Source organism: Acetobacter cibinongensis (assembly GCF_000963925.1).
Lineage (GTDB): Bacteria > Pseudomonadota > Alphaproteobacteria > Acetobacterales > Acetobacteraceae > Acetobacter > Acetobacter cibinongensis.
In genome coordinates this window covers 1-45483 of the sequence record NZ_BAMV01000004.1, presented here as the reverse complement: position 1 = coordinate 45483, position 45483 = coordinate 1, and the positions used below count along the sequence as shown (strand labels likewise).

The 45483-nt window shown below is 52.7% G+C and carries 31 protein-coding genes and 1 pseudogene; 13 read left to right on the top strand and 19 right to left on the bottom strand.

What is annotated here, in order from left to right; translation table 11 throughout:
- Positions 1-343 precede the first annotated feature (343 nt).
- The gene (locus tag Abci_RS02080) at positions 344-1339 is read left to right on the top strand and encodes an LLM class flavin-dependent oxidoreductase (RefSeq protein ID WP_048837501.1); all 996 of its coding nucleotides are present in this window, start codon (positions 344-346) and stop codon (positions 1337-1339) included.
- Positions 1340-1455: 116 nt separating this feature from the next.
- Here the strand turns inward: Abci_RS02080 and Abci_RS02075 are convergent, their stop codons facing one another.
- On the bottom strand, positions 1456-1851 hold the full coding sequence (locus Abci_RS02075) for a winged helix-turn-helix transcriptional regulator (protein ID WP_048837500.1): 396 nt from the start codon (positions 1849-1851) through the stop codon (positions 1456-1458).
- A 94-nt stretch (positions 1852-1945) separates the two neighbouring features.
- On the opposite strand from Abci_RS02075, the gene Abci_RS02070 reads away from it, so the two are divergent.
- Positions 1946-2554 (top strand): FMN-dependent NADH-azoreductase, encoded by a 609-nt coding sequence (locus tag Abci_RS02070; protein ID WP_048837499.1) that lies wholly within the window; start codon positions 1946-1948, stop codon positions 2552-2554.
- 88 nt (positions 2555-2642) lie between these two features.
- Positions 2643-3374 (top strand): annotated as a pseudogene (locus tag Abci_RS02065) (IS5 family transposase).
- A gap of 184 nt (positions 3375-3558) precedes the next feature.
- Here Abci_RS02065 and yghU read toward each other — a convergent pair.
- The 6 genes from yghU to Abci_RS02035 form a co-directional block, all read right to left on the bottom strand.
- Positions 3559-4437, bottom strand: a complete 879-nt coding sequence (gene yghU, locus Abci_RS02060) for a glutathione-dependent disulfide-bond oxidoreductase (RefSeq protein ID WP_048837497.1) — start codon at positions 4435-4437, stop codon at positions 3559-3561.
- Positions 4434-5153 (bottom strand): glutathione S-transferase family protein, encoded by a 720-nt coding sequence (locus Abci_RS02055; protein WP_048837496.1) that lies wholly within the window; start codon positions 5151-5153, stop codon positions 4434-4436. Before Abci_RS02055 ends, yghU begins: the two co-directional genes overlap by 4 nt.
- Before the next feature lie 111 nt (positions 5154-5264).
- Positions 5265-5942 (bottom strand): peroxiredoxin-like family protein, encoded by a 678-nt coding sequence (locus tag Abci_RS02050; RefSeq protein WP_048837495.1) that lies wholly within the window; start codon positions 5940-5942, stop codon positions 5265-5267.
- A gap of 103 nt (positions 5943-6045) precedes the next feature.
- Positions 6046-7140, bottom strand: coding sequence for an alkene reductase (locus tag Abci_RS02045; RefSeq protein ID WP_048837494.1), 1095 nt, complete (start codon positions 7138-7140; stop codon positions 6046-6048).
- A 25-nt stretch (positions 7141-7165) separates the two neighbouring features.
- Positions 7166-7801 carry a glutathione S-transferase family protein gene (locus Abci_RS02040; protein WP_048837493.1) on the bottom strand — a complete coding sequence of 212 codons (636 nt, stop codon included), beginning with the start codon at positions 7799-7801 and terminating at the stop codon, positions 7166-7168.
- Positions 7794-7955 (bottom strand): hypothetical protein, encoded by a 162-nt coding sequence (locus Abci_RS02035; protein ID WP_158319770.1) that lies wholly within the window; start codon positions 7953-7955, stop codon positions 7794-7796. Before Abci_RS02035 ends, Abci_RS02040 begins: the two co-directional genes overlap by 8 nt.
- Before the next feature lie 114 nt (positions 7956-8069).
- Here Abci_RS02035 and Abci_RS02030 point away from each other — a divergent pair, with 114 nt between their 5' ends.
- Positions 8070-8993: a LysR family transcriptional regulator gene (locus Abci_RS02030; RefSeq protein WP_048837509.1), complete on the top strand. Its 924-nt coding sequence runs from the start codon at positions 8070-8072 to the stop codon at positions 8991-8993.
- Between the two features lie 159 nt (positions 8994-9152).
- Here Abci_RS02030 and Abci_RS02025 read toward each other — a convergent pair whose 3' ends face one another.
- Together Abci_RS02025 and Abci_RS02020 are read right to left on the bottom strand one after the other, a co-directional pair.
- Positions 9153-9305, bottom strand: coding sequence for a hypothetical protein (locus Abci_RS02025; RefSeq protein ID WP_158319769.1), 153 nt, complete (start codon positions 9303-9305; stop codon positions 9153-9155).
- Complete coding sequence (locus tag Abci_RS02020; RefSeq protein ID WP_244877561.1) at positions 9305-11845, bottom strand: TonB-dependent receptor; 2541 nt, start codon at positions 11843-11845, stop codon at positions 9305-9307. The genes Abci_RS02025 and Abci_RS02020 overlap by 1 nt, the downstream gene beginning before the upstream one ends.
- A 220-nt stretch (positions 11846-12065) precedes the next feature.
- Here Abci_RS02020 and Abci_RS02015 point away from each other — a divergent pair, with 220 nt between their 5' ends.
- The 7 genes from Abci_RS02015 (at position 12066) to Abci_RS01985 (ending at position 24835) form a co-directional block, all read left to right on the top strand.
- Entirely contained in the window at positions 12066-13301 is a 1236-nt protein-coding gene (locus tag Abci_RS02015) for an acyl-CoA dehydrogenase family protein (RefSeq protein WP_158319767.1), read from the top strand.
- Between the two features lie 63 nt (positions 13302-13364).
- A complete protein-coding gene (locus Abci_RS02010) occupies positions 13365-14774 on the top strand; it encodes an LLM class flavin-dependent oxidoreductase (RefSeq protein WP_048837492.1) in 1410 nt (469 codons plus the stop codon).
- Positions 14775-14787: 13 nt separating this feature from the next.
- Positions 14788-16074 carry an MFS transporter gene (locus tag Abci_RS02005; RefSeq protein ID WP_048837491.1) on the top strand — a complete coding sequence of 429 codons (1287 nt, stop codon included), beginning with the start codon at positions 14788-14790 and terminating at the stop codon, positions 16072-16074.
- Positions 16075-16090: 16 nt separating this feature from the next.
- The gene (locus tag Abci_RS02000) at positions 16091-16978 is read left to right on the top strand and encodes a TauD/TfdA dioxygenase family protein (RefSeq protein ID WP_048837490.1); all 888 of its coding nucleotides are present in this window, start codon (positions 16091-16093) and stop codon (positions 16976-16978) included.
- Positions 16979-17421: 443 nt separating this feature from the next.
- Positions 17422-18888: a catalase gene (locus Abci_RS01995; protein ID WP_048837489.1), complete on the top strand. Its 1467-nt coding sequence runs from the start codon at positions 17422-17424 to the stop codon at positions 18886-18888.
- Positions 18889-19268: 380 nt separating this feature from the next.
- Positions 19269-21551, top strand: a complete 2283-nt coding sequence (locus Abci_RS01990) for an ATP-binding cassette domain-containing protein (RefSeq protein WP_048837488.1) — start codon at positions 19269-19271, stop codon at positions 21549-21551.
- 575 nt (positions 21552-22126) lie between these two features.
- On the top strand, positions 22127-24835 hold the full coding sequence (locus Abci_RS01985; RefSeq protein WP_048837487.1) for a Hint domain-containing protein: 2709 nt from the start codon (positions 22127-22129) through the stop codon (positions 24833-24835).
- Between the two features lie 194 nt (positions 24836-25029).
- Here Abci_RS01985 and Abci_RS01980 read toward each other — a convergent pair whose 3' ends face one another.
- The 9 genes from Abci_RS01980 to Abci_RS01940 form a co-directional block, all read right to left on the bottom strand.
- A complete protein-coding gene (locus tag Abci_RS01980; RefSeq protein ID WP_048837486.1) occupies positions 25030-26223 on the bottom strand; it encodes a DUF1501 domain-containing protein in 1194 nt (397 codons plus the stop codon).
- Positions 26224-26239: 16 nt separating this feature from the next.
- Positions 26240-27763, bottom strand: coding sequence for a DUF1800 domain-containing protein (locus Abci_RS01975; RefSeq protein WP_048837485.1), 1524 nt, complete (start codon positions 27761-27763; stop codon positions 26240-26242).
- Positions 27764-28188: 425 nt separating this feature from the next.
- The gene (locus tag Abci_RS01970; protein WP_048837484.1) at positions 28189-29154 is read right to left on the bottom strand and encodes an ABC transporter substrate-binding protein; all 966 of its coding nucleotides are present in this window, start codon (positions 29152-29154) and stop codon (positions 28189-28191) included.
- Positions 29151-29732 (bottom strand): ANTAR domain-containing response regulator, encoded by a 582-nt coding sequence (locus Abci_RS01965; RefSeq protein ID WP_048837506.1) that lies wholly within the window; start codon positions 29730-29732, stop codon positions 29151-29153. The genes Abci_RS01970 and Abci_RS01965 overlap by 4 nt, the downstream gene beginning before the upstream one ends.
- A gap of 17 nt (positions 29733-29749) precedes the next feature.
- A complete protein-coding gene (locus Abci_RS01960) occupies positions 29750-33676 on the bottom strand; it encodes a bifunctional nitrate reductase/sulfite reductase flavoprotein subunit alpha (protein ID WP_048837483.1) in 3927 nt (1308 codons plus the stop codon).
- A gap of 6 nt (positions 33677-33682) precedes the next feature.
- Positions 33683-36580, bottom strand: a complete 2898-nt coding sequence (nirB, locus tag Abci_RS01955; protein WP_048837482.1) for a nitrite reductase large subunit NirB — start codon at positions 36578-36580, stop codon at positions 33683-33685.
- Between the two features lie 18 nt (positions 36581-36598).
- A complete protein-coding gene (locus tag Abci_RS01950; RefSeq protein ID WP_181015806.1) occupies positions 36599-38242 on the bottom strand; it encodes an alginate export family protein in 1644 nt (547 codons plus the stop codon).
- Positions 38242-39423: a nitrate/nitrite transporter gene (locus Abci_RS01945; protein ID WP_048837481.1), complete on the bottom strand. Its 1182-nt coding sequence runs from the start codon at positions 39421-39423 to the stop codon at positions 38242-38244. Before Abci_RS01945 ends, Abci_RS01950 begins: the two co-directional genes overlap by 1 nt.
- 373 nt (positions 39424-39796) lie before the next feature.
- Positions 39797-40699 carry a DMT family transporter gene (locus Abci_RS01940; protein ID WP_048837504.1) on the bottom strand — a complete coding sequence of 301 codons (903 nt, stop codon included), beginning with the start codon at positions 40697-40699 and terminating at the stop codon, positions 39797-39799.
- Between the two features lie 512 nt (positions 40700-41211).
- On the opposite strand from Abci_RS01940, the gene Abci_RS01935 reads away from it, so the two are divergent.
- Positions 41212-42603, top strand: a complete 1392-nt coding sequence (locus Abci_RS01935; RefSeq protein WP_048837503.1) for an NAD-dependent succinate-semialdehyde dehydrogenase — start codon at positions 41212-41214, stop codon at positions 42601-42603.
- A 152-nt stretch (positions 42604-42755) separates the two neighbouring features.
- Entirely contained in the window at positions 42756-44048 is a 1293-nt protein-coding gene (locus tag Abci_RS01930; RefSeq protein ID WP_048837502.1) for an NAD(P)/FAD-dependent oxidoreductase, read from the top strand.
- On the opposite strand, the gene Abci_RS01925 is transcribed toward Abci_RS01930, so the two are convergent.
- Entirely contained in the window at positions 44045-44653 is a 609-nt protein-coding gene (locus tag Abci_RS01925) for a TetR/AcrR family transcriptional regulator (protein WP_048837480.1), read from the bottom strand. The genes Abci_RS01930 and Abci_RS01925 overlap by 4 nt on opposite strands.
- Between the last annotated feature and the right edge of the window lie 830 nt (positions 44654-45483).

Genomic DNA, 45483 nt, shown 5'->3' with positions numbered 1-45483 from the left:
CAAGAACGCCATTCTCCGGAATGAGGCGGATCCGCGTGATCAAAGACCGGATCGCTTCGACCGTCGTCGTGTCGCTATCGACCCTTTGAACACTCTCGTGAAGTGTTGCGACCTTCTGGCGATACAACTCCGCCATGTTCGGATGAAGGAGTGGAGGCGGGGAAGGGGCCTCAGCCAGCCGTGCTTCGATCTCCGCCTTACGCGCTTCAAGTATGCTCCATACGTGTCATGAGAGCAGAACTGGCAAAGCCATCACAAATCGCTTTTACAGCTTTGACGAGCCCTCTGGTATGGAGTGGTATTGACCCCACATAATAACCTGACAAACAGGAAAGGGGCTTGCATGATTCCGCTTTCAATTCTCGACCTGGCCTTCATCAATGAGGGAAGTTCTGCCGCAGATGCACTGCATCGTAGCGCAGACCTTGCCGCGCATGCAGAAAGCTTAGGGTTCCGTCGCTTCTGGCTTGCGGAACATCATGCAATGCCCGGCATCGCTTCCGCCGCGACCCCTGTGGCCATTGGGTATGTTGCGGGAGCGACGAAAACCATCAGGGTGGGGGCAGGTGGCATCATGCTTCCCAATCATGCACCGCTTGCCGTCGCAGAAGCGTTCGGGACGCTGGATTCTCTCTACCCCGGACGGATCGACCTTGGATTGGGGCGAGCACCCGGTTCCGATCAGGCGACCATGCGAGCATTACGGCGCGATCCCGGCTCTGCTGATCGTTTCCCTCAGGATGTTGCGGAACTGCTGCATTATTTCGAGAAACCCCAATCAGGTCAGACGGTTTTTGCTGTACCGGGAGCCGGGCTGGATGTGCCCGTCTGGCTGCTTGGGTCTTCCCTGTTTTCAGCGCATCTGGCTGCAATCATGGGCCTGCCGTTTGCTTTCGCCAGTCATTTTGCACCGGATCTGATGGAAGAGGCTCTGGCACTTTATCGCCAGCGTTTTGAACCGTCAGAACGTCTAGAGAAGCCTTATGCCATGCTGGCCGTCAATGCGATTATTGGAGAAACACCAGTCGAGGCGCAGCATGCAGCGACTTCGCTGGAGCAGCATTTTGTCGCGTTGCGCCGAGGGCGCCCAACGCAATTTCCAGCACCTCGCGCTGTGTCATGGAGCGAACAGGAACAGGCTCTTATCGACAGAACCCTGCGTTATACGTTTACTGGAACGGCAGATGTCGTGGCCGCAGGCATCTCCACTTTCATAAAACAGCATCAGCCCGACGAACTCATGATCGGCGCACCCCTTTTCTCACAGGCCGCGAGGCGGGCAACCCTTACCGGGATTGCGCAGAAACTGATAGATCATCAGTCAGTGGAAGTTGCGTGACTGTGCCGCGATAAAGTGCGAGCAAAAATCCTGCCGTTCCGAGACAATGTTATGAAAAAAGTGAGGACTGATGTCGGCCAGATAGGAACGGCGTCAGCGTGGTTTAGGAAACCCGGCTAAGTTCGGGCTTTAGGTGTATTCATGGCTTCATCGAAGGCCGCTCGAGCCACATCGATCTCCTCAATATGCTCGCGCGCCCATGTTCCGAGGGCGATGACTGGTTCGGTTAGGGATTGGCCAAGCGGTGTCAGTTCATATTCAACGCGTGGTGGCATGACAGAATAAACCGTACGCTTCACCAGACCGTCGCGCTCAAGTCCTCGCAAGCATAATGTCAGCATTCTTTGAGATATTCCGTTTATGGCGCGCCGTATTTCAGTAAAACGGCGCGGACCGGAATTCAGAAGCATGATAATGAGAATGCTCCACTTCTCACCCACTCTTGCTAATACCTGACTGATCTTTTGACAGTCGGTATTTTCCAGGTTTTGAGCCTCTTTAGTTACATTCATTATACTTGGTTCCAGAAATGTGCCGTATTGTGAGGCGAAATGTGCTTGGTTACAGAGGTAGTGTCGGTAACATATTTATATCAAGGGTGAAATCATGACGCTTCTCCATATCGATTCCAGCATTCTCGGAACCCAGTCCACCAGTCGCTCGCTAACGGCTGCAACGGTCAAGCACCTGACCTCTGCTGCGCCGGAGCAGGCTGTCACCTATCGTGATCTTGCAGAAAGCCCGCTTGGTGATCTGTCTGGTGCCGAATTTCTGGCTTTTCAGGGCATGGAAGCTCAGGACGACAGCGCAAAACAGAAAGTTGCCCGGAACACTAAAATTCTCGAAGAGTTTCTTGCCGCGAGGACCGTGGTTGTCGGTGCGCCAATGTATAACTTCTCGCTCCCGTCCCAACTTAAGAGCTGGCTCGATCGTCTGGCTGTTGCTGGTAAGACATTTCGGTATTCTACGAACGGCGTTGAAGGGCTGGCCGGTGGCAAGCGTGTGATCGTAGTGTCCAGTCGAGGTGGTATTTATAGCGAAGGCGCTGCGGCGGCTCCCCTTGACCATCAGGAAACCTTCCTTCGTGGTTTTTTTGGCTTTATAGGCATCACAGATGTGACGTTTATTCGTGCAGAAGGTCTGGCCCTCGGTGAGGACAGTCGAAACGCCGCTTTAGAAGCAGCACAGGCGGAAATCGCCAAATTGCTCGTGTGAACAAGATGCTTACCTAAAGTAGGTAGGTTCAGGACCCATTGATTTGATTGCGAAGAGTTTTGTTTCAGGCTCTGTGAGGAGACTGAAGATGAGCCATCTGTTTTGGCTGACGGACGAACAGGTGGAGCATCTGCGGTCGTTCTTTCCCCAGAGCCAAAGCAAACCTCGCGTTGATGACCGCCGTGTGCTGAGCGGTGCCATTTTTGTGAACCGCAATGGTATGCGCTGGCATGATGCGCCCCGGGAATACGGTCCGGACAAGATGCTCTACAACCGCTGGAAGCGTTGGGGCGAAACGGGCATTTTCATACGGATGATGGATGCCCTGTCTACCTCGAAGCCTGAGCCTCAGACGATTATGATTGACGCGACCTATCTCAAAGAACACCGCACGGCTTCCAGCCTGCGGCTAAAAAAGGGGAGCCGGGCCGGTTGACTGGGTCGCTCGCACCAAAGGCGGTATGAGTACCAAACAGCATACGGTCACCGGTCAAAACGGACGATCGCTGAGCTTTTTCCATGACTGCGGGGCAGATTAGCGATTATACGGTGCCGATGCCTTGTTGGACAGTCTTCCTGCAGCAGGATGGATGCTGGGAGATCGCGGGTATGACCCTGACACCTTCAGGGACGCGCTGGAAAAGAAAGGGAGAAAGCCCTGCACCCTAGGACGGAAATCTCGCGGAAAACCGTTCAAATACGATAAGAGAAAATATATAAACGCCGCAATCGCATCGAGATCATATTCGGAAGGCTCAAGGACTGGTGGCGGGTAGCAACGCGCTATGATAGGTCGCCATCTTCTGGCTATGAGTCCTGAGCCTAATCAGGCTTACTGAACGGCCTTCTTGCTTTGGCGCGCGAAAGGTCTGGCAACATCTTAAACGTGCAGACGAGGGGCTTGCTCGCTGCATGTTAAATCAGAGAAAAACGTCTTTACAAAGCCTATGCCACTTCTATCCGATTTCCGGAGCATTAAGATCCGGAAACTGGACAGTGGGAGCTTAAGGTTTTTGGGTAAGACGATCTTGCGTTTTTGCCTCGAAGTCAGAAGCATCGTGACGTTCATGGAGTTGGCTTGAAAGGTCACCTGACGTTCTGTTCACCATACGGCCGCGTTGAACGGCTGGCCGTTCCAGAAGGCGGTCAGCCCATGTCTTGAGGAGAGGATAATCTTGTACGCTCAGGAATGTGGCGGCGTCATTATAAAGCCACCCCTCTACCAGGCCACCATACCACGGAAAAATGGCCATATCGGCAATCGTGTAGTTCGGCCCTGCTATGAAAGCGCTTTCAGCCAGACGTCGATCAAGCACATCAAGCTGTCGTTTAGCTTCCATGGAAAAACGGTTGATTGCATATTCAATTTTTTCCGGTGCATAAGCATAGAAGTGCCCAAAACCACCCCCAATATAAGGTGCACTGCCAACCTGCCAGAAGAGCCAGTTCAGGCAGGCTGTCCGGTGGGCACTATCCTTCGGTATAAAAGCACCGAATTTTTCTGCCAGATACAGCAGGATTGAACCTGATTCAAAAACGGCCAAAGGTTTTTCGCCGCTATGATCAACAAGAGCGGGAATTTTAGAATTTGGATTGATCTCAGTAAAGCCCGAACCAAACTGGTCGCCTTCACCAATACGGATAAGCCACGCATCGTATTCGGCTTCCGCGTGACCAGCAGCAAGCAGTTCTTCCAGCAGAATGGTGACTTTCACACCATTGGGTGTGCCCAAAGAATAGAGCTGGAGCGGGTGTTGACCCACAGGGAGGGCTTGCTCGTGCGTGGCGCCGGCTGTTGGCCGGTTTGTGTTGGCAAACTTGCCGCCGTTAGGTGCTGTCCATGTCCACACTTTTGGCGGGATATAATCAGAGGGTGCGTTCATGACATTGTTCCTTGTGACGCTGAGGTAAAGCTGGTGGGAAACATAGCCTCACGCGCGTCTTCGTCCATTACGGTCTTGAAACTGTGTCTGTTCATAATGGCACGGGCTTGCTCAACGGCGGGACGCGCGTTCATCATGGTCATAAAGCGGGTAAGATTGGGCCAGCAGTGAAGCGGCTTGTCTTCCTCTTTCAGCACGCGTGCCGCACGGTCCAGCCACCCCCATGCGGACATATCGGCAATCGTATAATGATCACCAACAATGAAAGATCGGCCTTCCAGATGGTCGTTCAACACCTGATAATGCCGCTCTGCTTCACGCCGATATCGGTTGACCGCATACTCCAGACCCTCGGGGGCCGCGTGCTGAAAATGCACAGCCTGCCCTGAGAACGGACCAAGACCGGTTGCAATGAACATCAGCCACGAGAGAAGTTGAGGGCGATCTTGTGCCTCTCCGAGAAATTGCCCGGTTTTTTCGGAGAGATAAAGGAGGATGGCTGTGGAATCGAAGAGGGTTGCAGGAGTGCCCCGCGGGCTGTCAGTATCCACAAGAGCGGGCACCTTGCCGTTGGGGTTAATGCTTCTGAATGCAGTATCATGCTGAGCGCCACGATAGGTGTCCACTGGTATAGCCTCAAAAGGCACTCCGGTTTCCGCCAGAAACAGCGCAATTTTTATCGGGTTCGGGCCAGGACCATAGTAGAAATGGAGCATATTCCACGTTCCTCAGGTTCGGAGCTGCAATAGCTGTTGCCTGCGCGTGACGGGGCAGACCCTAAACCAATAAACCCACAGGGTCGTACCCGCATATCACAATGCTAATGGTTACTGTGCGTAAGGCTGTGCTGCTTTCCGAATTGCAGGCAGCATGTCTTCCGGTTCTGGGCGGCGTGTGTAGTCGGGATTGACCTCAGCATACAGAATTACACCGTCCTGCCCGATCACGAACCGGCCTGGCATTGGGAGTGTCCAGCTCTCATCACCATTGAAGGAGGGAAGATCATTTTTGAGGGTGGTGTAGAGGTCTATGAGGTAGTCCGGCAGAGCGAACCGCAAACCAAACGCTGCGGCAACATCATTGTGCGCATCTGACAGGATTGGGAAATCGAGCTGGTTCTGACGAACAGACTTGCGACTGTTCACAGCCGTCTGCGGGGAGATGGCAATGAGGTTTGCGCCCAGTTGGCGGAAAGACGGAAGAGCAGCTTCCAGCGCCTGAAGTTCCATATTGCAGTAAGGGCACCACACACCACGATAGAAGCTTATGACCAGAGGGCCTTCTGCTAACAGATGAGTGGAGGATACCGGATTGCCGTCGGAATCGTTCAGCGTGAAGATAGGGGCTTTCTCTCCAGCTTTGAGAGTGCTCTCCGCTGCACCGGAGGCTACCAGTTCAGCGGTCGCGCGGTGCATGACGTCAATGACAGATGAGGGAACATTGTAAGGCGGCTTTCCTGCTTCAAAATCAGCCTTGAACGCGTCGAGTTTTGTTTGAAGGGACATGAGTATTTCCTTTGAACTGAGGTGATGCCCAACCATAGGGCCGCTGGTTTTTTGATGGATGAGGGCAGGGAGGACTATTGGTCATTCCCCGCCGGAATAGTGATCAGTCGGAGGACTGGGCTTTGGGATAATCGGTGTATCCGTGTGTCCCGCCGCCATAGAAGGTCGTGCGGTCATACTCAGTGAGTGGTAGAGTGTGGCGCAGGCGTTCAGGTAGGTCGGGATTACTGATGAAAAATCGGCCGAATGCCACAGCGTCAGCATCGCCAGCCTGAAGGATGGCTTCTGCGCTCTCACCAGTGAAGCCGCCAGCGGCTAGGAGGGTGCCATGGAAATGCTGGCGCAGTTGCTGTGCTGCCACAGGTTTTGAGTCCGAGATTAATTCCGTTCCCTTGATGCGGGGTTCGACAATATGCAGATAAGCAATCCCCAGTACGCTCAGTTTTTCTGCGATATATCCAAAGGTCTCTTGCGGGTTACTGTCTGACATGGAGCCATAAGTGCCACTTGGGCTGATCCGGACACCAACCCGATCCGCCCCCCATACTTCAATGGCGGCCTGCGTAATTTCCAATAAAAAACGAGCACGGTTCTCGATTGGGCCGCCATACTCATCAGTGCGATGATTGGTGCCATCCTGCAGGAACTGGTCTGGAAGGTAGCCATTCGCACCATGGATTTCCACGCCATCGAACCCCGCAGCTTTGGCGCGAGCGGCACCTTGGCGGAATTGGTCGATCACAGCGGGAATTTCATGACGTTCCAACGCACGCGGCATAGAAAACGGTCGAGGTCCATTAGGTGTGTAGGCATCCCCTTCGGCCTGAATGGCGGACGGCGCGACAGGAGCTTTGCCACCTGGCTGGAGCTCAGGATGGGACTGCCGCCCAACATGCCAGAGCTGCATGACGATTTTGCCTCCGCGTGCGTGAACGGCCTCGGTAACAGCGCGCCATCCTTCAATCTGAGCATCTTCGTAAATGCCGGGCGCCCCCGCATAACCATAGCCTTCCCGGGCTACTGGCGTTGCTTCTGATATAATGAGGCCGCCTTGCGATGTTCTCTGGGTATAATAGTCGCGCATCAGAGCGCTCGCTTTATCGCCAGGGTCAGCGCGTAGACGTGTCAGCGGTGCCATGACGACACGATGCGCGAGCGACAACGCACCTGCCGTGAAGGGTGTGAATAGCTTGGACATGATTTTTTCCTTGAAAAGGTCTGTCTTAGTCTTGGGTAACAAGGGCTTCGATACGGGCAATGCCTCTTTGTACCGCGGCTCGTCTTTCCATGTCGGCATACCAACGGGCGACATGTGGCGTGTCCTCAAGCGTGAGGTTGGGGAAGCTGCGGCGCCACAGCCAGCCGAAATGGGCGATATCGGCAATTGTGAATTCGTCCCCAGCCGCAAACTTGTTTTTCGCCAGAACTGCGTCGAGAACACGAAGCGTGCGGCTTGCCTCGGTCGCGAAACGCTCGAGTGCTATCGGTTCCGGCTTTGCGGCAAACCTCTGAAAGAAGCCGGATTGACCAAATGCTGGGCTAAGACCGGAGGCATGAAAGAAAAGCTGCTCAACAACCTTTGCACGGGCTTCACCGTGAGCAGGAAGAAGCCGTCCTGTTTTTTCGGCAAGAAAAACAAGAATAGCGGCGGATTCCGTGAGTACAAATGTCTGCCCTGTCTCATCCGTTTCCGTGAGAACCGGCACCTTGCCGTTAGGGTTCAGGGCCAGAAATTGCGGGGCCTTTTGTTCCCCCTTACGGACGTTTACACCATGAAGCGTGTAAGGAAGAGCAAGCTCTTCCAGCGCAATTGTCACCTTGACGCTGTTGGGCGTGGCAAAAGCATAGACCTCAAGCATCGGCAAGCTCCCCCTGTTTTGTGGAGGACCGGCCGGACATGACATAACCCAGAAGGGTAGAGGCAACATGCAACAGGCTGCCTGTCAGATGAAAAACCAGAAGACTGTCTGTGACGACTGGCCCAGACGTAGCGCGTAGGAATGAACCGAGCATTTTTGGGCTCCTTCAAAACCCGGCGTGTCCGGGTTGATGCACAAAAGATGCCTCTTCCATGCTCGACAGGGCAGAGCGCTTGAGGTGATAAAGGTCATTCTCTGGGGGAATATCATGGACCGTTATCAGGCAATGGCTACGTTCATTCGTGTGGTGGACACAGGATCATTCTCGGCAGCCGCACGGCAGCTTGGCGTGGGGCAACCGGCTGTGTCCAAGAGCATTGCGCAGCTTGAAGCACACCTTCAGGTCAGCCTGCTCATCCGATCCACTCACGGCCTGACACCCACCGAGGCAGGGCAGAACTTCTACGAACGGGCACGAAACGCCATTCAGGAGGCTGATGAAGCCGAACTTGCGGCTAAGGGGGCGCGGGCGGGTCTGTCAGGCCGCTTACGTGTTTCCGCCGCCACAACATTCGCACGCTTGCACATCATTCCAGAACTGCCCCGTTTTCTGGCGGAGCATCCGCAGCTCACCGTCGAGATCATCCTTGATGACCGAATGATCGACCTTGTGGCAGAAGGGGTGGATGTTTCCCTGAGGATGGGAACGCTTGCAGATTCAACTGCCGTAGCCCGAAAAATTGCAACGGGCGGACGGTCGGTCCTTGCGACGCCTACTTACCTCACGAGCGCTGGCGTACTGCGCTCGCCCGCGGATCTGGCGCAGCATGAGGCGATTATTTACAGCCAGTTACCGAGTGTATGGTCCTTCCTGAGGGATGGTGCCGCTGTGTCCGTCTCGGTGAGCGGGCGGCTTAGGGTGAGTGCAGCTGAAGGTCTGCGGGCGGCTGTGCTGGCAGATATGGGCCTGACAATTGCGTCTGACTGGATGTTTGCACCAGAACTTGAGAATGGTGCCGTTGTGCGTGTTCTTGAAGCATGGTCTTTGCCTTCGATTGACCTGTGGGCGGTCTTTCCCGCAGGGCGAATGATGACAGCCAAAGCCCGTCAGTTCGCAGATTTTGTAGAAAGCGTCATGAAAGCTCCGGCCCCACAATCCTGCATAAAAGAGAAGCGCGTTCAGGTCTCGTAAGTATGGTGTTTTGGCAATACCTCTACTATCGCCATAGTCGCCCATGAGGCCGAAGATGAAGATATGGCTGACAAAGACTGCAAGGGGCGTGAAAGCAGGTGACATCAGGCTTTCCTATATAAAGCCCAATACAGAAATAACTGGCGTCATGCCCTTATCTCAGTCTCCTGATTGCCAGCATAATAACCGGAGTGTTGGAGCGCCTGTGGCAATAAGCGTAAAGCCACTTGGCAGGCGTGATGTGCCCTCGCAAAAACCGAGGGCTACGTGGTCAGGAGATGCGTGCGTTGGTGCTGTGTTTGCACGTGACATTAGAAGTCTACCTGAATGGATCCGAAATATTGGCGTGGTGCTCCCAGCACCACAGACTGGTAATCACCCGCCATGGGAAAGCCGTTTTGGCCCATTGTGGAAATATAATGCTGATTGGTGATGTTATAGACGTTAAAGTCCAGACTAACCCGTTTGAAAGCTGAAGTGCCTGATGTATGACCAATCACGCTAGTAAGGTCATAGCGCACGCCAGCATTGGTCAGCCAATAAGAGGGTACTTTTTCATCGCCAGTATAGCTGAGATTTCGCTGCCCGATAAACTGTGTATCGGCGTGGGCTTCGGCATTATGCCATCTGTAGGAGATCTGGCCTTTATACATGAAGCGGGGGTAGGCAACGACCTGCTTACCCTTGATACCATAAGTGACTACGCCGCCAGTTGTGGTTTGGGTTACGTTGTCTGAATAAGTGGCATGATTATAGCTAACGCTACTGCCTATTTGCAGACCTTTGAGTGGGCGCAATACCAGACCGGCATCAACACCGTTCATGGCAACACTGCCAACATTGCTGATAACGGTATAAGGGTTGTTGGGGCTGCCGCTGGAAATTTTTTGCAGCCTGTTAGAAAAATCGGTGTGGTAGGCATAAACGTTGCCATCAAGAATACGGGAGTGGTATCGGTAGCCTAAGGCATAGTTCCAGTCTGTTTCAGAGGTAATGCTGTTACGGGACGCATCGAACGCTGCCTGAGTTGTGGCAAAAGGTGAAGCACCGCTATTGTAGCCAGATACGGGCAGTACTTTTACGTTATTGGCAATGTCAAAGTAGAGTTGGTGCCCCGGTAGAAAGCTCCATTGACCGCTAATATGAGGCAAAAAGGGCTTGCTTGTTGTTAAGCCCGCACCGCCAGCAATGGCAGTGGTGCGTGTGTATGGCTCCCAGTTGGCAAGCTGGCCCACGCGGGTGGTGTTGAGAACAGACCTAAAGCCAAAATGTAGGGCTACACTGTCTATTGGGCGGTAGGTGTCCTGCAAATAAGCAACAAACGTATTGGTGTTAAAAACCTGCTCATATTCACGTCGGTAGTTGGAGTTGAGATGCAAGCCATCAACCGGCCTTGCTGCACCGCTGAGCACATCTTCAAGCAAGGGTTCATCATAAGCGCGTTTATCGGCATTAAAGTGGGTGTTTTCGTACCAGACCCCACCGTTAATTTCGTTACGGGCAATGGTGTAGGTGAGGGATGAGGTAAGCCCAAAACGCCGAGTGGTAGGAATTGTTGCCTGCTCTACAAACGGTGCGCCGTTAGTTGATTCAATAAGAGGGCTTGTTACCGTACCAACCTCCCATGAGCGATGGCCGTAGAATGTACTGTTCCAGCGTAAACGGTCTGTTAAGGCGAGGTCAGCGGAAACGCCGCCAAAATATTGCCGTTGGCTCCCTGCACCATCATAGAAAGAGGCTGTGTAGGGGCTTTGGAGTTTTTGGTACGCGGCAGGCACAGCCCCGCCGGGACGACCATTTTGCGCAAGCGCCAACCGATACGCGGTTTCGTACCCATTGGGTGTGCCAAGCAGGTTATCTATATGGTAGCCGCCGTGGCGGAACATATCCATATTATAGTCTTGGTAATTTTGCATTTGCTCATCTGCGTAATTAAAGAACGCAGTTACACGGCTATTTTGGCCGATAGGGTGCAGCAACTTGGCGTTAACCTGCTGCATAAACTGGTTTTGGCCACCGCGCCATTTGTCGGTGTCGTTGCGCATATAAGACACCCAGAAGCGTGTGCCTTGCTTGTTTAAATCACCACTATCTGCCCGTACAAAAGTGTGAAACATGGAGTTGCTGCCAAAGGTTTGGTTAACAGTAGCCCCCATTTTGTGCGATGGATCGCGTGAGACAAATTGAACTGTTCCCCCCAGATTACTGATACTGGCAGCGCCCTCAGATCCGGCCGAGGCTGAGACATCCATGCGCGTAATGTTTTCAGATGAAATGGCGGCCGAAGGGTTTAGGCCGTTGGAGTTGCTCCATTGCTGGTCCCCCAATGGCATACCGTCCAGAGTCATCCCAATCTGGCTTTGGTCGAACCCGTGCATGAGGAAGGATTGACCCCATAGGTTCAGTCCCTGCGGGTCTCCCGAATTGTACATGACGCCCGGCAGGGTTGTCAGTGCTTTAAGTGCGTTTGTGCCCGGCACATAATTAGAAATGGTTGCTGCGGTAACGGGTGTCACAACCCAGTTGGCTTGCCTGCGGCCTTGCACGTTTACATCTTCGGCCTGAGCAATGGCCTGGGCCTTGGTGGGGGCACGCGGTGCGTGTTCTTGCGCGTGTTGCGGCTGCGCCTTGGGGTGTGCGGCGAGTATTTGGGGCTGGCTTTGCTGGTTTGTGGCAAGCGTACCTTGTGCTTTTGCGACAGGAGACAAAAGCGGGAAAGAGAAGGCCAACGCTGTTGAGCTGACCAGATAAACGAAAAATGTCCTGTCCACCATACGCTCCATCTGAGCCATGCGCTCAATTTCACTATAAACATAGGTGTTAATAATTATAGATTCCGTTAACACGCTCATAATCGTATTATGTTCATATATTTCACGAGTCAATCGAGATTAAATTTCAAATAGCAATTTTTATAACTTGATTGAATCGTTTTATGTGATTAACTGCGATTCATAGTGTTTGATTCTATCAGGGTCGTTTTGCGTGTGTCCTCTTGCAAAAAGTTTTTCCTACGTTGGTAGGCTTTGCAGATCACAGGAAGAAACGCTGCCTCAAAGGTGGGAGATGGGTGTGTTAAAACGCAATAAAACGGTTGACCAGGAACGGGCCGAGACCGTGTGGGGTGAAAGCGTTTTGAGTGGGTATAATGCTGTTATTGAGCCCTATGCGTCCTTGCTGGAGGAGATCAGGGCTCATTCCACAAAAGCTGAAGTGGAAAGAGTTCTGCCGTTTGAGCAAATAGCGCAGCTAAAAGAGAGCGGCCTGACGGCCTTTACAGTGCCAAAAGAATTTGGCGGCCTTGGTCGGCCTTTGAACGAACTGTTCTCGTTCATAACAGACCTTGCAACAGCAGATTCTAATGTGGCGCAGGCATTGCGGGCGCATTTTGGGTTTATTGAGCATTTACGGTCTGAGGCGCCGTCTGACTACACAAAACGCTGGTTTGAGCGCTTAGGCAAAGGAGAAACCGCCGGGGCCGCCGCAGCGGAAAAAGGTGCCGCCAGAGAGGCCTTTGCCACTCGCTTTACGCGCAAGGATGGGCATTGGGTTATTAATGGCAGTAAGTTTTTCACGACCGGCTCCCTGTATGCAGACTGGCTAACCGTTACCGGCTCGAACGAGGAAGGGGAGACGGTCAAGTGTCTTGCCTCCCGGCATGACCCAGGGCTTGAGATTTTAGATGATTGGGATGGTGTAGGGCAGCGGCTAACCGCCAGCGGCACCGCGCATTTCCGTGATGTTCGTGTTGAGCATGATGAGTTGCGCGTGGGGAATACTGGCTTTGCCTATTCTCAGGCCTTTTTCCAACTCTACCATTTGGCAACGGTGGCTGGTATTACGCAGGCCGCAGCGTTGGAGGTAGCCCGTGCGGTTAAAAACCGCAAAAGGGGCTTCAGCCACGCGAACCACGAACTACCTGCCCACGACCCCCAAATTCTTGAAATTGTAGGCCATGTGGCCTCCGCAGCACATGCTGCCCGCGCCATTGTAAGGCACGCAGCAGATGCGCTGGAAGTTGCCGCTCATAGCAATGACGATGACCGTGGGCCGTCAGTTATTAAAGCAGAGCTGGAAGTCTGGCAGGCGCAGGAAATCATTTTCCCTCTCACACTCAATGCAACGTCCCAACTGTTTGACACGCTGGGCGGCACAGCCACATTGCGTGCAGCAGCCTTAGACCGCTACTGGCGCAATATTCGCACTATCGGCTGTCATAACCCCAGGGTTTATCGCACGCGCGTGGTGGGAGATTTTCTGGTGAACGGAGAGCTACCGCCTGAACAATGGCGTGTTGGCACAGTTTGACACGCTGTTTGTAAAAAACAGTATTTGGCAGGGGTCTGCCGCCAGAACATACGAGTAAAAGCAATGTCTTATCAGGCCAAAACACGAGCGCCGATTATTTTAAACGCGTTTACAATGGCAACTGTTTCGCACCTCAATTATGGTTTGTGGCGGCACCCACGTGACGAAACATATCGTTATACCAGTGTAAAATACTGGACAGAACTTGCGCGTTCGGTAGAGCGTGGTGGGTTTGACTGCCTGTTTATTGCAGATGCGCTTGGCCAAATAGATGTTTACGGTGGTAGCCCGGAAGCATCCTTACGGCATGGGATACAATCACCGCTGATAGACCCTTTATTGCTCGTCTCTGCAATGGCCGCTGTTACGGAAAAACTGGGTTTTGGTATTACGCTTTCTACAACCTATGAGCAGCCATATCAGGCCGCCAGAAAGTTTAGCACGTTAGATCACCTCACTAATGGGCGCATTGGCTGGAATGTTGTGACCTCCCAACAGGAGAGTGCGGCGCGTAATTTAGGGTTAACCAAGCAGGTTGCGCACGATAAACGCTACGATGTTGCCGATGAGTTTCTGGACGTGACGTACAAACTCTGGCAAGCATCGTGGGAGGATGATGCCGTTGTTCGCGAAAAAGACTTAGAGAAAAGTATCTATACAAATCCGGCAAAAGTGCATCCTGTTGCCCATAAGGGCACGTATTTTACCGTGCCAGATGGGCATGTAACAGAACCTAGCCCACAGCGTGTGCCTGTTATTTTACAAGCTGGCACATCGGCCCGTGGGTCTGATTTTGCAGCACGGCATGCAGAAGTAGTGTTTGTAGTGGGCGCTGGTGCAGAAGGTGTGCGGAGCAATGTCCGCCGTATTCGGGAGCAGGCCGCCAAACATGGTCGTAAACCAGAGAACATTAAGTTTATTACCGCTGTGGCCGTAGTTGTGGCGGAAACAGACGCCGCTGCCCAAGAAAAATTTGAAGACTATTATCACTACTATGATCCCGTAGGTTCCCTCATTCATTATTCCTCCATGACGGGTGTCGATTTTTCAAAGACACCGCGAGACAGCGTTATTCGCTACCAGAAAACAGAAGCCAGCCAGTCTGTGTTGCGTCAGTTTGATCCCACGGTGAGTGGGCGGGAATGGACGCTCGATAATGCTGCCAACCCGGAGGGCAGTTTTGGCCGCGCCCGCACTTTTGTTGGTTCAGCCAGCACAGTGGCGGACCAGTTGGAAAAATGGCTGGATGATACGGAAACGGACGGGATTAACCTGATACAGCTTCTAAATCCGGAAAGTTTTGAAGATTTCGGTAGGCTGGTTGTGCCGGAGCTGCGCAAGCGAGGGCGCATAAGAGAGGCTTCGGGCGCAACATTGCGCGAAACTCTGTTCCCTGAAAACCAAACGGCGCGCCCTCCGGCTGACCACCCTGCCGCACGCCATGGGCCTCCAGACACCAGACAGGTTGCCTGAAAGGGAGAAGGTTATGACAAAACCGGAGCAGATTTCAGGAAAAAGCCCTTTTGACTTTAGGTATCAGTATTTAGGGCTTTTACTGTTTATGATTGGGGATGGAGTGGAGGTTGGTTACCTCTCTCCTTTTCTTGTCAGGCATGGGCTGACGGAGCATTTCGTTGCTCTTGTTTTCACTGTGTATGGTCTGGCGGCAGCAGTTTCTGCCTGGGGGTCTGGGGTTTTATGTGACCGCTTCGGCTGCCGCAAAGTGATTTTGGCCGGGGTTATCCTGTGGGTTGTGCCGCAGGTTCTGTTTCTTGCTATGGCCGTACCTGCCCAGTCTGGGTGGCAAATACTGCTAACATACGGCGTACGGGGCTTTGGTTACCCGTTACTGGCCTACGGTATTTTAACCCTGTTAGTAAGAGAAGTGCGGATAAGCCAAAGAGGCCTGGCGTCTGGCTTGTTCTGGTTTTGCTTTACCTGTGGCCTCCCAACGCTTGGCACTGTTGTGGCCAGTTTTTCCCTGCCTGTGTTTGGCGAGTATGGTACGTTTTGGGTTGCCTTTCTGGCTGTGATTATAGGAGGAGGCCTCTCTCTTATTGTACGGCATGAAGGCGCAGGTAAGCCTGCTTATGAGCGTGCACAGGTGGCGCTGCCAGCGCCGCGTGAGTTGTTAGGGGTTATACGCGCCAACCCCTCTTTGGTATTAACCTGCATTGTGCGGGCCATAAATTCGAGTGCCACACACGGCATTATTGTCTTTATGCCGTTTTACTTTATGAGCACGCTGGGTCTTACCAACACGCAATGGATGCGGTTTTTAGAAACTATTTTTGCCAGCAACATTGTTTGCAATCTCTTTTTTGGAGCCCTGAGTGACCGCGTTTCCTGGCGGGGCACTATTATGTGGGTTGGCGGTGTAGGCAGCGGCTTGGCAAGTGTGTTGCTGTATTGGGTGCCTGCCCATTTTGGGCATACCTCGTCCATTGCGTTATACGGAGCCGCTGCCTTCTTTGGTCTTACGCTGGCAGGGTATGTACCGCTCTCAGCCTTAGCGCCCTCGTTGTTGCCAGACAGGAAGGGGCTTGCCATGTCTTTCCTTAATTTTGGTGCAGGGTGCAGTGTCTGGCTAGGACCCCTCATCGTTTACATTTTTCAACCACTTGTGGGCATTGGCGGCGTTATGGCTGTGTATGCGGCGTTGTTCGTGTTGAGTGGTGTGCTGGTCTACTTCATCAAGGTACCACAAGAGCTTGATGCGGCTCCTGCTGCGTGCTCCCACCTTCCATCTTCATTCTCTTTTGCACGACACTGAGAAAGGGCTTGCTTTAATGTCTTCCACTTCTGAAAAAACACGCCTTTTTATAGAAAAAGCTGGCAGCCGCCTGGGTGCTATCGTGCATGGTGTAGATGCCAAGTTACCCCTTACAGAAGAGCAGAAAGAGTTCCTGCGGACTGAACTGGTGCGAAACAAAGTTATTTTTCTCAAAAAGCAGTTTTTAGACGATGCGCAGCATGAAGCACTCAGCCGTGTTTTTGGTGAACCTATTCTGCACCCAACAATTGCGGCACCAGAAGGCACAAAATACACATTTGAGCTGAAGTCTCGTTATGGTCGCTCAACAGATTCCTGGCATACGGATGTAACGTTTGTGCCAGACTACCCCAAGGCTTCTATTTTGCGGGCCATTCACATTCCACCTTATGGCGGTGGCACGATTTGGGCCAATACGGCTACAGCGTATGATGATTTGCCACCGCCCTTAAAGGCTTTGGCCGATAAAGCCTGGGGTATTCATTCTAACGACTATGATACAAATTACTATAAGTTTGATGGTAAAAAAGGTGAAATTGCAGCGTTCCGTGCAGAGTTTATCTCCAAGCTTTACGTAACAGAACACCCTGTAGTCAGGGTACACCCGGAGAGCGGGGAAAAAACACTGGTGTTAGGCCATTTTATTATCGGTCTGGATGGGTTTCCCACGCGTGAAGCAAACGCCTTGGTCGATATTTTGCAAGGCTACATTACCCAGGTAGAAAACACAGTGACATGGCGTTGGGAAGAAGGGGATGTGGCCATATGGGACAACCGCGCAACACAGCATTACGCTCCGGCTGATTTTGACCAGCAGGCGCGCCAACTACGCCGCATAACTGTTAAGGGTGATACACCGGTCAGCATAGATGGCCGCAGGAGCCAGTATATAAAACAACCATAACAGCATCCCAACATTGGGCGGGTCAGGCCTGCCCTCAGGTTAAACCCATTCCGCCGATAATAGCCAAAGATGCGCTCCAAATCCGGCTCAGCCTATACCTCACGCCTTTTCTCATTTTGTTCGGACCGCGCATTCAAACAGCCCTTCAAGACAACTCATGCTCGCCTTTAAGCAGTATTGGCGGGCAGGGGATGCGTCTGCTTTTCCAAACCCATCTGGCGGAAAGCGTCACGCGACCGTTCGTGTTGGGGGGCTCCGATAGAAGGTGCCGATGCATTGTCTCATCAGGGTTTTGAACGTTCAGAAAGTCTTCAGAACCTTGTGTTATGCTGCTTGCCACTATGTTTTCAGCTATGCAGGGAGGATATGATGAGCCCTTCCGGCAACACTGGGGCCTCGGATGCGTTGAGCCTCCAAGGCATGACTACAACAAGGAAAGCAGAATGGCCCCCGACTCCAAGACAAAGATTCACACAACGGAATCCGGCATCCCGGTATCCAGCGACGAACATTCGCTGACGGTTGGTGCCAATGGTCCGATCCTGCTGCACGATCACTACCTTATTGAGCAGATGGCAGCATTTAACCGTGAGATGATTCCTGACCGTCAGCCGCATGCCAAGGGCAGTGGTGCGTTTGGCACGTTCAAGGTGACACACGATGTTAGCCGCTACACGTCGGCCAAGTTCCTTCAGCCCGGTGCGGTGACCGAGGTTGCAGCCCGGTTCTCGACTGTAGCAGGTGAGGCTGGCAGCCCGGATACATGGCGTGATCCGCGTGGCTTTGCGCTGAAATTCTACACGGAAGACGGCAACTTTGACATGGTCGGCAATAACACGCCGGTCTTCTTTGTGCGGGATCCGATAAAATTTCAGCACTTCATTCACTCCCAGAAGCGCCGTGTTGATAACGGATTGCGCGATAACGACATGCAGTGGGATTTCTGGACGCTCAGCCCCGAAACCGCGCATCAGGTTACTTGGCTGATGGGTGACCGGGGTATTCCTGCCAGCTGGCGGCACATGGATGGGTTTTCTAGCCACACCTACCTGTGGGTGAACGCTGCGGGAGAAAGGTTTTGGGTGAAATATCACTTCAAGACCGATCAGGGTATCAAGTTCCTGACGCAGGAACAGGCCGGGAAGATTGCTGGCGAGGACGCAGACTACCACCGCCGCGACCTGCATACGGCAATCAAGCGTGGCGAGCATCCAAGCTGGACGCTCAAGATGCAGATTATGCCCTATGAGGATGCGAAGACCTATCACATTAACCCATTCGACCTCACCAAAGTGTGGCCGCAGGGTGAGTATCCGCTCATTGAGGTTGGTAAGCTGACGTTGGATCGTAACCCGACAGATTTCCACTCTCAGATCGAACAGCTTGCGTTTGAGCCGAACAACTTCGTACCCGGCACGGGGCTTTCACCAGACAAAATGCTGCTGGGCCGGTCGTTTGCCTATGCGGATGCACATCGTGCGCGTCTGGGCGTTAACTACAAGCAGATCCCTGTTAATGCCCCGAAATGTCCTGTCCATGGATATATTAAAGGTGGTGCCATGCGCATTCAGGAAGCGCACGATCCTGCTTATGTTCCTAACTCCAAAGGCGGTCCTGTTGCTGATGCTCAGCGTTTCCCGGAGAATGCGGTTTGGGCGGCGGATGGTGAGTTCGTGCGTGAGGCCTACACGTTGCGTCCGGACGATGATGACTTCAGCCAAGCTAACGTTCTCATCAATAGAGTGATGGATGACGCCGCGCGTGATCGGCTGGTCAATAATATTGTTGGGCATGTGCTCAATGGTGTGGAAGAACCCGTCCTCTCCCGCGTGTTTGAATACTGGACAAAGATTGATCCCGTAATTGGGCAGCGTGTCCGCGATGGTGTTACGGCTGCAAAACAAGCCTAAACCTCGTTTACAGTAGTGCAGTCATGCGCGGTCATACGTTGCTCCGGCAGCTTATGGCCGCGCACTTATATGATTTTCGTAATTTGGTTTTAGATCTGTCGTAACTTATGTCCAAGCGTGAAAGCAATTATTGGTTTTCTGTTAAAGGAATAAATGTTTTTAGCGTAAACACTCATAGTTCATGCTGCGAATACAGTAACGCTTTCTCTAAGACCTGATTGCAGTTTGAGAAAATAGAACTTCTGAAAATCGTATAAAATTATTGAAACCGTATAAAACCTGTTTCGTTATCTGGCGGATACATGCGTATTTACAGCGACCCAGATTGGTAAAGAGTTTTGCCCACGGTCATGACATGAAATCCGAAAAGGATATATCTGTTGGATTTTATTGAGGTCTTGAACGCCACGCAGAATAACCTTCGTGGTGTCTCAGTTTCCATTCCTGTAGGAAAGATTACAGCTTTTACGGGGGTATCTGGCTCGGGAAAGTCCTCTCTCGTCTTTGGCGTTCTCGCTGCGGAATCACAAAGGCAGCTTAATTTTACATATCCGGCCTATGTTCGTAATCGGCTGCCGCATGGCGGCACGCCGCAGGTTGATCATATTTCTGGCCTGTCCACAGCAATCATTATTGACCAGAAAGCTATAGGTACCAACAATCGGTCTACTGTAGGTACAGCGACAGATGCCGCGCCACTCCTGCGGTTGATCATGTCACGAATGGGAAAGCCCTTTGTAGGCTACTCCAATGTTTTTTCGTTCAATGACCCTGCGGGAATGTGCCCGCGCTGCAAAGGGTTGGGCGTAGCTGTTGATGTTGACGAAAATGAACTGATTGATCTGGATAAATCCATCAATGAAGGGGCATTCAGGTTCGCAGGCTATGCGCCAGGCACATGGTATTGGAAATGGTATAAGCGCACTGGTTTGTTTGATGCTGATCGTAAATTACGTGATTATTCAAAGGAAGACCTTGATACACTCCTTTATTCCGAACCAACGCCTTTAAAAAACCCTCCGGCAGACTGGTATGCTACCGCCAAATATGAAGGTGTGATTCATCGTTTTCGTAGCATGTATCTGGGCAATGCAAGCGAGGGTCACAAGAAGCGTTTTGCGGAGGATCTGGACCGTATTATTCACCAGACGCTCTGCCCGGATTGCAAAGGGGCCCGCCTCAACCAGCGTGCGCTCAGTTGCCGGATAGACGGGCAGAATATTGATGATCTCTGCCGCTTGTCGATTGAGGATTTGCGAGTGGTGGTGGAAGGCTGGGCTATGCCTGAAGTTGCGCCAGCAGTCGAAAATCTGGGCAACCAGCTTAGCACACTAGTTGATCTTGGTTTGGGCTACCTCCAGTTGGGGCGTGGCACAACAACTCTTTCAGGCGGTGAGGCGCAGCGTATCAAAATGGTGCGCCATCTTGGCAGTTCCCTGACACGTTTTACATATATTCTGGACGAGCCTTCCACGGGCCTGCACCCACGGGACGTGCGGCATCTTGGTGAGATTTTGAAACGCCTGCGCGATAAAGGGAATACCGTCCTGCTGGTTGAGCATGACCCTGACCTTATCAACATCGCTGATTTTGTGGTTGATATGGGGCCGGGGCCAGGCGCTGCGGGTGGCAAAATCCTTTTCACGGGGTCTCTTGCGGAGTTGAAAGGTACGTCCACACCCACGGGGGACTACTTCCGTACTAAGCGTGAGTTTACGTCTGCGCGTAAACCTCAGGGTGATCCGGTCAGCGTCCGGAATGCGCGCCGTAATAACCTTCAAGCCGTCAGTGTCGATATCCCCCGACATGTCCTGACAGCCTTAACGGGCGTTGCGGGTTCCGGGAAAAGCTCTCTTATCAAAGAAATTTTGGCGGTAACACCCTCAGCACAGCTGATTGATCAAAGCCCGCTGCGTGGGAGCACTACCTCTACCGTAGCAACATATACCGGGGTCATGGAGCGTATTCGCGATCTGTTTGCGCGTGCCAATGGTGTGTCTCGCAGTTGGTTTACCAATGCGTCAAAAGGGGCTTGCCCTGTCTGCAAGGGCAGGGGTGCTATTGTGACGGAACTTGCGTTTCTTGATAGTACCGAGATGACCTGCGAGGTCTGTCATGGCACCGGATTTAATGCAAAAGCTCTTGGGTATCGCTTTGACGGGCAAATGATCGCTGACGTTCTAGCGATGTCCGTGGATCAGGCTGTCCATTTTCTCAAAAACCATGATCAGGAGAGTGCTGAGACACTTGAGAGGTTACAGCATGTGGGGCTGGGCTATCTGACAATCGGGCGGTCTACCTCTACGCTCTCAGGGGGGGAGAGGCAGCGCGTGAAGCTTGCGGCGCTGCTCGATGAGGATGTGGATATACTCATTCTTGATGAACCAACGACCGGATTACACGGCAGCGATGTAACGCGCCTTCTTGGTATCATCAAAACGCTTGTCGAGCGTGGGGTTACGGTTCTTATGGTTGAGCATAATCTGGATGCCATGCTTGCTGCGGATTGGATTATCGACCTTGGGCCAGGTGCTGGCACGCAGGGAGGAAAGGTTATGTATGCGGGTCCGGCCTCTCAAATTCTTAAGGCCAAGCATACAGTGACAGGAGAAGAGCTCCGGCGGTATGTCGAAGAAAATACTGGTAAAAAACTGAAGGCCTGACGCTGCAATCTCTGGTCTGTAACGTAGAGCGTGGGTGCGAGGGGTTGATTATACTTCTGGCGTTTCACGCTCCCGTTGGACGTGAAACGGGAGCGTGAGAGCGTCAACTGCCTGTGCATGACGCATCCTAGCGCCCGTGCGAAAAGACGATAAGCGCCCCTCAATCATATCAAATATAACAGGTGGTTTTGGGTGTCGGTGCACGAACGAGGTCGACTCTAAAACAGAGCAAGACAGAAATAACTAACACATGTTTGCTTATCACAAATCCGTGATGTTATAATATTATATAAATACTAACACGGAAAAGATCATTATTATTACGGAAAACTTCTTAAGAAAACAGACGTAAATCATTTGTTAATTGCTTGGTATATTAATAAGGAGTTAACAAATTCATATCACGAAAACTAAAGACTTGAGTTACATTCTCGTGCGTGTTTGCGTTTTCTTGGCGTGGCGATTGGCCGGATAAAAATATCGGGTCATTGCGGCGCAACAGGTTCCAGTAGCCAGAGCGTGAACGCAGTCACATTGCGCTCCATGGCTGATGATTGAGGATGGATGGACGCGCGATGGCAAATTATAGTGTTTCTTCAGGGCAAGTTGTTTCAAATACTCTCGTATATGGGGACATCGAAACTGTCTCCAGTGGCGGTGCTACACAAGATCAGCTCAACGGGGGCCAACGGTTTGTTCTTTCCGGGGGCGTTGTGCGTAACGGTACGCTCAACAATGGCGGCAAGGACTATATCTCCAGTGGCGGTTCCTCCTACCAAGGAGTGATCTCTAGTGGCGGGATCCGCTTTGCTTACAGCGGTGCTATTGTAAACAACACCTTTATTCAGGGAGGAACTGTCAGCGCGGATCCTGGTGCCATTGTTTTGGCCGTTTATGCTTATGCAAGTGGTATATTAAGTGCTGGCTCTGGTACCATTGTCAGTGGTGGTAAGCTTGAAAATGGCGGCTCCATAGTCGCAAATTCAGCAACTGTGCTGGAAGGTACGATCGACGTTTCTTCACGTTCAACAGTTACCAACGGGACACTGACCGGATCTAGCGCAAACTTGAGCGCTTATAACGGGGCCGTTATCAACACTGTTAATGTAGGAAGCGGTGCCCGTCTGTATCTCGGTTCCGGGGCTACAGGTTCAGCCAACAAAGTGAACGGCGGCACGTTAGAAATTGCTGGCGGGGCTTCTATAAGTAACAATGGATTTGGAAGTGGCACGGGCGGGACAATTATTATTGATAGCGGGGCAACCTGGTACAATAATAATGTTGGCAGCTTGGGTGTTACATCCGGGAATACACTGATCATTCAGAGTGGTGGTTCTGTTTCCGCCACGCCGCTTTCTTCTGGTGGCACCACCGTCATTGCTTCCGGTGGCAGGCTGATCGGCACACAGACCGTTGTGTCAGGCGCTACGCTTTCCATTAACACCGTAAATTCTGGCGGTACGGTTAACGTACGCGATGGCAGTATTGTCTCAGGCCTCACAACAGTTGCGAGTGCAGGTGTTTTTAGTGCCACGAGCAATTATTCTTATAGTGGCACTATAACCAACTATGGCGCGGTCTATGGCGGCACTTTATCAGATTCTGCTGAATTGATTGCCTCAGGGTCCGGCGCAAATTCTCTCACCTCTGGCGTTTCTGTTGAGGATGGTGGACGGCTCTATCTTGGTGCCGGTGCAACTGGTTCAAGCAATCTTGTCAACGGTGGCACGCTGGAAATTGCGTCCGGTGCGACACTTAATGGCAACCGGTTTGGTAGTGGTACAGGCGGTACTATTATTATTGATAGTGGCGCTACCTGGAACAATAATGGCAATGCAGCCTACAACGTAACGTCAGGGAACACGCTTGTTATTCAAAGTGGTGCTAGTGTTGCGGGCACTGTTATTGCTGCGGGTGGCACGACTGTCGTTGCTGCGGGCGGTGTTCTTTCTGGAACACAAACAGTCTCTTCCGGCGGCACGCTGGTTCTGAACGGCACAGCAGGAAGTGGTACGGTGTCTCTGGCTGGAGACGGCGCAAACCTTGTTATCAGTGGCACAACGATGCCAACAAACACCATCTCGAACTGGTCTCCTACAGATACAATCGAGCTGGCGTCTATTCCGGCAGCAAGTGTTACCAGTGTGGGTACGACCGCTAACGGCATTACGTTCTACACAAAAAATGGCAATTATTCACTGAACGTCCCGGGTGCTAATAGCTACGGCTATACACTGTCCTCTGACGGCACTGGCGGTTTGATTTACACAACATGCTTTGCTGAAGGCACGTTGCTCATGACGCCGGATGGTGAAGCTGCTGTTGAAACACTTGTGCCGGGCACGTTGGTCATGACCCCGAAAGGTCCAATGGCAGTTAAATGGCTGGGTCATCGGTTTATCACGGTTTCCAGCCAGCCTGTTCCAGAAGAAAACTGGCTGGTTCGTATCCGTGCCGGTGCTTTGGCTGATGGCATTCCGTCACGTGATCTCTTGGTGACGCAGGAACATTGCATGGTCTTTGAGGGCAAGCTTGTTCCGGCCCGTATGCTGGTGAATGGTGTGTCAGTTCTGATTGACCGCACAATCAACAGCTATACTTACTACCATGTAGAACTTGATCGTCACGAGGCCGTCTGGGCTGAAAATGCACTGACCGAAAGCTATCTGGACACAGGTAACCGTGATCAGTTTGAAAACCACTCTGTGACGGCACTTTTTGGTGGGTCAAAAGCAGGCGGTTCAGAAACGCTGCCTCTTGAAACATCCCGTGCGTTTGTGGAGCCAATTCATGCACGTATTGCTTTACGCGCAGCAAGTGTTGCCCCTCAGCCCGAGTTGACAACGGACCCGGATCTGAAGCTGGTTACAAACGCTGGTCAGGTTATTCGCCCAATGCGCCAGACCAACGACCGGATTACGTTCATGATCCCGGCAAATGTTACGACCGTCCGTCTGGTCTCACGCACCAGCCGCCCAAGTGATGCAATCGGGCCGTTTGTGGATGATCGCCGTGATCTTGGTGTGCTTGTGGGAGAGGTCTCTCTACTGACGTCTCGTCAGACGGTTGCTCTGACAACGCATCTTTCCGAAGCAGATCTGTCAGGCTGGCATGGCTTGGAATCTTCCCTGTATCGCTGGACGAGTGGCAATGCAGAGCTTCCGCTGCAGGATAGCGCTACCTGCGGTAAGGAGCCAAGTGTACTGTCTCTTCAGATCGTCTCTAGCGGGCCTTATGTGCTGAATGCTCCTGTAGTGCCAGCGGAACAGCGTCAGGTCGGATAACTGGTTCTGAGTGTTGGTGGGGAAGCGCTTGCTTCCCCACCACGTCAGACATCTGCAAGAATGCAAAGAAACTTTCTATTTGAACAGCATTGCGTAGTTTCCTTGTCGCCGTACGAACAAGGATAGGTGCTCAGTGCTGCTTTGCGGGGATATCGTCCTGTAGAAGCTCAGCAGTGCTCTGACAGCGCCAGCAGTCAGACAAGGTTCAGGTCTGTAGGACGTGCTGCGGGAAAAATGGCTTGCAGGTCGGTCTGTTTTAGTCCGTACATCCGCGTGAATAACCCGCCAAACAGTGCACGATAGTCCGTGAGGACAGGGTAATCCCGGTTCTGGAACAGGTGCTTCTGATCAACAGGTATCTGCTCACCAGCAAGACGGCCGCCTTTAATGCCGCCGCCCAAAACCCAATAGATACTTCCGTGACCATGGTCCGTACCCCGGTCACCATTCTCACGAAAAGTTCGACCAAACTCTGAGATCACCACAACGACTGTATTGTGCCACTCCGAGCCGATCTCTTCGCTGAAACCGGCCAGACCACGGCCCAGTTCACCAATGCGATCAGCCAGATAGCCAGTCGCGCCCCCTTGGTTAACGTGTGTGTCCCACCCCCCAACATCTACAAAACCAAGGCTGAACCGGTCGCGCATCAACTGGCCAATCCGTCTGGCTGACAGCTCAAACCCTTTTGGGCTTGCCGCGCCACGGCTGGCCTGTGTCAGTTTGTCAGTGATGGCATGATAGACGTCATCCCTCACATGGAAGCCTTCATCCACGGCTGAGGCCAGCGGATGCCCGGCATACATGTTACTGATCAACTGCGCCTGATGCGCCGTGATAGCCGGTTTGCCAACGGCATTGATGGCAACATTCGGAATTGCGCCAGCCCCCTGGAACGTGAGGGGCAATTGTGGTGTGAAAGAGATGGGAGAGGCCCCGTTCAGTCTTTGCGCCAGACGTCCCATAAAACCTGAGCGATAGTTCCGGGAGCCTTTGATGTCCTGCCCCAGTTCAATTGTGTCCTGTGTCTCAAAATGGCTGCGGGTCAGGTCGTCCGTTCCAGCAAAGGGAATAAACGCAACCTCCCCCTTCTGGTAAAGCGGCAGGATAGTGTCGCGCAGGGCAGGGTGGAGTGCCCATGCGGCATCCAGAGGCAAGGCTGCGTGCGGGTTGGTTGAGTCTGGTCTTGGGATGGCCAGTGTCGGGCGGGACGCGTAGTAGAAGTCGCTCCCCGTTGGGATAATAATATTCGTGGCGTCATAGGCACCGCGAAGAAAGACAACAAGCAACCGAGAGCCCCCGAAGGGGGCAGCCCAGAGGCGTCCTGCGGTTGCAAGAGGAGAGGCGGCTGCCATTCCGAGCAACACAGTACGACGGTTGAGGTTCATGACGGTAATCCTCCTCTCAACTCATGAATTCGGGCGAGGAGAGGAAAAGCGTGTTCCACTCCTGCGGAGATGTGGCCTTCTCCAGCGCAGTGCGTGTCTGCCGTGATAGCGTGGTGCGCCAGGCCTTAAAATACGGCCCTTGCTGCAACTGCGGTACAGTAATTTCACCAACTGTGACCTCATCAGGGCGGCTGAAAAGCTTGGGCGCCCCCGAGCCAATCTGGTGAGCAATATCAAAACGCGCCATCATCTGCCCTGAAGAAGACCATGCGGTGGAGTCTAGCGGGTAGCCATCCGGCGTGAGGCGATTGTAAAGTCCTTCAGACAGCCTGTTTAACCAGCCCTGTATGGGCGCTGGATTAACAATCAGCCTTCCTTCAAAGGCCGAGCGGACGGCTGAGTAGACATAACGAACCGGGTCCTTGAACCGGGTGCCTAGACTGGTAGTAAATTCGGGAGATCGGATCATAACGTCCAGCACGCTGGGGATGTGCCCATTACTCTCCGTAAAGCGCTTTGCCATACGCGCGACCAGAGCCCCGGAGGGCTCATCGGCAACAAAATAGAGAGCAAGCCGGTGGGCAATATGGCGGGCCGTGGCAGGGTGAGCACACAGTATGTCTACCGCCTGCTCAATTTCGGAAAATCCGCTGCCTTTGATCGTGTGGCCCAGAAAAACCTTGTCACTGAAATCGTGCCGGGCAGGGTTGAACAGGAATGCACCCTCTCTTACCACTAGAGGCTGCCATTCCGGTTTTACTTTGGGGTCGGTGGGTCGAAAATCTATCCCACCACCCGTCAAAATACGGGCAAGTTGCTCTACATCCTGCTGCGTGTAGCCGGAGCCTACACCCATGGTATGCAGTTCCATAATCTCTCGGGCATAATTCTCGTTTATGTGCCCCGCTTTGTTGTCAGCGTTGTCCAGAAAACGCAGCATTGCGGGATGCCGCAGCGTTGCCATCAGCAGATCACGGAAGTGGCCCATGGCATGCTGGCGAATGGCATTCTCCTCATAGTCACCCACAAGAACACGGACAATGCCTTTGGCCTGATACACATTGAAATGGTTAAACCAGAACCATGTCATGCGCTCCCGCAGTTGGTCTGGTGAGTAGAGAGCCCGCAGAATGGACGCGCTGCTCGCCTGCCGAGCCATTTCCGCCATAGCTTTCTGATATTGCTTTTTTGCGTCTATCCGTGCGTCCGGATCCGCAATTTTGTTTGCAGCACGGCCCTGAGCTTCAAACGCCTGCCCCATTTCAAGAGCGGTATGGTGAGAGACTGGCAGCGCATCAATCTGTTGCTGCACATTAAAAGGCAAACGCTGTTGCGGAGATGGGGTAAGTTGCCAACGTAGCCATTGATCACGACCGAGGGTCAGAAATTCATCAAGTGCGGATGGGGTTGCGCCCCATGTGAGCAGGTCGATCAAGGCGAGATCCTGCGTGCTCACCATCCGGGACGCAGCCCACCCTTTGGCACGGGGCACTGCCGCCACCGTCAGGGCGCTTGCAAGCACGGAACGTCGCGAAAGCATGTTTCTCTTCCTCTCGGAAAAACCAATTTAATAGAACACTGCGTGCCCTAAACTTATACCATTCTGCACTATTGATCTTTTGGCTTCGATAAAAACCATTAAAAAATATGTTATATTTTCAATGTGAGCGGGAATTCATTCTCTCGGTATGCTTAATGAGTATAAGAATAGAGTTCTTCTTTTATAAAGAAGAGATTTTTTGGGTCTTTTTTATTACTCTCTGTCGAATATTTAAGATTCTGGGCAGGGACGTGAATGAGAGGTTTTGTGGCTGATTTATCAGGAGATTCTATCGGTTTTCAGGTGCAGAAGTATAATTGGCACAAGGAAAAATTTCATAAATCGGCTTTATAAATGTCATAATGAGCTGACTGGACAAAGTGAGGTTCGGTCTGAAGCTATTCACTCGGCTCCGCTTGGTGGGGCTACACCCAGCCCAAGTTGCTGAGTGCGTCTGGCAATGGGCGCGTTAACCAGCCTTCTGTTTGCATGTCTTGGATCATCCAGCCGAAAGAGGAGTCTGCACTGCGAGGTGCCGTATCAAATATCATTGTATCTGGCGCAGTGGGGGCGGCGGGCATAACAGTGGCAACGGCTTCTGCTGGTAGGCCTAGGCCATATGCAGTGAGTGGGGCACTAAGCAGGTCAGTAACATAAGCGGTCTGTTCTGGTGCCGTGCATATTTTGGCAGCATCGCACACAGCATTGTAGATACGGTGAGTGGCGTCTGGATTTTCGGCTTTCCATGTCTCTTTCAGGATCAGCATTTTCTCAAGATGCCCAGAGACAATGGATGCAGAGCCAGCAACAGGGAAAGCCAGATGTTTAAGCGCTGCATCAGCCCCCCACGGCGGCCCTGCACAAAAACCGTCAATCTCTCCTGCGGCCAGAGCCTCAATCATGTTGGCTGGTGGCATAATAACAATTTCTGTTTCCGTGTCGCGGCAAATGGAAATGCTTTTAAGAAACCGCGTTAAAATAAGATAGTGTGTGGAATAAAGATGCACGACCGCAAGGCGGGGTTTCCGGTCAAGAGTAGCTGCCCAGTGTTGGAACGCTCTGTGCTTGTCACATTCTGAGTGCCACTGCTCCTGTTCAGTATGCTGGCCGCGCAAGACAATTTTATTGCCCTCGCGGCTTAGGGGGAGGCCGGGGCGCAACGCTATGGCGCGACCGCGCTGCCCAAGTGCGGTCATAATGGCAAGGGGTGCAAACATAATCGCGCCATCAAGCCCATTCCAGACAAGCCCATCCGCAATGTTGGCCCAGGAGGGCACAATGACGGGTTCCACCGCTACCCCATATTTAGAAAACAGATTGAGCGCATGTGCAACAATAACAGGAGCACTATCTGCCAGTTGCAGCAGGCCAATACGGCATGAAGTGCTCATTCTACAGGTTTCCCAGCATTGTTGGACAGATACTCTGAGGCAATGTCTATTATTTTTCGTGAGTGTTGCATGGCTTGTTTCCGAAACCAACGGTAGGCTTCTTCTTCCTTGCAGCGTTCGTGCTTCATGAATAATAATTTGGCACGATCTATGGTCTCTCGCTCGGAAAGCGTTTTTTTGGCCGCGAGCAATTCCGCATTTGTTTTCTTGAAACGATGATAAAGGGCAATAGCGGAGCGCAATAGGGGTTTTACGTTTTTTACTGGTGTATCCAGCACATTGTAGGAACAGACACCTGCGGCAAACGCATCTTCCATCAGGCTTTCATCGTCTTCATCAACAAACAAAGCAACTGGCCGCTCTAAGGGGGAAGCTGCCAGTGCGCGCACGCTATCGAGGGCGTCTCGGTCCGCGCGACTGATGTCCACCAGAACGATATCGGGCGCATGGCATCGCACGGCGTCGATCAGGCTGGCATGCGGGTTTAACAGGATGACATCCAGGCTATTGTCAGCTTCCAGCAGCCGCGCCAGAGCACCAGCGCGGTGGGAATTTTCATCTGCCAGAAGGACTTTCATCATGTGCAGTCTTCCTGTTAGTACACATCCCGAAGATACCGGCCAGCGCGAGAACAGTCGGCCAGAAAAGACTCTGCTTGCTCGGCACTCATCTGTCCATGATGTGCGATAATCTTTTTCAGGGTGCTGTCAACATCCCGCGCCATGCGCGCTGCGTCTCCGCAAACATACACATGGGCACCACGGCAGAGCCATTCCCATAATGTGGCACCGTTTTCTGCCATACGGTCCTGCACATAAATACGGTCTGACTGGTCGCGGGAGAAGGCGGTATCCAGCCGTGTCAGGATGCCTTGCGCCAGAAAGCTCTCCAACTCCTCATGGTAATAGAAACCAGTTGTTGCATGCCGCTCGCCAAAAAATAGCCAGTTAGCGCCTGTGGCCTGCCGTGCGGCGCGCTCTTGCAGGAATGCCCTGAAGGGGGCAATGCCCGTGCCCGGCCCGACCATGATAACGGCAAGGCTATCATCTACCGGAAGCTGGAAATGGGTGGTTGGTTGCACAAAGACAGGCACTTCATCGCCCGGTTTCAGCCCCGCCAGCCATGTGGAGGAGACGCCGGGGAAGGGGGTTGTGTTGACACCAACCGTGAGGTGCACCTGCTCCGGAACCGTGCGAGGGGAAGAGGAAATGGAGTAGAGCCTTGGTTGCATCCGGCGGAACAGGGTCGGGATTTCATCAGGGGTTGGTGGCGCTACAAAGGGCGTCAGAAGGTCTGGTAGATAGCCACCGTCTCCGCCGCCAATACGCTCCAACAGGGCCGGATTGGGGCGTGAGAGGTCAAACGAGGACCGTAGGGCCTGACCCAATGTACAGGCCCCCTCGCGCTTTAGTATGAGTGGTGTGTCGTCTGAAAGCTGTAAGGCTTGCAACACATGCTGCACCACGCTTTCATTATTGCGGGGCCACACGCCCAGTGCGTCACCGGCAGAATACTGCAAACCTGTTCCAGAAACATCAAGAACAATATGGCATGTTTCTTTTTCCGCATCATCACCTGTCAGGCGCTTGACGGTAACAAGGCGGGCCAAGGCGGGTGTATTACGGGTAATAGCGGTTGGCGCCGCGGGCACGGATGGCGTGGCAGGGGCGTTCAGTGAAACAGTGTCACCCAATGCAGTCAGAAACTGGGGTTGCCAGTTTTCTACCGTGTCTTCAAAATCCGGCTCACAGTCGGCCCGCGGCAGGAGAGAGGTTGCCCCCAGCGTTTTCAGCCGCTCATCAAGCGCCCGACCGAAACCACAGAAACTGGCATACGTGGAATCTCCCAGCGCAATGACCGCGTAGCGTAAGGCTGGAAGAGGTGCCTGCTGCTGTTTCAAAGTGTCCCAGAACGTGGTCGCATTATCTGGTGGTTCCCCATCGCCAAAAGTAGAAACCACAAAAACTGCTGTACCCGACAGGGCGTCAGGCGTGCAGTCATCCAAGCTGGCAACTCGTGCATCATGCCCGTTTTCGCGGAGCCACGCTGTTAAGTCAGTTGCTAAGGTTTCTGCACGCCCGGTTTGGGACGCCCACCAAATAGTCAGAGACGGTGTGGCAGGGGAAGGCACCAGAGAGGTGGTTGCCGTAGGAGCGCGAGAATACAGCCCAGCCAATAAACCATTCAGATAAGTGATCTGCTCTGCGGAAAGCGGGGCAGAGGCCGGAATAACCGGGAGCGTGTTGCCTAGGGGTGCCAGTTGCAGGCCTTCCAGAAACCCCGTTAGCCAGTTTTTATGATTTTGTGAAAGAACGGGTGCTTTATAGGGCGCCAGGCCGAAATGCTGTGCAATCTGCTGAGTAGGCATGAGGGTGGTTTCCTCCTGTACAGCCAGAGGGGATGTGGGGACAGCGGTCAGGGACACAGCGCACTGCTTGATGCCGGGCTGGAGTGAGAGCGGATCAACCTGATCTGTTGTCAGTTCATTAAGGCAGAGCTGCGTGCCGAACCGATCATTCCAGTGAAAAGGTGCAAAGCAGGTGCCCGGCGCAACAGTGGAGGAGATGCGCACAGGCAGGGTTGCACTCCCGCGCCGAGACCGAATTTCAACCGGGTTTTGGTCCTTCAAACCCAACCGCTCTGCGTCCTCTGCGGCAATTTCTATAAAGGGACCGGGGTTGAGTTTGTTAAGCTGCGCCACGCGGCCTGTTTTGGTGAGCGTATGCCACTGATGTTGCACGCGCCCCGTGTTCAGCAGAAAGGGGTACTCTTCATCAGGAGCATCGTCCGCAGGCATCCATGGGCGGGCAAAAAATGCGGCCTTGCCGGACGGTGTTGCAAACACGGGTGGTGCACCGGGGGTGGGGCAGTAGCGGATAGGGTGGCGTGCAGCCGTGTCACCCGCAGGAGCAGGCCATTGTACAGGGCCTGTTTTGAGCCGGTTATGACTGACGCCAGAGATATCATACCCCGTTATGGGGTTTGCGAAGCGGCTTGCTTCAGCAAACACGTCTGCTGCGGAGGCGAAGGAAAACCCATCTTCAAACCCCATGGCGCAGGCAACCTGCGCAATAAGCTGCCAGTCTGGCGTAGCACTTCCGGGTGGTGGTACAGCTTGTGGCGCGAGGGTGAGTGTACGATCAGAGTTAACCTGTACGCCGTCTCCCTCCGCCCACAAGGCACCCGGTAGCAGAATGTCAGCATAGTGTGCGGTCTCGGTATCGGCATAGGCGTCCTGAACGATAACGAGTTCGGCTTTTTCCAGAGCGGCTTTAACCACACTCCGCCGGGGCACGGTGGCAACGGGGTTTGTGCAGATAATCCAACAGGCTTTGATGCCGCCTGCTGCCATATCCGCAAACATGGCTATAGCACCGTCGCTGGCCTTATCCCGTATAGTACCGGACGGCAGGTTCCATTGTTTTTCGCAAAAAGCCCTGTCTTGCGCGGACAAGGCACTACGCTGGCCCGGAAGTCCGGGGCCCATGTACCCCATCTCGCGCCCGCCCATGGCGTTAGGCTGCCCGGTAAGAGAAAACGGCCCGGCACCGGGCCGGCAAATAGCCCCGGTTGCAAGATGCAGGTTACACAACGCATTTGTGTGCCACGCGCCAGAAACACTTTGGTTAAGGCCCATTGTCCAGAGGGAGAGCCAGTCTCCGGCCTCCGCAATCCAGCGTGCGGCCGTGTGCAGGTCTGCCTCCGCAAGGCCGGTCACGCGGGCAACATGCGCTGGAGTGTAGTCTGCCAGAAAAGCACCCATATCTTCCCACCCCGTGGTGCAGGAGGCAATGAAGTGCGGGTCAATAGCGCCCAGCTTGTTGAGCAGGAACAAAAGCCCGTTAAGAAGTGCCAGATCCGTGCCGGGGCGAATTTGTAAAAACAGATCGGCTTTGTCTGCGGTTGCCGTACGGCGCGGGTCTACAACAATAAGTTTTGCGCCAGATGCGCGTTTACGGTCCATCAGGCGCAGGAATAAAATGGGGTGGCAGTCCGCCATGTTTGCGCCAATGACAAAAAACAGATTGGTGCAGTCAAAATCTTCGTAAGAACCGGGCGGTGCATCTGCCCCCAAAGAGAGCTTGTAACCGGTCCCAGCGGCAGCCATGCAGAGGCGTGAGTTGGACTCGATATGAGGTGTGCGTAAATAGCCCTTCACCAGTTTATTGGCGAGATACTGGGCTTCCAGAGACATCTGGCCAGACACATAGAGTGCAATGGCATCTGGCCCGTCTGTGTCCAGAATGGCTTTAAGCCGAGCGGCGGTCTGCTGGATGGCACGGTTTAGGGCAACGGGTTCGGGGGAACCTGTCCGGTTTGCCCGAACAAGTGCCGTGTCCAGACGTGCGGAGGATGTAACGGGTTTATCGCAGGAGCTTCCTTTAGTGCACAGGCGCCCTTTATTGGCCGGATGCGCGGTATCCCCCCGCACCCGAACAATTTTCTGGTCTTTTACTTCCATCACAATGCCACAACCGACACCGCAATAGGGGCAGACCGAGCGGACTTCCTGGCACGTCATGGCAGATTACGCCAGAACAGCTTCCGCCTTGGCCGTAACCGCGCGTGCACGAATTTGCACACGGCCATTATGCAGGCGGGCATCCCATGCACGAATTGACTTGTCTGCATCTTCCAGACAGGTGCCGTCTTCAAGGTTGAAGTGCTGTTTATAGAGGGGGGAGGCTACAACCGGCTGACCTTTGAGGTCCCCCATCAACCCACGGCCCAGAACATTGGCGTGAGAGAACGGGTCATGGTTATCAACGGCATAGACCCGCCCACCCCCTGAGGCATCAGGCAGATAGAAGAGCGCGATCTGGGCATCCTGATGAAGGGCAACAACGCCAGAACGCGCCACAAGGTCGCTTTGTGCGCAAAGGTCCGTCCAGTCCACTGGCCCGGAAGACTGCGCCACTTCCGGCTGATTGTCCGCAGGTTTGATCTGGTCACGCTCCAGCTCAGTGCGGATGTTGGGGTCGGGGCGGCTGTCATTGACAAATGTGCGGAAGCGTTTGAGCTTTTCCTGATCTGTCAGCGCATCTTTCCATTCACAGTGGTAGGTGTCCACCACGTGCTGCATTTGCTGTTCCAGCTCTGCACAAATGCCAAGACTGTCACGGATAATCACATCTTTCAGGTAATCCAGCCCACCTTCCAGATTTTCACGCCAGACAGAAGTTCTCTGTAGTTTGTCAGCCGTGCGGATATAGAACATCAGGAAGCGGTCTATATATTTTACCAGAGTTTCTGAATCGAGGTCTGTGGCAAACAGTTCTGCGTGGCGGGGGCGCATGCCACCATTGCCGCACACATACAGGTTCCAGCCATTTTCCGTGGCAATGATACCTACGTCCTTACTCTGCGCTTCTGCACATTCGCGGGTGCAGCCAGACACGGCAAATTTGAGCTTGTGGGGAGAGCGCAGCCCCTTATAGCGGTTTTCCAGATCCAGCGCCTTGCCTACGCTGTCCTGCACCCCGTAACGGCACCAGGTGCTGCCAACACAGGATTTGACTGTGCGTGTTGACTTGCCATAGGCGTGGCCTGTTTCAAACCCGGCATCAAGCAGTTCCGTCCAAATGGCCGGGAGTTGGTGCAACTGTGCACCAAACAGGTCAACACGCTGCCCCCCGGTAATTTTTGTGTAGAGATTGTACTTTTTGGCAACCTCACCAAGAACAATCAGTTTATCAGGTGTGATCTCTCCGCCAGCAATACGGGGCACCACAGAATAGGTCCCGTTTTTCTGGATATTCCCCATGAACGTGTCATTGGTATCCTGTAACGGGATGTAGAGCGGGTCCGTAATAGGCTTGTTCCATGCAGACGCCAGAATGGACCCTACGGCAGGTTTGCAGATATCACACCCAAGACCACCATTGCCAAACTGGAGCATAAGGTCTTCAAAGGTCCGAATGTTGTGGACACGGACCAGAGAGTAAAGTTCCTGCCGAGTGTAGGAGAAATGTTCGCACAAACTGCGGTCAACCGTTATGCCGCGTGCAGTCAGTTCTGTTTCAAAAACATTTTTCAAAAGCGCAGCGCAGCCACCGCAGCCCGTGCTGGCTTTTGTGTCCTTCTTGAGTGTTGCAAGGTCTGTGCAGCCCTGCTCAATGGCGGAGCTGATAGCACCTTTGGTCACGTTATGGCATGAGCAGATCATGGCTGTATCTGGCAGGGCATCAGCCCCAAGCAGTTCAGCGCCTTCTCCGCGTGGCAGAATAAGTACCGCAGGGTCGGATGGAGGGGCTATGCCGTTTTGCACATACTGAAAAATGGTGTCGTAGTAAGAATTATCGCCAACCAGCACAGCGCCGGTAACACGCTTGCCGTCAGCGGACAGGACAAGGCGACGATAGGAGCCATCGGCCTCGCCAATAAAACGATAGCTTGTAGAACCAGCCTCCAGGCCATGTGCATCCCCGATGGAGCCGACATCCACGCCCTGGAGTTTGAGTTTTGTGGACATGTCTGCACCGGTAAAGCTGGCTTCAGTGTCGCCAGACAGCAACGAAGCAACCGTGCGGGCCATGGTGTAACCGGGAGCAACCAGACCAAAAATTTGCCCTTCCCACAACGCACATTCACCGATTGCAAAAATATGCGGGTCTGATGTTTGGCACTGATTGTTGACCACAATGCCGCCACGCGGGCCAATGTGCAAGCCACATTGCCGCCCCAGATTATCCTGCGGTTGAATGCCTGCTGAAAACACAACCATGTCCGTTTCCAGGCTTGTTCCATCAGCAAAAACAAGTTTGTGGCGATGGGTGGTGCCGGACTGTATTTCCTGGGTTGTGTGGCGCACCCGTACATCAATGCCCAGTGCTTCAATACGGTGTTTCAACGCCTGACCGCCTTCGGCATCAAGCTGAGCGGGCATAAGGTGGGAGCCAAGTTGAATGACACTGACATTCAATCCCAGCACTTTCAGCGCATTGGCGGCTTCCAGCCCTAACAGGCCACCCCCAATAACAGTGCCATGCTGCGCGTTTTGTGCCGCAGCGCGGATTAGGTCCAGATCTTCCAATGTGCGGTAAACAAGGCCCGCAGTACCCGTGTTTCCCGGCACTGGCGGCACAAAGGGAAGGGAGCCCGTGGCAAGAATAAGGGTGCTGTAGGGAAGAGTACCGTCCGGCGTGGTGACGGTTTTTGCCGCCCGGTCTATCTGCGTGATCCGGGTGTTGAGGTGGAGGGTTAAGCCATGCGCTGTATGGAAGTCATCCTGATGCAGCCGGAGGGCCAGCGCATCTTGTCCCGTCATGTAGTCCGTTAAATGGACACGGTCATAGGCATGATGGCGTTCTTCACCAAAGACATGGATTTGATGGCTCTCGTGCAGGCCATGCATCACGAGCTGTTCGGCACAGTAGTGCCCAACCATACCGTTGCCAACAATAATGATATTGTCTTTGGTGGTCATGGGGTTTGGTTCCTGTGTTTAAAATTTGAACTCAAGGGTTTGCATGTAAAGAGTGCCCTCTTTGGCACCAACGTCTCTCATGCCGCGGGAGAGGAGAATGCCCTCAATGTCATGCGTCCATGCCCAGTGGGGGGCAAAATTCCATGATAACTGCGTATAGGGCATAACCCCGGTAAACCCGCCATGCAGGTTGTTACGCCAGTTATACACCTTGCTGTTGCCGCCATAGACCGCATCTTGTGTGCTGGCACGCCAGAAGAAAGGTACATGCAGCTTCAGGTGTAGTGTAGGCCGTATTGTAAAATTGGCGATAGGGCCTACACCAATCAGATTTTGTGAGGTGAGAGACAGAGACATGTCGTTATAATACGGCAACGGTACAAATGGCGTGGAAAAAGTGCCAACTGCGCCGTCCTGACTCCGGGTAGATCCTCCTGAAAAAAGGTCTCCCTGCACACCAAAACCCGGTTTGCCTGCCCAGTCTGCCCGTGTGTAGGTTATACTGCCGTTAATGGCGTAAGCCAGCACGGGGCGCGTGCGCTGGCTGGCCTGGGCAGGCCGGAATTCACCGCCCTGAAAAATGCCTGTCAGGTTCGTGCTGAAGGGGCCAACATTGCCCCACAAACGGAGGCCCACGTTATCCCGGCGAGAAGACCCTTTTTGCAAACTGCCAGAGGCTGCTGCTGGAATGGCCGCTGCCGCGCCATTGTATAAATACCCCAGAAAAAACAGATCTGCGAACATCTGGCTTTTCTGGCCCATGAACTGAAAGGCCGGCAGAGCCGTGGAGGTATAGGCACCGTACAGACGGGCACTATAATTTGTGCCATCCGCAAAGACTTTTTGCGGCAGTTTGTTAGTCTGCATGAAGTCAAACAGATCAATCCGGAACCTTTTCCACACGGCATAACCACGGAAACCATCCCAGGTTTGCTGCACGTTTGTTAGGTCGCGCGGAGATTGCATGGAGACGGGTGCATCCAGAAAGATCTGCCGCCCACCGATAACGCCCATCTTGGCACCGAGCAGATTGCCTTTGACTTCCAGAATACCTTGCTGGAGGTCCAAACTCTCACGCTGTGCCCCGGTCTGATAGCCGTATGTGTTGGAACCACCGGCTACACCATATAAAAACTCGGCATAGGCGCGTACGTGCTCGCCTAAATGCAGGTCTGCACCGTATTGATTGCGTAACAGGACGCGGCTTGCATTTGTTTTTCCAGCGTACCCCAGCATGGGTTGGTTTTCAAAAATATACCTTAGCCGTTCTTCCCCGCTAAAGCTCATCCAGATGCTGCCGCTCGTGTTCAGCTTCACGTATTTCAGGCGGTTGAACCAGTCTTTTTGCCGCTGGGTCCGTGGTGTGTTTGCAAGCGCACTCCAATCTTCCGCCCAGCGGGCCTGGCCGTAGCCATTCACCACACCAAAGCCGGAGGCACCGCTATTGCCCGCGTTAAAAAGGTTCCAGTCCGGATGGTACAAGGCCCCCTTTACCATGGCGGTTTTGTCGGGGGTAGGTAAAACCGGAACAGGGACAACCGGCAAAAGGGGGGTGGGGGCAGGGGTGGTCAGTTTGTCAGCCCAGGCGGGGCCAGTCATGGCAAGGCTGAGCACAAGACCACTGCTTTTCCAGCAACGGAAGGTACGGGTAACACGTTTCATCAAGAAATTCCTGCCCATTTGCGGTGGCATAAAGTGACACATCCGCATGCTATAAGGCAGATAAGCCCAAAGATAAAAAAGCCGGGACCGTAGGAGCCGGTCATCTGGCGTGCAGCACCGAGAGACGATGCAAGGTAAAACCCGCCTACACCGCCAGCCATACCAACAAGCCCCGTCAAAATACCCACCTGCTGCGGGAACCGGATGGGAACAAGCTGGAAGACTGCGCCGTTACCCAAACCCAGTGTCAGCATACCAACAAAAAATGCTGAAAACGCCAGGTAGACAGAGGGTAACCCTGTAGAAATAAGCAGAAAAACAACCCCCGCTACACTGTAAAGCAGCATGAGGGCTTTTGTGCCGCCTACCCGATCTGCCAACGCCCCTCCCACAGGCCGGATGAAGGACCCGGCGAAGACCACAAAAGCAGTGCAGGCTCCAGCGACTGCGGGGGGAAGATGGTATTGGTCGTTAAAATAGATGGTCAGGAAAGCCGCCAAGCCCACAAACCCACCAAACGTCACGCTGTAAAAGAACATGAGCGCCCAGCAACCACCCGATTTCAAAATCGGTCCCCAGGATGAAAGGGGCAGGCTTGCAGGGCGTGTGGCGGGTTCACGGGCCAGACACAGGAAGGCGATAAGGACGGCAAGAAGAGGCAACGTTGCTAAGCCAAGAACATTGAGCCAGCCAAACATTGCGGCCAGACCCGGCGCGAACAAGGACGCCAGAGCCGTGCCAGAATTACCCGCACCGGCAATACCGAGGGCTGTGCCTTGATAACGGGGAGGGTACCACATGGAGGCAAGCGGTAGAGCAATAGCGAAGGATGCTCCCGCAATGCCAAGCACAAGCGCTACCCAGAACATGCTGAGATACGTATGAGGGGCCAGAAACCATGTAAGCAGCAGGCCAAGAATAACACTGATTTGCGCGCCAATGGCCACGCGGCGGGGCCCGAAGACATCCACCAACCCGCCAGCCAGAACACGCAAGCCCGCGCCAGCCAGAACAGGTGTGGCAACCAGAAGGCCTTTCTGGCCAGCGTTCAGGTGGAGGTCATGCGCAATGGAAATGCCTAATGGCCCGAGCAGCACCCAGATCATGAAAGACACATCAAAATAGAGAAACGCCGCAACCAGTGTTGGTGCGTGACCGGCTTTCAGAAAACCTTTATCCACAGAACGTCTTTCAAATGGTCAGTGCGTAAACCACAAAAACCATCGCTCTTTAGAGCCAGCGAACCGCCGTTGATCCGCTCTGTGTGCTATCTCTACCCCGAAAGGTGCGTGCCCATTCCGCCGCCATTGACGGAGTGGGAAGTAGAATTTGGATAGTATAAGCGAAACAATCCGATGTCAAAATGATTTTCGAGGGTGGGCGGAATTTATAGGAGGCCCGGCTAGATGCTGCGTGGTCTCTGGATATGGCTTCTTGCCTATGAGGTCGCAGCATGGCCCAAGTATTTTTAGGACTATCGAATTCCGGGAAAGCTATTTCCTGCCGAAGAGTAAGTAGTTTTGACTCAAATTTCGGCAAGCTTTTTGCGTCCCATCAGGTGCTCTGTTGAACGCGCTGGCGGGGAGGCCTGCGCCCCCAAGTGTTTGTCACGACAACTCCGGTCATAACAACGGCACCCCCAACCAGTGTTCGTGCTGTCGGGATTTCTCCAGTCAGACAATAAGCGAGCGCCATTGTAATGGGAGGCAGCAGGTAAAGCAGGGCAGAGGTTCTTGTCGCGCCCATATGGCCAATAACAAAAGCCCATGCGCCATAACCAATAGCGGCCGGAAATATGCCCAGCTCAATAACTGACGCCCGACTGGCCCATGACCCTGTTGCAAAGCTTTTTATGCCAGCGGGAAGCCAGGGCAGGAGGAAAAAAGCACCGCAAATCAAAATGTAAGCAATGGATGTAAGAGCGCCATACCGATGGATCAGCCGTTTTTGCAGATTAGTGTATAAAGCAGCGCAAAGGGCTGCTCCCAGCATGAAGCTCACCCCGGCTCCAAATGAGATCCCGCCAGCCTGTCCTTGAGCAATAAGAGCGACACCCGCAAAGCTGAGAAGAGAGCCCGCCCAGCCTAAAAAAGACATACGCTCTTTTAGAAATATCATGGCAATTAACCCTGCCATCAGGGGCGCCGCACTAATAAGAAAACTTGCTGCGCCAGAAGAAACGGTGACTTCGCCCAAGTTGAAAAGAATATTGTAGAGGGTAATGCCGATGACCCCACAGGCCAGAAACTGTGGAACATCTGCCAGCCGTAATGGCGCAGGGCGTTTATAGAGAAGCCAACCAGCCGCCAAGAGTGAGGCAATAGCATAACGCAACGCCGCTAAAGGCACAGGCGCAAAGTCTTGCAGCGCAATTCTCACCACAGGGTAAGCGCTTGCCCAGGATAAAATGGCAATGGAAATACATAAGGGCAGGGCGCGGTTGGATAAGTGCTTCATGAGGGATGCCATAGCAAATATTTAGCCGGGCAGGGAGGTGCCGAAGGTAATCGTACCTTACGTTATCTTAGCTTGAAAACGCTCTCTCTGTGGACAGAGTGAAAATCCTTTGTCCGGTGCGTTCATTCCTGAAAGGAGATTTCTGTAGCGGTGGCGGGTTTGTGTGAAAGACCAAAAACGTCACTCAGCAGCATCTGTGCAAAGCGATTTATTATGGACTGTAAGTCATAAAATATTTTGTGAAAGGATAAAGGTGGCGTTGATAAGAGTTATAAATTTATACGGGCAATTCATTCATTGACCGTGTCTATATCCATTCGTATATAGATTGGCGACGAAAAAGCAGGGTATGAGCATCTGAATTTCCTGTTTTTTCAAAAGAGTTGACCGGTCTATTTTTTGGTCAGAAGGACGATAATGAAACAGAAGACCGCATTTTGCTCTTGTGTTTGCAAACCGCGCAGGCGGTGTCGTTTTTCTTTTGCCTGTTTTCCATTCTCTACGAGGTAAAAATGGCTTACGCGACGACAAACCCCTATACCGGGGAAGTGCTGGCGACTTTCCCTGAAGCTACCGATCAGGACGTGCAGACCGCGCTTTCCGAAGCCTATGCCGCTTTCAAAAAGTGGCGCGATACATCTTTTGAAGAGCGTGCTCGCGTTATGACAGCAGCCGGGGCTATTTTGCGCCGTGATGTTGAAAAATATGCTCGCCTCGGCACCCTTGAAATGGGTAAGACGTTTGAAGAGTCCAAGAAAGAAGTCATTCTTTCTGCTGAAATTTTTGAATATTATGCAAAATATTCTCAGGAACTCCTTAAGCCCGAAGCCCTGCCTGTAGCAGACCCGGCAGAAGGTAAAGCGACGCTGGTCCATGAACCGCTGGGGATCGTGTTTGCTATCGAGCCTTGGAACTTCCCCTTCTATCAGGTTGTGCGCATTATCGCCCCTCAGCTTTCTGCTGGTAACGCTGTCCTCCTCAAGCATGCTTCTAACCTGCCACAGTGTGCAGCCGCGTGTGATGACCTGATGATTGAGGCTGGCCTGCCTAAAGGCTTGTTCCGTAACCTTTATGCTGCACGCCCCCACACCGCCATGATTTTGAACGACCCACGCGTTTGTGGCGTTGCTCTGACCGGCTCTGAAGGTGCAGGCACCATTATTGCTGGCGTTGCAGGTAAAGCCCTGAAAAAAGCCACCATGGAACTGGGCGGCGCAGACGCTTTCATTGTTCTGGATGATGCCGATGTAGAAAAAGCTGCAAAGTGGGCTGTTATTGGTCGGCACTGGAATGCCGGGCAGGTTTGTGTTTCTGCCAAGCGCATTATTGTGGCAGACAGCGTTTATGACCGCTTTGTAGAGCTTTACAAAAAAGGCGCCGCAGAACTTAAAGCTGGTGACCCGATGGATGCCACAACTACGCTGGCTCCCTTGTGCTCACGTGCAGCAGTTGAAGATCTGCAAAACCAAGTTAAGGCAGCTATTAACCACGGTGCCCAAGTTGAAGTTATTGGACCAGAAGTGCCGAATGAAGGCGCTTTCTTCCGTCCGCTGCTGATGACTGGCCTTGATGGCGATAACGAGGCTCGACACTGGGAGTTTTTTGGCCCGGTAACACAGCTTTATCGCGCTAAAGATGAAGCAGATGCTATCCGGATTGCAAACGACTCTCCTTATGGGCTGGGTGGTGCGGTCTTTACCAAAGACGAAGCACGCGGCGCACGGGTTGCGGCTAAAATTCGCACAGGCATGGTGTTTATCAATCACCCGCTGGTGCCAAAAGCTGACCTGCCGTTCGGTGGTATTGCCCGCTCAGGTTATGGGCGTGAGTTGATTGGTCTCGGTATTAAGGAGTTTGTAAACCACAAGCTCATTAATATTGTTGATATCGACGCACCGTTCTAAGCGGACTTCACAGCAGGCGTGTAAAAGCGCCTGCTGCTTTTTAGAATATTCCTAAAAAATAATGTATTTGCACGCTTCTTTATAAAGCGTGGTTTTGCACGGGCATAGTTATCCCAGCCCCGTCTTACTTTTGGAAAAGGCGCATGCACCAGATGGTATCCAAATCTGAAATTCTTATCGTCGGGGGTGGGGTGGCTGGTCTGGCCCTTGCAACACGTTTGGGTAAAAGCCTTGGCCGACAGGGAAAAGCGCGCATTACATTGGTAGATAAAAGCTTTTCGCATGTCTGGAAACCTATGCTGCACTGCTTTGCGGCAGGTACCGTGCTTAACGAAAATGACCGCATTAGCTTTATCTCTCAGGCCAGTAGCCACCATTTTGAATTTTGGCCCGGTGAAGTTGTGTCCATTGACCGTGACAAGCGTGAAGTGGTCTTAAGCCCGCTCCATGCCTCTGATGGAACCAAAGTGCTGGAAAGCCGCACTCTCATCTATGATGCTATTGTGCTGGCCGTAGGCAGTTGCGCTAACGATTTTGGAACACCGGGTGTTAAAGAAAATTGCCTTTTTATTGATAACCTGATTGAAGCGAACAGTTTTAATGAAAAATTCAGAATGGAAATTCTGAAATCTTTTGCTAACAGTTCACAACTTGATATCGCAATTGTGGGCGGTGGGGCTACAGGCACCCAGCTTGCGGCAGAACTGCATAAGTCCTTGGAGATTGTGGACCCCGTAAGCCTGCATGCTTTTGGTAAAAAACCGCCTAAACTGCGCGTCACTCTTTTACAGTCCGGCCCCCGTATTCTGCCAGCTTTTCCAGAATCTGTGTCTGTAGCAGCGCAGCAGGAACTTGAACGGTTAGGAGTGAATGTCCGGACATCGTCCCGTGTGGCATCGGCAGATGCAACGGGCTTCACGTTAAAAGATGGCACACATGTTGATGCCACACTCCGCGTTTGGGCTGCTGGTGTAAAAGCGCCTGAAGTGACTAAAGCTTATGGTGGACTTTCTTTAAACAAATCTGGTCAAATACTGGTTCGACCCAACTTAAGTTCTGTTGATGATGACAGAATTTTTGCAATGGGTGACTGTTCTTTTATTACCGATGAGCCATTGCCCGCTACTGCACAAGTGGCACGACAGCAGGCGCACCATCTTGCTCAGCATTTACCCGCATGGTTGGAGCGCGGTACAGTTGTGCCGTCCTGCATTTTTCATAATAAAGGCGCTATTGTCGCTTTGGGTAACTATAATGGGTGGGCTGCTCTGCCTGGGGGCACTGTTTTAGGTGGGGGTATTATGAATGGGCTTTCGGCTCGGTTGGGACATATTATGCTCTACCGTAAGCACCAGATGGAGCTTTTTGGCTACTACCGAGGACTGGCCTCTATTCTGGCTGACTGGATAGAAGGCATTATTCGCCCCCCTGTAAGGCTGGATTAGAGTAATTCTGGTGTGCCTCTAAGTAGGTGCGCCGAGGTTTGCCAGGCTATATCAAACGGTTGGGTGTGTTTTGTAATCTTGAGCATAAGCGTGGCACCCAACCACGTTTGATACAGGGCTGCGGCCAAAGTAGATGCTTGCAGTTCCTTATTAATTGAACCGTCTTTCTGCCCACTTTGTATAACGTCTGTAAGGCGGTCAATAACTTTGGCGGTGCCACACTGCATAATTTCACGCATGGTTTCTGACAGATCTGCCATTTCAGCCGCTAGTTTTACGATCAGGCACTTATCACCCACTTTGCCATCTATATGGGTACTACGCCAGAATTTCAGATAGGCACGTATTTTTTCGTAGCCATTTTGATGGGGTGCAGAGAAAAGGTTCTCCAATGTGGCGAGATAATCTGCAATATACAAACTAAGCAAATCTTCACCAAAACGCTCTTTAGAGTCAAAGTAGTGGTAAAACGACCCCTTGGGTATACGGGCTGCTACCAATATTTGTGCAATGCCAACAGCAGAAAACCCACGAGCACCAATAAGAGGGCGTGCGCTATCAAGAATACTGCGCTTGGCAATCTCATGTTTATCACGCAAAGTCATGGGGTAAGTATCTTCCAAAATAGAAACAGTATCCTTCCTTGATAAAGGTGAGTGTTTGTCATTGCAATATAACAGTACGAAAATATAAAACTGAATTACTATTACGCGATAAAAATTGTATTTTATTTTCAATATATTTTATTGTGGCATTTTTTATTTATAATATTCATGGATAAGAAAGAATGAAAGAGAATTTTTGTAGCGAAACCCAGGCTCAGCGCTCATATCTTTAAGATAGAAGGTGAAGTTTGCTGCTCTGTGGACTATGAACACAATTTCGACCAAATTATGTTTTTTTTACGGATGCCAATTGTAAGGTGGTTTTGATTTCCGGTTCTTTGTCGGCGAAACACAGGCAGTGATAGTACGTCCTGCAAGCTATAACCTGATCTAGTTGCTGTCGTAGGCTCTGCCCAAGATGATTTTTTCTGTCTCACCGGGGAAGTCTACTAGGTGCATGTCATCATCTCTGGAGGCACTGATCTGATCCTCAGTCAGATGAGGATAGACGGGGCGGTCTTGATTCTCGCACACGGCGCGAAGTTTTGAGGCCAGGCCGCCTTTTGTCTGCCCGACATGGCGCGGAGAAGCCCCTTTTTGAACAAGGATGCTGATGCCCGGTGTGCCTTGAGGTGTGTTGCATCAATCATCAGACGCTTCGAATGGCCAGCCTGTTCTGTCAGGGCGACAAAGATCCTGTCAAAAACACCGAACCGGCTCAGCCTGATAAAGCGATTATACAAAGTCTTGTGCGGGACCATACGCTTTCGGAGCGTCCTTCCACTGAAGACTTTTACGGATCACATAAACGATCCCGCTCAGAACACGCC

What these genes read in the sequence shown, in the direction of transcription:
- Abci_RS02050 (WP_048837495.1), bottom strand. Translation starts at nt 5,942, where the DNA reads ATGTCCCTTCAAACAAAACTCGACGCGTTCAAGGCTGATTTTGAAGCA.
- Abci_RS01950 (WP_181015806.1), bottom strand. Translation starts at nt 38,242, where the DNA reads ATGAAACGTGTTACCCGTACCTTCCGTTGCTGGAAAAGCAGTGGTCTT.
- Abci_RS02080 (WP_048837501.1), top strand. Translation starts at nt 344, where the DNA reads ATGATTCCGCTTTCAATTCTCGACCTGGCCTTCATCAATGAGGGAAGT.
- nirB (WP_048837482.1), bottom strand. Translation starts at nt 36,580, where the DNA reads ATGACCACCAAAGACAATATCATTATTGTTGGCAACGGTATGGTTGGG.
- Abci_RS01985 (WP_048837487.1), top strand. Translation starts at nt 22,127, where the DNA reads ATGGCAAATTATAGTGTTTCTTCAGGGCAAGTTGTTTCAAATACTCTC.
- Abci_RS02005 (WP_048837491.1), top strand. Translation starts at nt 14,788, where the DNA reads ATGACAAAACCGGAGCAGATTTCAGGAAAAAGCCCTTTTGACTTTAGG.
- Abci_RS01930 (WP_048837502.1), top strand. Translation starts at nt 42,756, where the DNA reads ATGGTATCCAAATCTGAAATTCTTATCGTCGGGGGTGGGGTGGCTGGT.
- Abci_RS01960 (WP_048837483.1), bottom strand. Translation starts at nt 33,676, where the DNA reads ATGACGTGCCAGGAAGTCCGCTCGGTCTGCCCCTATTGCGGTGTCGGT.
- Abci_RS01995 (WP_048837489.1), top strand. Translation starts at nt 17,422, where the DNA reads ATGGCCCCCGACTCCAAGACAAAGATTCACACAACGGAATCCGGCATC.
- yghU (WP_048837497.1), bottom strand. Translation starts at nt 4,437, where the DNA reads ATGAACGCACCCTCTGATTATATCCCGCCAAAAGTGTGGACATGGACA.
- Abci_RS01975 (WP_048837485.1), bottom strand. Translation starts at nt 27,763, where the DNA reads ATGCTTTCGCGACGTTCCGTGCTTGCAAGCGCCCTGACGGTGGCGGCA.
- Abci_RS02055 (WP_048837496.1), bottom strand. Translation starts at nt 5,153, where the DNA reads ATGCTCCATTTCTACTATGGTCCTGGCCCGAACCCGATAAAAATTGCG.
- Abci_RS02070 (WP_048837499.1), top strand. Translation starts at nt 1,946, where the DNA reads ATGACGCTTCTCCATATCGATTCCAGCATTCTCGGAACCCAGTCCACC.
- Abci_RS01965 (WP_048837506.1), bottom strand. Translation starts at nt 29,732, where the DNA reads ATGAAAGTCCTTCTGGCAGATGAAAATTCCCACCGCGCTGGTGCTCTG.
- Abci_RS02035 (WP_158319770.1), bottom strand. Translation starts at nt 7,955, where the DNA reads ATGCTCGGTTCATTCCTACGCGCTACGTCTGGGCCAGTCGTCACAGAC.
- Abci_RS01940 (WP_048837504.1), bottom strand. Translation starts at nt 40,699, where the DNA reads ATGAAGCACTTATCCAACCGCGCCCTGCCCTTATGTATTTCCATTGCC.
- Abci_RS02075 (WP_048837500.1), bottom strand. Translation starts at nt 1,851, where the DNA reads ATGAATGTAACTAAAGAGGCTCAAAACCTGGAAAATACCGACTGTCAA.
- Abci_RS01925 (WP_048837480.1), bottom strand. Translation starts at nt 44,653, where the DNA reads ATGACTTTGCGTGATAAACATGAGATTGCCAAGCGCAGTATTCTTGAT.
- Abci_RS02045 (WP_048837494.1), bottom strand. Translation starts at nt 7,140, where the DNA reads ATGTCCAAGCTATTCACACCCTTCACGGCAGGTGCGTTGTCGCTCGCG.
- Abci_RS02000 (WP_048837490.1), top strand. Translation starts at nt 16,091, where the DNA reads ATGTCTTCCACTTCTGAAAAAACACGCCTTTTTATAGAAAAAGCTGGC.
- Abci_RS02020 (WP_244877561.1), bottom strand. Translation starts at nt 11,845, where the DNA reads ATGAGCGTGTTAACGGAATCTATAATTATTAACACCTATGTTTATAGT.
- Abci_RS02010 (WP_048837492.1), top strand. Translation starts at nt 13,365, where the DNA reads ATGTCTTATCAGGCCAAAACACGAGCGCCGATTATTTTAAACGCGTTT.
- Abci_RS01980 (WP_048837486.1), bottom strand. Translation starts at nt 26,223, where the DNA reads ATGAACCTCAACCGTCGTACTGTGTTGCTCGGAATGGCAGCCGCCTCT.
- Abci_RS02025 (WP_158319769.1), bottom strand. Translation starts at nt 9,305, where the DNA reads ATGTCACGTGCAAACACAGCACCAACGCACGCATCTCCTGACCACGTA.
- Abci_RS02040 (WP_048837493.1), bottom strand. Translation starts at nt 7,801, where the DNA reads ATGCTTGAGGTCTATGCTTTTGCCACGCCCAACAGCGTCAAGGTGACA.
- Abci_RS02030 (WP_048837509.1), top strand. Translation starts at nt 8,070, where the DNA reads ATGGACCGTTATCAGGCAATGGCTACGTTCATTCGTGTGGTGGACACA.
- Abci_RS01935 (WP_048837503.1), top strand. Translation starts at nt 41,212, where the DNA reads ATGGCTTACGCGACGACAAACCCCTATACCGGGGAAGTGCTGGCGACT.
- Abci_RS01970 (WP_048837484.1), bottom strand. Translation starts at nt 29,154, where the DNA reads ATGAGCACTTCATGCCGTATTGGCCTGCTGCAACTGGCAGATAGTGCT.